28 protein-coding genes are annotated in these 57671 nt (G+C 66.7%); 14 read left to right on the top strand and 14 right to left on the bottom strand.

All coding sequences use genetic code 11. The annotated features are described in order from the left end of the window. A partial coding sequence (locus tag ACGFNJ_RS39970) for an amino acid adenylation domain-containing protein (protein ID WP_393461124.1) occupies window positions 1-3840 on the bottom strand: 3840 nt, incomplete at its 3' end. Window positions 3841-3940: 100 nt separating this feature from the next. After that, window positions 3941-4639, bottom strand: a complete 699-nt coding sequence (locus ACGFNJ_RS39975; RefSeq protein WP_393461126.1) for a hypothetical protein — start codon at window positions 4637-4639, stop codon at window positions 3941-3943. A 627-nt stretch (window positions 4640-5266) separates the two neighbouring features. On the opposite strand from ACGFNJ_RS39975, the gene ACGFNJ_RS39980 reads away from it, so the two are divergent. The 4 genes from ACGFNJ_RS39980 (at window position 5267) to ACGFNJ_RS39995 (ending at window position 8391) form a co-directional block, all read left to right on the top strand. Further along, entirely contained in the window at window positions 5267-5869 is a 603-nt protein-coding gene (locus ACGFNJ_RS39980) for a sensor histidine kinase (protein WP_393461128.1), read from the top strand. Between the two features lie 191 nt (window positions 5870-6060). Beyond that, window positions 6061-6849 carry a response regulator gene (locus ACGFNJ_RS39985; RefSeq protein WP_393461130.1) on the top strand — a complete coding sequence of 263 codons (789 nt, stop codon included), beginning with the start codon at window positions 6061-6063 and terminating at the stop codon, window positions 6847-6849. A gap of 113 nt (window positions 6850-6962) precedes the next feature. Beyond that, complete coding sequence (locus ACGFNJ_RS39990; protein WP_393461132.1) at window positions 6963-7364, top strand: nuclear transport factor 2 family protein; 402 nt, start codon at window positions 6963-6965, stop codon at window positions 7362-7364. 49 nt (window positions 7365-7413) lie between these two features. Further along, a complete protein-coding gene (locus ACGFNJ_RS39995) occupies window positions 7414-8391 on the top strand; it encodes a GlxA family transcriptional regulator (protein WP_393461134.1) in 978 nt (325 codons plus the stop codon). 33 nt (window positions 8392-8424) lie between these two features. Here ACGFNJ_RS39995 and ACGFNJ_RS40000 read toward each other — a convergent pair whose 3' ends face one another. Next, window positions 8425-8718 (bottom strand): QsdR family transcriptional regulator, encoded by a 294-nt coding sequence (locus ACGFNJ_RS40000; protein WP_393461136.1) that lies wholly within the window; start codon window positions 8716-8718, stop codon window positions 8425-8427. Then, window positions 8718-9809 (bottom strand): AraC family transcriptional regulator, encoded by a 1092-nt coding sequence (locus tag ACGFNJ_RS40005; RefSeq protein ID WP_393461138.1) that lies wholly within the window; start codon window positions 9807-9809, stop codon window positions 8718-8720. The genes ACGFNJ_RS40000 and ACGFNJ_RS40005 overlap by 1 nt, the downstream gene beginning before the upstream one ends. A 457-nt stretch (window positions 9810-10266) precedes the next feature. On the opposite strand from ACGFNJ_RS40005, the gene ACGFNJ_RS40010 reads away from it, so the two are divergent. Beyond that, window positions 10267-12345, top strand: a complete 2079-nt coding sequence (locus tag ACGFNJ_RS40010; RefSeq protein WP_393461140.1) for a CocE/NonD family hydrolase — start codon at window positions 10267-10269, stop codon at window positions 12343-12345. A gap of 66 nt (window positions 12346-12411) precedes the next feature. Here the strand turns inward: ACGFNJ_RS40010 and ACGFNJ_RS40015 are convergent, their stop codons facing one another. Further along, complete coding sequence (locus ACGFNJ_RS40015) at window positions 12412-12837, bottom strand: hypothetical protein (protein ID WP_393461142.1); 426 nt, start codon at window positions 12835-12837, stop codon at window positions 12412-12414. A gap of 307 nt (window positions 12838-13144) precedes the next feature. Here ACGFNJ_RS40015 and ACGFNJ_RS40020 point away from each other — a divergent pair, with 307 nt between their 5' ends. Then, a complete protein-coding gene (locus ACGFNJ_RS40020; RefSeq protein WP_393461144.1) occupies window positions 13145-14113 on the top strand; it encodes an ion transporter in 969 nt (322 codons plus the stop codon). A gap of 71 nt (window positions 14114-14184) precedes the next feature. On the opposite strand, the gene ACGFNJ_RS40025 is transcribed toward ACGFNJ_RS40020, so the two are convergent. Beyond that, window positions 14185-16509 carry a pyruvate dehydrogenase gene (locus ACGFNJ_RS40025; protein ID WP_393461146.1) on the bottom strand — a complete coding sequence of 775 codons (2325 nt, stop codon included), beginning with the start codon at window positions 16507-16509 and terminating at the stop codon, window positions 14185-14187. A gap of 219 nt (window positions 16510-16728) precedes the next feature. Between ACGFNJ_RS40025 and ACGFNJ_RS40030 the strand changes: the two genes are divergently transcribed. The 3 genes from ACGFNJ_RS40030 to ACGFNJ_RS40040 all read left to right on the top strand — a co-directional run bounded on the left by ACGFNJ_RS40030 (window position 16729) and on the right by ACGFNJ_RS40040 (window position 21110). Then, window positions 16729-17241 carry an Lrp/AsnC family transcriptional regulator gene (locus tag ACGFNJ_RS40030; RefSeq protein WP_393461148.1) on the top strand — a complete coding sequence of 171 codons (513 nt, stop codon included), beginning with the start codon at window positions 16729-16731 and terminating at the stop codon, window positions 17239-17241. A 172-nt stretch (window positions 17242-17413) separates the two neighbouring features. Further along, on the top strand, window positions 17414-20608 hold the full coding sequence (locus ACGFNJ_RS40035; protein ID WP_393461150.1) for a bifunctional cytochrome P450/NADPH--P450 reductase: 3195 nt from the start codon (window positions 17414-17416) through the stop codon (window positions 20606-20608). 94 nt (window positions 20609-20702) lie between these two features. Beyond that, entirely contained in the window at window positions 20703-21110 is a 408-nt protein-coding gene (locus ACGFNJ_RS40040; protein ID WP_393461152.1) for a VOC family protein, read from the top strand. A 56-nt stretch (window positions 21111-21166) separates the two neighbouring features. On the opposite strand, the gene ACGFNJ_RS40045 is transcribed toward ACGFNJ_RS40040, so the two are convergent. Continuing rightward, window positions 21167-22003 carry an NAD(P)H-binding protein gene (locus tag ACGFNJ_RS40045; RefSeq protein WP_393461154.1) on the bottom strand — a complete coding sequence of 279 codons (837 nt, stop codon included), beginning with the start codon at window positions 22001-22003 and terminating at the stop codon, window positions 21167-21169. Between the two features lie 297 nt (window positions 22004-22300). On the opposite strand from ACGFNJ_RS40045, the gene ACGFNJ_RS40050 reads away from it, so the two are divergent. From ACGFNJ_RS40050 to ACGFNJ_RS40070, 5 genes are all read left to right on the top strand, one after another. Further along, a complete protein-coding gene (locus ACGFNJ_RS40050; RefSeq protein ID WP_393461156.1) occupies window positions 22301-23338 on the top strand; it encodes a polyprenyl synthetase family protein in 1038 nt (345 codons plus the stop codon). Window positions 23339-23411: 73 nt separating this feature from the next. Continuing rightward, window positions 23412-24980, top strand: a complete 1569-nt coding sequence (locus ACGFNJ_RS40055) for a prenyltransferase/squalene oxidase repeat-containing protein (protein ID WP_393461158.1) — start codon at window positions 23412-23414, stop codon at window positions 24978-24980. Beyond that, window positions 24980-25915, top strand: coding sequence for a hypothetical protein (locus ACGFNJ_RS40060; protein WP_393461160.1), 936 nt, complete (start codon window positions 24980-24982; stop codon window positions 25913-25915). Before ACGFNJ_RS40055 ends, ACGFNJ_RS40060 begins: the two co-directional genes overlap by 1 nt. 248 nt (window positions 25916-26163) lie before the next feature. After that, window positions 26164-27276: a cytochrome P450 gene (locus ACGFNJ_RS40065; RefSeq protein ID WP_393461162.1), complete on the top strand. Its 1113-nt coding sequence runs from the start codon at window positions 26164-26166 to the stop codon at window positions 27274-27276. 480 nt (window positions 27277-27756) lie between these two features. Then, window positions 27757-28782, top strand: coding sequence for a DUF3089 domain-containing protein (locus ACGFNJ_RS40070; RefSeq protein WP_393461164.1), 1026 nt, complete (start codon window positions 27757-27759; stop codon window positions 28780-28782). Window positions 28783-28868: 86 nt separating this feature from the next. On the opposite strand, the gene ACGFNJ_RS40075 is transcribed toward ACGFNJ_RS40070, so the two are convergent. The 7 genes from ACGFNJ_RS40075 to ACGFNJ_RS40105 form a co-directional block, all read right to left on the bottom strand. Further along, complete coding sequence (locus ACGFNJ_RS40075) at window positions 28869-31196, bottom strand: penicillin acylase family protein (protein ID WP_393461166.1); 2328 nt, start codon at window positions 31194-31196, stop codon at window positions 28869-28871. Beyond that, window positions 31193-44647: an amino acid adenylation domain-containing protein gene (locus tag ACGFNJ_RS40080; protein ID WP_393461168.1), complete on the bottom strand. Its 13455-nt coding sequence runs from the start codon at window positions 44645-44647 to the stop codon at window positions 31193-31195. The genes ACGFNJ_RS40075 and ACGFNJ_RS40080 overlap by 4 nt, the downstream gene beginning before the upstream one ends. Next, window positions 44644-45816 carry a MupA/Atu3671 family FMN-dependent luciferase-like monooxygenase gene (locus tag ACGFNJ_RS40085; protein WP_393461170.1) on the bottom strand — a complete coding sequence of 391 codons (1173 nt, stop codon included), beginning with the start codon at window positions 45814-45816 and terminating at the stop codon, window positions 44644-44646. The genes ACGFNJ_RS40080 and ACGFNJ_RS40085 overlap by 4 nt, the downstream gene beginning before the upstream one ends. Window positions 45817-45859: 43 nt before the next feature. Continuing rightward, window positions 45860-47140: a cytochrome P450 gene (locus ACGFNJ_RS40090; RefSeq protein ID WP_393461172.1), complete on the bottom strand. Its 1281-nt coding sequence runs from the start codon at window positions 47138-47140 to the stop codon at window positions 45860-45862. Beyond that, a complete protein-coding gene (locus ACGFNJ_RS40095) occupies window positions 47137-51654 on the bottom strand; it encodes an SDR family NAD(P)-dependent oxidoreductase (RefSeq protein ID WP_393461174.1) in 4518 nt (1505 codons plus the stop codon). Before ACGFNJ_RS40095 ends, ACGFNJ_RS40090 begins: the two co-directional genes overlap by 4 nt. Further along, window positions 51651-56816, bottom strand: coding sequence for an amino acid adenylation domain-containing protein (locus ACGFNJ_RS40100; RefSeq protein ID WP_393461176.1), 5166 nt, complete (start codon window positions 56814-56816; stop codon window positions 51651-51653). Before ACGFNJ_RS40100 ends, ACGFNJ_RS40095 begins: the two co-directional genes overlap by 4 nt. Before the next feature lie 177 nt (window positions 56817-56993). Then, entirely contained in the window at window positions 56994-57656 is a 663-nt protein-coding gene (locus ACGFNJ_RS40105; RefSeq protein ID WP_393461178.1) for a tRNA-dependent cyclodipeptide synthase, read from the bottom strand. Window positions 57657-57671 lie beyond the last annotated feature (15 nt).

The raw sequence follows: 57671 nt of genomic DNA on the forward strand, positions 1-57671 counted from the left end.
CAAATCCACCAACTGCGCAGACCAATAACCAATCTGCTGCGAAATCAACGACTCCGCATCATCCTCACCACCAAGCACCGCACGCTGCCACACCGTGAAATCCCGGTACTGCACCGCGAGCGGCGACCAGTTCGGCGCCTCGCCGACGGCCCTGGAGAGGTAGGCCTGCGCCATGTCCTGCGCGAGCGGCCCGAACGAGAAACCGTCGACGGCGATGTGGTGCGTGACGACAGCGACCACGTACTCCCGGACGCCCGTGATGGCGAAAACCCGGACCCGGATCGGCAGTTCGCGGGAAACGTCGAACCCGACCTGCGCGAACTCGAGCAGGTGTGCGCGCAGGTCTGCCTCGTCGACGCTGTGCACGTCGATATCGAGGTTCACCTGGTCCATCGGCAGCACCTGCTGGTAGCCGCCGCCACCGGAGGCGGGGAAGATCGTGCGCAGCGACTGCTGGCGCTCGATCACATCCGACAACGCCGCGGCGCACGCGTCGATGTCGATGTCACCGCGCAACCGCATCACGAACGGCAGGTTGTAAATCGGTGCGGTGGGATCGAATTGGTTGATGAACCACATCCGCTGCTGGGCCAGCGACAACGGAACCCGATCCGGCAACTGCTGGGCCACCAGTGGCGGCCGCGGCGTGACGTCGGCGCCACCGGCGGCCTCCGCCCGCGCCGCGATCCCGGCCACGGTCGGGGTCTCGAACAGCGCCCGCACCCCCAACCGGACACCGAACGCTGCCGACACCCGCGCGACCACCTGCGTGGCGACCAGCGAGTTGCCACCCAGATCGAAGAAGTCGTCGTCGACGCCGACCGCGGGCAAGCTCAGCACATCGGCGAAGACCGCGGCGACGACCTGCTCGGCCTGCGTGCGCGGGGCCCGGTAGCCTGCCGCGCCGACGGCGAACACCGGCTCCGGCAACGCTTTTCGATCCAGCTTGCCCGAGGTGTTGAGCGGGAACGACGCCAACGTCATGACGGCGGCAGGGACCATGTACGACGGCAACCGCTCGCCACCGAACTTGGTCAGCTCCACCGCATCGATCGACAAGCCGGGCGCGGGAACCACATACGCCACCAGCTGCTGACCGGTCGCGGTATCCATCACCAGCACAACGGCTTGCGACACCGCAGGATGCGCGAGCAGCACCGTCTCGATCTCGCCGAGCTCGATGCGCTGGCCGCGGAACTTCACCTGGAAGTCGGTGCGGCCGATGTACTCCAGCGAACCGGCCGCGTTCCAGCGCACCAGGTCTCCGGTGCGGTACATCCGCTCGCCGTCGGCGCCGAACGGATTGGCGACAAACCGATCGGCCGTCAGATCCGGCCGACCACGGTACCCGCGCGCCAATTGCCTTCCAGCCAGGAACAATTCACCCGCCGCGCCGATCGCGGCAGGCCGCAGCCGCGAATCCAGCACGTACATTTCGACGTTCCACTCCGGCACGCCGATCGGCACCGTCACCGTGTCGGCGGCGGTCACCTTCCAATAGGACACCGAGACCGCGGCCTCGGTCGGGCCGTACAGGTTGTGCAGACCCGCGGAGCTGATCGCCCGGAATGCCGCGGCGGTCTCCGGCGGCAACGCCTCACCGATCACGAATACCGCACGCAACGAGGCACATTGGTCCTTGGTCGCGTGTGCGGCGAACACGGTCAGCATCGACGGCACGAAGTCGGTCACCGTGACGCCGTGCCGCGCGATCGTGTCCGCGACGTACAGCGGATCCCGATGTCCGTCCGGCGCGGCGATGACCAGCTTCGCGCCGACCATCAATGGCAGGAAATAACCCCACAACGACACGTCGAACGTCGTCGCAGTCTTCTGCAGATACACATCGGCTGCGGTCAGTCGATATTCGTCGAGCATCCACAACTGCTGATTCACGATCGCGCGATGACTGACCGCGACGCCCTTGGGCCGACCCGTCGAACCGGAGGTGTAGATGACGTACGCCGTGTTGTCCGGGCGCAGCAAGGCCGAACGATCCGCATCCGTCACTGGAGCATCAGAGAACGCCGACACATCCAGGGTGTCGATCTCCACCCGGCGCACCGTCTCCGGCAGCTCCAGCTCGTCACCGGAGGTGGTCAGCACGCAGACCGGGCTCGCGGACTCGAGAATGTAAGCCGTGCGCTCAGCCGGATGATCCGGATCCACCGGCACATACGCACCACCGGCCTTCAGCACCGCATGCATACCGATCACCAAATCCAGCGACCGCCGCATACCCAGCGCCACAAGAGATTCCGGACCCACACCATCAGCGATCAGGAACCTCGCCAGCTGGTTCACCCGCGCACCGAACTCCACATACGTGAGCTCCGCACCCTCGAAATCGAGCGCGATGTTCTCCGGCGTCAGCGGGATCTGCGTATCGAGCAACGCGGGCAGCGTGGTGTCGCGCACCCGATGACCCGACGTGCCCCACACCGACAGCGTGCGGGAGAACTCCGCTTCGGTCGTGATCGGCAGCTCCCAGACCGGCTCATCCGCGCCTGCGGCCAGCAACCGATCGAAGAACTCCAGAAATCGCTCGCTGTGCCTGCGCGCCTCGGCCGCGGTGTACAGATTCGGGTTCGTCTCGAAGTCGATGTGGAAGCTGTCCCCGCCCATCGACTGATAGAAGTTGACGCTCAGATCCTCGATCGAGCCGGTGGACAACACGTGCATGTGCCCGGTCGTCTCGCCCAACGCGATCTGGTTGTTGAACAGCATGATGTTCACCCAGGGTCCGAAGAACTCCTTGGTGACCGCGCCCTGATTCGCGCTGTCGCGCCGGATGTCCTCGTGCCGGTAGCGCTGATGCCGCAGCGCGCCGGACACCTCGACCGTCACCGCCTGCAGCAATGCGGCGACATCCATGTCGTACCCGATGCGCAGCCGCAGCGGCACGATATTGGAGGCGAAACCGGCGGCGCGGCGCATCACCGCGGTGGTCCGCGCGGTCACCGGCAGGCTGAGAATGACGTCCTCGCTGCCGGTCCACTGCGCCAGGTACGCCGCGAAGCCCGCGAGCAACAGCGCCGAGGGTGACGAATTGTGCCGCTGCACCGCGGCATCCAGCAACTGACGCCTGCCGCGCGACAATGCCGCGCCCGCAACGAAGTTCAGCGGCGCCGGGGGCGCGGACCGGCCCGCCAGGCTGGTGCCCTCCTCCAAGCCCGCCACCCGCTCGGCCCAGTAGGCCTTGTCGGATTCGAACCGGGTGCTTTCGCGGTAGGCGAATTCGGTGTCGACCAGATCCCGCAGGTCCGTGGCCTTCGGCTGCGACGGCTCAGTGCCGGTGGCGTAAGCGGTGTACAGCTCGGCGGCGCGGTTCAGATAGGTCATGGCCGAGAAGCCATCGAGGATAATGTGATGCGCGCGCAGATAGAAGAACCAGTGCTGCTCGTCCAACTGCAGGGTGGCCAGCCGGATCAGGCGATCCTGGAACGGATCGATGGGACGGCTGTATTCGGCGCGCATCCACTCGTGTGCGCGCGCCGCCGGGTCGGCCGCCCCGCGCAGGTCGATGTAGTAGATGCTGTCGCGGTCCGGGATGGTGGGGTCGATGTACTGCATCGGCTCGCCGTCGACCTCGGTGAGGCAGATCAGGCCGGACCCGATCTCGTTCGACGCCTCGATGGCGACCCGACGCAACAACTCTCGGTCGAGGTCGCCGGTCAGGTCGACGTACTGGGCGATGGTGATCGGCACCTGCGGATCCAGCGCCTGGGCGTACCAGATACCCAGCTGTGCCGGCGACAGCGGGAACAGGTCCTCCCGCGCCGGTGCGGGCACGACCACGTTCTCCATCTCGCCGTTACCGTCGAAATTCACCCGATCCACCCGACTCTCAATCCTGGTGCGCTGTGCAGCGCGACTTCGCTACGAAATTTCGACCGAATCGATCGATGGTTGTTGTCGATGTTGGGGCGTGCGGTACACGTCAACATACGTTCAGCTCGCGGTTGAGCACGTGCGCCAGCGCGGCGGCGCCACCCTCGCCGAGGTACTCGTCGACGTAGGGCTTGGTGAACAAAAATGCGCTCAATTCGCTGAGTTCGGCGCTCCTGGAATCCCACATGCGCAGGCCGAACGGGAACTCGCGGAGTTGTTCTCGAATATCCGCGTCCACGAGCCTTCTGCCCCACCCGACCATTTCTTCCTCGGTCGAAAGGTCGGGGTATTCGAATGCCTCGGCGGTGATGCGCAGTGCGCTGCCGACCGGAAGTGCGGTGGTCAGGTCGCCGCGAGCAGCCGCCCAGTACGCGGGCACCGTGTCGATCGTGCGCTGGCCGAGCATGCCGCAGCCGCCGGGATCGGTCCCGATGGACATGCCTGCCGGGCGATACGGGTCCGAGATGAGAGCACATCCGGCGATCTCGACTCCGGCGAACCCGCCCCGGCACACCTGCGCGGCGACATCACCGGCGATGGCAGCGCCCTGCGCATAGCCGGCGAGCACGACCGGCTCGCGACAGCGTAGGACTTCACCGATGAGTTCGGTCTTGCCGCTCGCTCCGGTCTCGGAGGTTGAGACCAGGCGTGGCCGGAACCGGGCCGGATCCAGCGCAGCCGCAAAAGTATTGGTCACCGGATGTGGCGTCGAGGCCCAACTGGCCCCCATGATCAACACGTCGATCACCGGGACCCCGCGCCGAGGACCGTCGTCTGCGTCGCGCCAGCGGACACGGGCCCCCTTTCGATCACAGACTCCAGCTACATCTAGCAGGATGTCCCAGGAACCAGGGTGATTGCGTCGCCGCAGAGGGTGAACTTTTCAGGACGAGTTCACGGTCTGCATCGGGCAGAGCCGAAGGCAATGGTCAGCGGCGCTGCTGCGGACCTGACGAGGCAAGCGCAGCCGAGCGCGGCTCGGCCGCGGCGGGCAAATCACCCCGCAGGGGTGACGACGTCACACCGATTGCGGGCGATGATGATCACCGTGCACCACCCGAGCCCATCGACGACGCCCGAGGACTGACCCAGCATACAGCGCAGAACCCCATAAACAGGGACGGAGTCGGCTTGCGGGCAACGAGCCGACCCCACGTTGACAAAACCGACTCGGCTGAGGTGTGGTGGAACCATGCACGCAGTCGAGCCCTCAGCTTCGTCATGGTCGGGCTACCCTCCGGACCAATGCGGTAACCGGGATTTCCAGACCATCCAGCTCGGCGACCGACGTGATGCACCGCACACTTTCGACACCACGACAGCCGCACAACAGCCGGATACCAGCCTAATACGGCAAGACCAGCAGGATGCCGTCTTGGCCGAACGGGCCAGGATGGCCAGGGAGATCCACGATGTGCTGGCCGGCTCGCTCGGTCTGCTCGGCATCCAGCTCGAGGTGCTGCACACCGTGCTCGCCGACCTCGGCGACGTGGACAGCGCGCTGAAGTTGCTGGTCGAACTGCAGCAGACGGCACGCGAAGGACTCAAGGAGACGCACCGCGCCGTGCACGGGCTGCGATCCGAGCTCCGCCCGCTCGATCAGGAACTCGCCGCGCTGGTGGACCGGCACCGCGAAGTCCAGCACACCGAGGTGACGCTGACCGTCGCGGACGCGCCGCAGTGGCCTACACCGGAGACCGCGCTCGCGCTGGTGCGGGTGACCGGCGAAGCGCTGGTGAACGCCGCCAAACACGCGCCGCACCAACCGATCACCGTTGTGCTGCGCTACGAGTCGGGCGACGTCGTGCTCACCGTCGAGAATCCGTTGAACGACAACGTTTCCGATCAGCGGTACCGGACAGTCGACGGCGGCTACGGGCTGCTCGGCATGCGGGAGCGGCTCTTACCGCTCGGCGGCACCGTCATCGCGGGAGCCCGCCAGGGACGGTGGGTGGTCACCGCGCGAGTACCGAACTGACGTCGAGCGCCGGACCCGCGAAGCAGCGCACGACCCGGCACGACGACAGTCACCCCCCGTGCGGTGACGAAACGCACGGTAACGAAACGGCCAAACTGACCGACTACGCTACCGAGCCCGCTATCCGATAGGCCAGGAGAGTTCGGTTGCCGCCAGTCACGCCAGTCCCGCCGGTTATAAAGGATGATGAGGTGAATCTGTCCCTGGAGGTTTCGCCCGCACCGGTCCAGATCACCGATCAGGCACTGTCGACTTCGCTGAACCTGCTCACCGGCGACCGAGACGTGCACGACATGTCCGACACTAAGGGGTGGAGCGTGAACGCGGCGATGGATGCCGAAAGGCCGTTGCGGATCATCGTTGTCGACGACCAGGCCAGCGTTCGAGAGGGCTTAGCCCTCATGCTCAACGTGCTACCCGACATCGACGTGGTTGCCACCGCCGCCGACGGACAGCAAGCCCTCGACCGGGTTGCCGAGCACAACCCGGATGCCGTGCTGCTGGATCTGCGGATGCCGGTGCTCGACGGTATCGAGACCTCGACCCGATTGGCCGCCGACCACCCGGACGTCGCCGTCGTCATTCTCTCGACCTACGCCGACGACGCCTCGGTGCTGTCGGCCCTGCGCGCCGGCGCCCGCAGCTTCCTGACCAAGGACGCCGATCGCGCTGGCATCGTCCGGGCGCTGCACTCTGCGGTCGGCGGCATGGCCGTGCTCGACGCGCGCGTGCAGGACACCCTGCTCGCCGCCGCCCGCGGCCTGCCCGAGCCTGCCCAGCAACTACCCGACGGGCTGACCCGCCGCGAAGGCGAAATCCTCTCGCTCGTCGCCCGCGGCATGACGAACACCGAAATCTGCGAAGCACTCTTCCTCAGTGCGAACACCGTCAAGACCCATATCAACCGGATCTTCGCCAAAACGGCCTCGCGCGACCGCACCGCCGCCATCGACTACGCCCGCCGCCACGGACTCGCCTAGCGATCCACCGTCGGTTTCTTGTCGGCGAACGGCGTTTTCGCTGCTGGTGCCGGTCCTTGCGATTGCTGAAGAATCGCTGCGGATGTGATCGGCAATCAGCGAGGAGATCAGGCATGACCAGGACCGATGAAAAGCTCAGCACGGCCGGGATCGAAGAAATGCTCCTGGACTACTTCGAGCTGCTCTACACCCAGAATATGAGCCTGTTCGATCGGGTGTTCCATCCTGCGGCAGTGCTGTACTCCGCCCAGGACGGTGAGGTTGTGGTGCGTTCGCGCGAGGAGTACCGCGAGCTCATGCTGGGGCGGCGGTCACCGCTGCAGAACAACGCGCCCCGCTACGACGCGGTGCTCTGGATCGATATGTTGTCGCCGGAGATGGCGATGGCCAAGGTGCGACTACGGCTCAACGACAACGTCATGGTCGACTTCCTGAACCTGCTCTTGGTCGACGGCGAGTGGACGATCGTGGCAAAGCTGTATCACCGGGATGCCACCATCATCGACACGCCCTAGCACCGCGTGGCGAAAACCCGGCCCGACCTGCACCGATTAGCGTAAAACCATGCTGCACACGGTCGCCGCGATTGTCGTCGAGGACTTCATGCCGTTCGAACTCGGCGTTGTCTGCGAGGTCTTCGGCGTCGACCGCACCGCGGAGGGTGGGCCGTCCTTCGACTTCCGGGTATGCGGGGAACGCCCCGGCGAGCCGCTGCCCTGCGCACAGGGTTTCGCGCTCGTTCCCGCGGTGGGGTTGGCAGGTCTGGCCGACGCGGATCTCGTGGTGGTGCCCGCCGCGACGGTCCGCGGCGAGTACGCACCGGTCGTCCTCGACACGCTGCGCGCCGCGCACGACCGTGGCGCGATGTTTCTTTCGGTGTGCAGCGGCGCGTATCTCCTCGGCGCCGCTGGTTTGCTGGATGGACGGCGCTGCACCACCCATTGGCGTTACGTCGAGGATTTCCAGCAACGCTTCCCCCGTGCCGACATCGATCCTGACGTGCTGTTCGTCGACGACGGATCGATCGTGACCAGCGCGGGCACCGCGGCGGGCATCGACGCCTGCCTGCATCTGGTCCGACGTGAAATTGGTTCCGCCGCAGCGAATCTGATCGCCCGACGGATGGTCATCGCACCGCACCGGCAGGGCGGACAACGGCAGTTCGTCGACCGCCCCGTGCCTGCGAGCGCCGACGCGAGCCTGCAACCAGTCCTCGACGAGATCCTCACCGACCTCACCGTCGAACACACCGTCGCCGAGCTCGCCCGCCGCGCCAGCGTGTCCACCCGCACCCTGCTGCGCCGGTTCACCGCTGAAACCGGCACGACCCCACACCGCTGGCTCACCCTGCAACGCATCCGCCGCGCCCAACATCTGCTCGAGGACACCACCTTGGATGTCGAGCAGATCGCCCGCGCCACCGGCATGGGCACCGGACCACTACTGCGCCACCACTTCCGCCGGATCGTCGGCGTAACCCCCAAGGAGTACCGCGCCGCCTTCGCCACCCGAGCCGACACATCGGCGAGCCGAGGTCATTGATCGAATGCGATGCGGGCGAGGACAACTCGCGTCCTATTTGAGTAATCGGCGGATGACGGTGGCCGCGGCATCGATGTCGTCGGGCTCGCCGGTGATCAGTTCACGGAAATAGAAGGATTCGCCGATCCGGACGATGGCATAGGCCAGGGTGCGCGCGGCAATATCGTCGAATTCGCCGATGTCCTCGCGGATGAGCTGCGCGATGGTGGCAACGAACCGCCGCTGGATGACACCGTCGCGGGAGGTCATCACCTGCAACGCGGTCTCGGTGTGCTGTGCGACGAACGTGTGCATGGCCGGATGCCCAGCGGGAGTGGCTGTTCCCATCACCCGCTTCGCTTCTCCGCTTCGAGCGATCGGTGCTCGAACAGCAACGTGTTTCCCTTGTGCGCCACCTGGATTCGGGTAGCGCCGCCGCGCTCGGAGCGTGCGGAGTTTCGCACTTGTTGTGGGGTCGCGCCGAACCAGCGGCGGACCACTCTGGTCAGGGTGGATTGCTCGCGCAGTCCGATCAACGCGGTGATCTCGGTCATCGGCATGTCGGTTTCGCGGAGCAGCCGGTAGGTGACGTCGCGGCGGGCGCCGTCGAGCACCTCGCTGAAGGTCGTGCCCTCGTCCGCGAGCGCGCGCTGTAGCGATCGGCCGTGCATGGACAGCCGCTTGGCGACATCGTCGATGTCGGGCTTCGTGCCGGTGAAGTTGTGGTCGATGGTGATTCGGACGCGCGCCGTCATGCTCTTGCCGAACTCCGAATAGTTCCTGGCCAGGTAGTCCATCGATATCGTGCGCAGCACCTGGTCGCTGCACGGTATCGGCCGGTTCAGTATGTCGGCCGGAATGCGCAACAGCGTGGTGCTCGCCTCGAATCGCACCTCGGCACCGAAGAATTCGGCGTAGCGGGCGGCGGGTGCGAGGGGCGGGTGCGGCAGATGAATGCTCCGCAAGCCGTAGTCGCCGACCGCGCGACGCAATCGGTGGTGGATGCTGCCCGCCGACAGATCGATGCCCTGGGCGAATCCGTTCGCCTCCCCTGGATCACGAAGGTTGATCGCCACCACGCCCGGCTGGTTCTCCGGGTCCGGCACCAGGGCGAGCGAAATCCCGGCGTGGTGCACGAACAGGTACTTGGACGCGCAGGAGATCGCATCGCCGAGGGTCGCGGCATTGGAAATAGCAACCGACAACGCGCCGAGCACGCTGTCGTCCTGACGGCTGGACAGCCGCAGCCCGAAATCAGGACAGTCGAGTTCGGCCGCCGCGGCCTGCAATGCCCAGCCGATCGCCTCGCCGGGAACGACGGCATCGTCGTCGTTCACCGCGGCCGGGGTGATGCCGAAGCGTTCGAGCAGCCGCTCACCGTCACCGCCGAGTTCGGCGACGAGCGCCGGGTAACCGCGCAGACTTGCCGCGCGCGCCATGATCACCACCGCTGGATCACCAACCTTCGGCCGGACTCGTCGGCTGCGTCGTCGCAGCCGGACCGGTTGCTCGCCAGCCACTGATCCGCAGGCCAGACCGGTCGTTCGTGCACGATTGATCTTTCCGAGACAGTGAGTATCACAAATTGCAGGGTCTTCGGCTACCAAATGGCAAAACTTGGCAGTGCGGACTGCCCTCCGCACTAGTGCACCGGGACAAAAACTTGTCGTCCTGGAGCAATCAGGAACGTGCGGCGCACCGCCATACTCAGGCAGCAATGAGCAAGCACTGTGGCGCGGCCGGTCGCAGCTGCCGGCGGACCGCGCCGCAGACAACCGGCCGTCGCGGGCGCTTTTCGACCGAGACGGTGCCGATCGCACCGGCCTCGCGGCCGACGGTATCCACCTCGATACGCGCGGAAAAGCCGCCAACCGCAATCGGACAGAATGGATCGAGATGGAAGCACGGGCCCGCACGAAGCAATTCGCACGACCCGCACTACTTTTCGCCGCAACACTTTTCTGCGCGGCGACGGTGTCGCCGTTCGCGGCCGCCGAACCGCCGGCAGGGTTCACCGACATCACCGGCGGCCCCTACGCGGCATCGTGGACCGCGGCCGTCGACGGGCCCCAGCCGTACTCGCAGATCTTTCCCGACCTGGCGATACCCGTGACGATGAGCGACGGCACCGTGATCAAGCTCGATGTCGAGCGGCCGGGCAACGGCGGCCGACCGGTCGATGAAAAGCTGCCAACCATCGTCGAATTCGAGACCTACAGCAAGATCGCCGTCAACCTGGCCTCCGCGATGCTCCAGATTCCCGGCATCGATGAGGTCCTCTTGCCCGCGTTGGCGTCGATCGGCGCCCCGCCCGGATCCGGTTTGGAGGGCCTGACGGATCTGACCAGGCAGCTCGATGCCGGGCTGCTGCAAGCGGCCGCGCACAACTTCGATCTGGTCAAGGGCGGCTACAACCTGGTGCACGTCGATATTCGTGGCACCGGTACCTCGCAGGGGCAGTGGCAGTTGTTCGGCGACAAGGAACGCCAGGACGCGGCCGAGGTGATCGATTGGATCACCCAGCAGCCGTGGAGCAACGGCTCGGTGGCCGTCAAGGGCACCTCCGCGACAGCGATCGCCGCCCTCCGCGCCGCCGACCGGGGAAACCCGGCGATCAAGGCGGTCTTCGGATTCGTCCCCAGCGCCGATCTGATCGACGACATCGTGATCCCCGGCGGCGGAGTGGGTTTCGGCTTCGCGGCGTTCTGGCCGATGTCGGTGAATCTGGCCAAGTTCGCCCCCGATGTCGAGTCGATCATCGCGGGCCGCTTCGATCCGGCACAGCAGTTGCAATGGTTCAAAGATCGGCTGGCCGATCCGCTCACCTTCATGGACGTGGTCGCGAACGCCTTCACCGCTATGAACACCGGACAGCTCACCCCCAAGACCCGCGCGCTCATCGACCCGGATTCCGATCTGCGCAAAGGCATGCAGGCCGACACCGAAAAGATCACCGCACCAACCTTTCTGGCCAGCGCGTGGTGGGACATCTTCGGCAGCACGCCCACCGACACCTACAACGATCTGGCGCTGCCGACCGAACAGAAGAAGCTGATCGTCGGCGAAGGGTTCCACGCCGGGGCCGGGCTCGCCGGGTTCGGCCATCCCGGGATGCCACCGCGGCTGGATGTGTTGCAGCGGGCCTGGTTCGACAAGTGGCTCAAGGGGATCGACAACGGCATCGACAAATACAGCCCGCTCACGCTGAAACAGCAAGGTGGCGAATGGACTTCGGCGCCGTCGTTCCCCCGGGCGCCAGGCACGCATCAGCGGATGTACCTGAACGATCGACGCTCGGGCACGGCGAACTCGCTTTATGACGGCGGGCTTTCGGCCGACCCGGTGCAAGGCACGATCAACGACTTGACCGTGGCGCCCAGCCTGCTGAGCGTGTGCTCGCGAGACACGTCCCGCATCTGGGCCGGGATTCCGTCGATCATCATGGCGTGCGACCAGGATTCGCGAATCTGGGAGCAGAACGGGCTCACCTTCACCAGCAGCCCGGTGACCGAGCCGACAGTGCTCTCCGGGCCGATCAACGCGCACCTCAACACCGTGCTCGACCACCCGGACGGGTACTGGGTCGTCACCGTCAACGATGTGTTCCCCGACGGCCGCTCCCGTGAAATCAGCTCGGGGCAACTACTGGCGTCGATCCGCCAGATCGATGAGGCCAAGAGCATCAGGGCGGCCAACGGTGACTACATCAGGCCCGAGTACTACATGGACCTGGACCGGCGCGAGCCCGTCGAGCCAGGACAGCCCCTCACCCTCGACATCGCCCTCGATCCCACCGATGCGGTGCTGCAGCCTGGCCATCGGCTCCGCATCGACATCTATGCCAGCAACCTGCCCAAGGGTCTGCCGCCGATGCTCGCCCTGGTGGACAGCCAACTGGCGCCCCAGCACCTTCGGCTCGACCCCGGCCAGCCGAGCTGGGTGAACGTTCCGCTGAGCGTCACCATCCCCGGATAGGCATCGGGAAAACGCAGGCCGCGCAGGACATTTCCGTCCTGCGCGGCCTGCGCGGTGAATCAGCCCCTACGGCACCAACAGGTACCACTCCGCGAAGGTGCTCCGGATCGGCCACGCGATGGCCATGACCTTCGCCGGGCCCGTGCCGACCCACAGGTCCGTGGTGCTGGTCTCGCCCGGCGCCGCATCGGCGTAGACGTAGACATCCCGGGTCTGCAGACCCGCAGAGCCGACCCAGCCCAGCTTCACCTGGTTGCCGCACGGGCCGCCGAGATAGCCGCGTGGTGTCACGTGAGCAAGCACGTGCCCCGGGCGGTGGGGAGCCGCCTCGAGCGCCAAGTCGATCGCGCCCGCACACAGACTCGCGTCGCCGAAGCTGTAGAGCGTGCTGCCGATCGTCGCCAACTGTGGCAGCGGATCCGCCTGCGCCGGTGCCGCCACCCCTCCGAACACCAGCGCAGCGAGCACCGCCGACACTATTCCCGCTAGCATTCGCCGCGCCCTCATCAGTGGATACCCCTTCCGTGGAGCGACATTCGCCGCCCGCTTCCTCGCCACAGCCGGTCGGCTGCGTAAACCGCGAGCGACATTATCGAAACAACCCGGCGAGCGCCGGAGCGTTAAGTTCTGCCTAACCGTTCTGAAGTGCTTCTCCACCAAGGAATTCCGACACTCCGACGAGCGTGGGGGTCGGATCGTGCGGGATCGGGCGTCGTAGGATACTGCCCCCGGATCCGTTCGCTCTGCCAGATACGCCAGTAACGACGACTTGCATGATGTCGAATCAGGAGGGCTGTCGGTGTTGACACGTGAAAGTGCACGAAGCTTTGTCGAGTCATCTCAATGCCAGCGGCTCGTCGTCGCGGTGATTCTGCTGAACGCGGCGGCGCTCGGTGCGGAAACGTCCGAATGGCTGATGGCGATCGCAGGCAGGTCGATCCATCTGGTCGACACGGTTGCGCTCGGCATATTCGTCCTCGAGATGCTGCTCAAGTTATATGCCTACGGGCCCAGCTATTTTCGCGATCCGTGGAATTTTTTCGATTTCCTGGTGATCGGCGTTGCGCTGGTGCCCGCATCTGGAGGGCTTTCAGTGCTGCGAGCCTTCCGCATCCTCAGGGTGCTTCGGCTGGTCTCGGTCAGCCCGAGCATGCGACGAGTGGTGGCCAACCTGCTCGCCGCGATGCCGGGCATGGGATCCATCCTCGGCTTGCTCGCGCTGGTCCTGTACGTGGCGGCCGTCATGGCGACCAAGTTGTTCGGTGCGGTAACCCCGGAGTACTTCGGCAGTCTCGGCACGTCCATGTGGACACTGTTTCAAGTCATGACCGGCGAAGCGTGGCCGGATATCGCGCGCACGGTGATGGCCGAGAAACCGCTGGCGTGGATCTTCTTCCTCGTTTACATCCTGGTCTCCACGTTTGTCGTGCTCAATTTGTTCCTCGCCGTCATGGTGAGCGCGGCCGAAGACGTCAGGGCAGCGGACGATCACGGACCCAAAGGACAGGACAGCAGCGCCGAAAGCGCTTCCTACGCCACAATTCTCGGCGAACTGACCGCGCTGCGCGCCGAGGTGAACGCATTACGTCTCGGCGCCCGCGCCGGCGCACCCGACGCTCGGCGGCAACTCAGCGACGTCGAACTAGCCCACGCGGTCATCCTCTACCGCAACGGCCACCCACTCGCCCACATCGCCAACCGACTCGGCGTCACCCACGAAACCATCCGCACCACCCTGCAACGCCGCGCCGTCCTCCGCCATCGCTGACCAGTCGACCCGCCCGAAGGGCCGGTCATCGAGACCGAGCCTTCGTGAGCGGGCCTGGTGGTCCAGCGGATTCAGGCGATGTCGAGGGCGGCGCGGACGATGGCGTCGGTGTCGATGCCGTGGTGGCGGTAGACGTCGTCGAGGGTGCCGACCTGGCCGAACTGGGTGACGCCGAGTCCTGCGTGGCGCACTCGGTTGATGCCTGCCAGGAAGGTGAGGGTGTGTGGGTGGCCGTCGAGGACGGTGACCAGCGGGGTTGCTCGATCGGCGGGGAAGAGTTGATCGAGGATCCAGGTTTCGCCGGTGCCGCGGCCTTGGCGCGCTTGCATGGCACGGAACAGGAGATCCGGGCTGGTGATGCAGAGGACGTCGGCCGCGACCCCGGCGAGGTCGAGTCGTGTTGCGGCGCTGAGGGCTTCGGTCATCATCGCACCCATCGCGGCGATCGTCACGCGGGCATCGTCGCGGCGGATCAGCGAATATCCACCCGCGACGACCTGGCGACGACGGCGCTCCCGCGCGGCAGGGTCGGACGGCACCGCGGCCAGCGTCTGGTCGACGGGCCGAGTCGACAGTCGCAGATAGGCCGAGCTGCCGCCGGGGCGGCCGAGCTGGTTGAGGCAGGCAAGCAGCGCCCATTCCACGTCGAGGGAGAAGGCCAGCTCGTAGCTGGTGCACCCCGGCTGTTCGAGTCCGATCGATGGCGTCTTGATGGATTGATGGGCACCGCCCTCGGCGGCCAAGGTGACCCCGGAGGGCGTGCCGACCAGGATGGATTGACCGCCTGCGTAGATGCCGTACGACCACGGCTCCAGCGCGCGCTCGACGAACGGGTCGTAGACGACGCCGATCGGGAAAAGCGGCTGCCCCCAACGACTCCAGGTGGCGCCGAGCTCACCGATGAGGCCGACCAGGTTGGTTTCCGCGATGCCCAGCTCCATGTGCTGACCGGTGGGCTTCTCCCGCCAGTGCAAGATGGTTTCGGCATCGTCGGCGAACCAGTCGTGCCGCTCGGCCGACGACCACACCCCGACCTTGTTCACCCACCCGGCCAGGTTGGTCGTCGAACTGACATCCGGGCTCACGGTCACGATCCTGCGCGCGGCCTCGGGTGCGGCACGGGTGAGATCGAGCAGCACGCGGCCGAGCGCGGACTGGGTGGTCGCGGTGCCCTTCGGCGTCCTGCCGAAATCCGCGGGAATGGCCGGAAGACCAACCGGCACAATAGGATCGCGCCGCAGGCGGGCCGCGACGGCGGCACACATCCGGCCCGGCGCGGTGCTGTCGTCGAATCGCGACCACGGCCGATCGGGATCCATCCCCAAATCGCTTGCCAGCTGGACATATTCGGCCGTGCTCAACAGCGACGAATGGTTCTGCGGGTGCCCCTCGACCGGCAGCCCGTAACCCTTGATGGTGTAGGCGATGATGATCGTCGGCCGGGAGTCGTCGATCCGGCGGTAGGCCGCCGACAGCGCGGCGAGGTCGTGTCCGCCGAGATTGCGGATCGCCGCCCGCAGCGTCGCGTCGTCGAGTCCGGCGATCAGCGTCGCGATCGCCGCGCTGCCGTGGCCGGTGCCTGGCAGCCGGGTGCGCAGCTCTTCGGCGGTGCAGCGCAGCAGGCGCTGGTACTCAGGATTCGACATGTCCAGGATGCGAGTGCGCAGCTCAGCACCGCCCGCTCGCGTGAAAAGCGACTCGAGCAGCTGGCCGAACTTGACCGTGATCACCTGCCAGCCTGCGGCGTCGAACATCTTCTCCAGCCTGCCCGCCGCGATATTCGGCACCACCCGGTCCAGCGACTGCCGATTGAGATCGACGATCCACACCACCTCACCCAGGTCGATGACGCCGGGGTCGACGATGGCCTCCCACACCGCGCCCTCGTCGAGCTCGGCGTCGCCGACCAAGGAGTACTGGCGGCCCGTCCCTGCGCCACCGTCGAGGGTGTTGACGTAGCGGCGCGCCATCGCACCCCAGATCGGCGCGGTGGCGCCGATGCCGACCGACCCGGTCGAATAGTCCACCGTGTCAGGGTCTTTGGCCCGGCTCGGGTAGGACTGCAGTCCGCCGAACTGACGCAACGTGGTCAGATAGGACTCGTCGAGCTCGCCGAGCAGATAGTTGATGCTGTGCAGCACGGGAGACGCGTGCGGTTTCACCGAGACGCGGTCACCGGGACGCAGCTGCTCGAACCACAGCGCGGTCATGATCGACACCATCGAGGCGGAGGAGGCTTGATGGCCACCGACCTTGAGCCCGCTCGGATTCGGCCGCACCCGGTTGGCGTGGTGGATCATCGCCGTGGACAGCCAGAGCACCCGCTGCTGAATCGCTTCGAGCCCTTCGGGGGTACCGGAGAACTCGACTCCTGAATCGACGGCCGGGGCACTCATCGCAGTCTCCTCGCGCGTAATCGGTTGCGGCGCGCGCACATAGGCTCGGCCAGGGGCACAGGGTGATCGAGGTTCGGGCAGCGCATCCGCCCGAGAACGTTCTGTTGTGCAGAACTGTCAGCAAGTCCAGCAATTGGAGATGTTTTGCGCAATACTGACACGCGGATTTGATCAGATTGCCTACGGCGGACCTGTCGTGACGAGAACGGGGTTGTCACAATGCCAAGCACACACACCGTCGACCAGATCGATGCCAGGATCCTGCTCGCGCTCGCCGACGCGCCACGCGCGACCGTCCTCGCGCTCGCCGCGGACACCGGACTGTCCCGCAACACCGTCCAAGCCCGGCTGAACAAACTCGAAATGTCCGGCGCCCTACGCTCGTTCGAGCGACGCATCGTGCCGTCGACCCTCGGCTACCCGCTGCAAGCGTTCGTCCTCACCCATGTCACGCAGCGCAAGCTCACCGCGGTTTCGGCGGCATTGGCCGAGATTCCGGAGGTCCTCGAAGTACACGGACTCACCGGCGTCGCCGACCTGCTCGTCCACGTGGTGGCCCGCGACGCCGACGACCTCTATCGGATAGCCGGTCAGATCCTCGACATCAAGGGCGTCAAACGCACCAACACCGCCCTGGTGATGCGCGAACTCGTCGACTACCGCATCCAACCGCTGGTCGCCGCGCTCGCCGCAAGCAGCCAGGAGAGCCGCGACGACTCCGCCACCCGATGATCCAGCATCGACCCGGCGGCCAGACTCGGCGGCGCTAAGGGGCGTCATCGAGCCAGCCACTGGTTCGCCCGGATTCTTACCCGTCCTTGCCGTTGCCCTTGGCTTCCTTTGACACCGCCCCGGCACCGTGGCTGTCACCACGTTCGCAGCGGAGAAGAAGGGCGGTTTCCTGATGGGGACTTCTGTGCACACACTCGAGACGATCCCGGAGCGTCCGGCGTTGCCGTTGATCGGTCATGCGCTGCAGATTCCCAGCGGCGCAGACAGTCTCCCCTACCTGCTCGCCGAAGCGAAGGAGCTCGGACCCATCTTCAAGATCCGGTTCTTCGGCGAAGAGACCACCATGGTTTCCGGCCTCGACCTGGTTACCGAATTGTCCGACGAGACCCGCTTCCGCAAGAACGTGCATGCCGATCTGCTCGCGCTGCGCGATATCGGCGGCGACGGATTGTTCACCGCCTTCCACGACGAGCCGAACTGGCGCAAGGCGCACGACATTCTGCTGCCCGCCTTCTCGCTGGCGGCGATGCGCCGCTATCACGCGACCATGCTGACGGTCGCCACCAGCCTGCTCGCGAAATGGGATGGCGCCGTTGACGATCCGGTCGACGTTGCGGCCGATATGACGCGGTTGACCTTCGACACGATCGGGTTGTGCGGGTTCGGTTACGACTTCGGCTCGTTCCGCCGCGACCGGCCGCATCCGTTCATCAGCGCGCTGTCGCGCACGCTGGATTACGCTCAGGCGCAAAGCGAGTCGCTGCCCGGAATGCACCTTCTGCAGCGTGGGCGGGCCGAGCGCTACCGCACCGATATCGGGTACATGAAGGATCTGGTCGACGACGTGATCCGACGCCGTCGAGACCAGGCCGACGAGAACGCCGACGATCTTCTCGGCCGCATGCTGCACACCGACGACCCGGCGACCGGCGCGCCTCTCGACGATGTCAACATCCGCTACCAGGTGCTCACCTTCCTGATTGCCGGGCACGAAACCACGAGCGGCGCATTGTCTTTCGCGTTGCACTATCTGACCAAGCACCCCGAGGTCCTTGCCAACGCACAGGCCGAGGTGGACGCACTGTGGGGTGATACCCCCGATCCAGAACCGTCCTACGAGGACATCGGCAAGCTGACCTACCTGCGCCAGGTGCTGAACGAGTCGCTGCGCCTGTGGCCGACCGCCCCGGCCTACGCCGTAGAACCCTTGGCGGACACCGTGATCGGCGGCAAGTACGCGGTGCGCGCGGGTGAGTCGCTGCTGGTGTTCACCCCGGCGCTGCATCGAGATCCGGCCTGGGGCGAGAACATCGAACTGTTCGACCCGCAGCGGTTCTCCGCCGAACGTGAGTCCACCAGGCCTGCGCACCTGTTCAAGCCGTTCGGCAGTGGTGAGCGCGCCTGCATCGGCCGCCAATTCGCGCTACACGAAGCGACATTGGTGCTCGGCTTGCTCGTGCACCGCTACCGCCTGCTCGATCACGCCGACTATCAGCTGAAGATCAAGCAATCGCTGACGATCAAACCGGACGGGTTCACCCTCCGGCTCGCCAGGCGCAGCGCTGCGGAACGGCGGTTGCCCGTCGCTGCGCGCGGAACGGCTACCGGACCAGCAGAAACGACCAACCGCAAGGCCGCGGGCACCACATTGACTGTGCTCTATGGATCCAACTTGGGCACGTGCGCCGGTATCGCGCGCGATCTCGCGGCGGAGGGAGCCGAGCGTGGCTTCAGCACGACGGTGGCCGCACTCGACGACGCGATAGACATCCTCCCTGGCAATGACGGCGCGGTAGTGATCGTCGCCGCCTCCTACAACGGCAAACCCACCGATGACGCCGCCAAGTTCTACTCCTGGCTCGAACAGCTCGAACCTGACTCCCTGTCCCGGATCCGCTACGCGGTACTCGGTGTTGGTGACCGCAACTGGGCCGCCACCTACCAGCACGTCCCCTCGACCATCGACCAGTGGCTGACCACCGCCGGGGCCACCGCGCTGACCGAACGCGGCGCCGCCGACGCCTCGGGGGATTTCGCAGGCGCCGTTGACAACTGGACCGGTCGACTGTGGGCCGCGTTGCTCGACCGGTTCGGGGTGCCGACAGCAGACGACGAACGATCCGGTGCCGAGCCGACCCAGCTGTACACGATGGAGGAAGTCGGTGCGTCGGTCACCGATCAACTCACCGGACGGCACGGGTTGACGGCGATGGAGGTACTCGACAGCCGCGAACTGGTCGATATGGCGCACCCGCTCGGACGGTCCAAGCATTTCCTTCGGCTGCGCCTGCCCGAGGGCATCACCTACCGAACCGGGGACCACCTGGCGGTGCTGCCGCACAACCCGCGCGACCTTGTCGATCGCGTCGGCCAGCGGTTCGCACTCGACCTCGATCGCACGATCCGGCTGCACGTGCATCGCCGCAGCCGCAACGCGCTACCCGTCGACCGACCGCTCACACTGCGCAGGTTGCTCACCGAGTTCGTCGAGTTGCAGGACCCGGCGACACGCGAACAGCTGGCCGTGCTGGCGGCGAACACCGCGTGCCCACCCGAACGCCGCCCGCTGGCCGCATTGGCGTCGGCACCGCAGGAGCAGTTCGATCAAGAAGTGACCAGCGTCAGACGCACTGTGCTCGACCTGCTGTGCCAATACCGTGCCTGTGAACTGTCATTCGAGCTGTTCTTGGAGATGCTGCCGCCCCTGCGGCCACGCCACTACTCCATCTCGTCCTCGGCAATCGGCGCACCGGGCACAGTCGACCTCATGGTCTCCCTACTCGCCGCGCCCCATCGCGGCGGCGACGGCACGTTCCGCGGGATCGCATCCCACTACCTGGCAGGCCTGCGCCCCGGCGCGCTGGTGCAAGCCAAGGTCAACCCGTGCCGGGAAGCATTCCGGCTGCCCGACGATCATGCCATCCCGGTGCTGGTGATCAGTGCGGGCACCGGCCTCGCCCCCTTCCGCGGCGCGATCCTCGATCGCCTGTACACCGGCGCTACCGGCACACTGCTCTGTTATTTCGGCTGCGATCATCCCGACGTCGATTACCTGCACCGCGCCGAACTAGAAGCCGCGCAGGACGCCCGTGCCGTCAGCCTCCGGCCGACCTTCACTCATGCGCCTGAGCATGGCGCCCGTTTTGTTCAGCACCGCATCCTGGCCGAGAGCAGCGAGGTATGGGCCGTTTTGCAGGCCGGAGGACACATCTATGTTTGTGGCGACGGCGCCCGCATGGCTCCCGGTGTCCGCGAGGCCTTGACGGACGTCTACCGCGAGCACACCGGCGCCGACCCGGCCGAAGCCGCGGCCTGGCTCGACACGCTCAGCGCATCCGGACGTTACGTCGAAGACGTATGGCAGTGATCGTGCGGTGGAACCCGGTGAATGCGGCACGATGAGTTTCGCGGCGACGGGCCGTCGATACCCGTGAGGTCTGTACTCATCCGAAGGAAGTGCCATGAACTGGACACTCGAAGTCGTCATCGTCCCGGTATCGGACATCGATCGTGCCAAGGACTTCTATAGCGAGAAACTGGGATTCGTTGTCGACCACGACAGCACATTCGGTGAGGGCATGCGCATCGTGCAGTTGACGCCGCCGGGCTCCGGCTGCTCCATCGTCATCGGCGAAGGCGCCGTCCCGACGATGGAGCCCGGCTCGGTGAAGGGACTTCAGCTGGTCGTGCCCGATATCAAACAGGCACACAAGGAACTGGTTGCCCGCGGCGTCGAGGTCACCGATGTTCAGGTGCTCGGCCAAAACCCTTCGCCGACACCGGATCCGCTCGACAACGTCGGCTTCGTCTTCTTCGAGGACCCCGACGGCAACAGCTGGGGCGTGCAGCAGATCTCTTCGCGCGGATGAGCTGAGGTGCCCCGCCCTGTGCCGCATGGCATTCGGCGGGGCACCCAGCGCTCGCGCTACTTCCATGCGCCTGCGGCGATCGCAGCACGCACATAGTCGGTGAATTCGATCGGCTCGCGGCCGAGCACCCGGCGGACCGTGTCGGTCACCGTGGCGTTGCGGCCGTCCAGCAGCGTGGCGAAGATGTCGATCATGCCGGCCACCTCCTCGTCCGGCATGCCGAACTCGGACTTCAGCACCGCGCCGAATTCCGCACCGGTCACGGGAATGTAGTGGATCTCGCGGCCGGTCTCCGCGGCGATCGCCGCGACGGCGTCACCGAACGTCAGCAACCGCGGTCCGGTCAGCTCGTAGTTCTGACCGTGGTGACCGTCCTCGGTCAACGCGAGCACCGCGACGTCAGCGAGATCATCGCAGTCGATGAAGGGTTCGAGAACCTGGCCTGCAGGAAAGGCGAGCGCGCCTGCCTGCACCATGTCTGTGAAGGCGCCCTGGTCGAAGTTCTGATTGAACCAAGCAGCTTGCAGCACAGTCCATTCGGCGCCGCTCTCCCGGACCGCCGACTCGGCAGGCGCGGCCTGGTCCTCGCCGCGCGCCGAGAGCAGCACCAGTCGCTGCACCCCGGCGGCAACCGCCTGTTCGCTGAACGCCTGGAGAATGTCACCGGCCCGCGGATCGCCGATATCCGGTGTGTACATGAGGAAGACCGCCCGCACCCCGTCCAGCACCGGAGCCCAGGTGCCCCGATCGTGCCAATCGAACGGAAGTGCCGCGGAGCGAGCACCGAGTCGAACCGGGAAGCCGTTGGTGGTCAAGCGATCTGCCACCCGGCGGCCGATCTTCCCGGTGGCCGCGGTGACGAGGATGGTCTGGTTGTTGCTGTGCGTTGTCATGGTTCCAGTCAAGCGGTCCGCGGCGGCGCAGAACATCGGTGAGAGCCTCGCCTCCATACGCTTGCGTCCACGTAGGCAGCTTTACAGTCCGACTGGTTGCTCCGGTTTTTCCCAGCGCCGAGAAGTTCAGCAAACTCGCAGTATCATATGGCGATGTCCGAGAAGACTGTTCTTCCAATGGAATTGGGTTCAGGATCGGCGCAGGGGGAACATGTAGGAGCCGTGCGGCAAGCCCGGGGTTTTCCATCGACTGCCCGCGGTGCCTGCCATGCGGGAATCTCCCGGAGGTGAGGTCGCATGTCTACCTCGGCTTCCGAATCGACAGCGGACCCCGCCTTAGCGTCAACTTTGCTGGCTCAGGCTCGTGCCACCATCGATCCGATTCTGCGCGACGCGCTGAGCATGCTGCCTTCGCCGTTGGATGTCATGGCAGGCAACCATTTCGGCTGGTGCGACACCGACGGGGCGCCGATGTCCTCGGTATCGGGCAAGGGGCTGCGGCCTGCGTTCGTGTTCGCCGCGGCACGGTCGGTGGGCGGTGCGCCCGGCATCGTGGCCCATGGTGCGGCGGCCGTCGAACTGCTGCACAACTTTTCACTGGTCCATGACGACATCATGGACGGTGACGCGCTACGACACGGACGCGCGACCGTCTGGAAGACGTGGGGGGTCACCAACGCCACACTGGTCGGCGACGGCCTACACGCACTCGCGACCAGGGTGCTCACCGCGCAGGCCCCCGCCCCACTTCTTGCGGAGGCCGTGCGCCGCTTGACGATCGCCTCCGTCGAATTGTGCGGCGGACAGTATCTCGACTGCGCCTTCGAGCACCACACCTCCGTCGCCGTCGGGGACTACCTGGCGATGGCCACCGGGAAGACGGGGGCGCTGATCGGCTGCGCGTGTGCACTGGGCGGGCTACTCGCCGGCGCGGACTCGAGTTCGGTGCAGGCCCTCGACGCCTACGGCCGCATGGTGGGTACGGCATTCCAACTGGTCGACGACGTGATCGGGATTTGGGGCGATCCGAGCAGCACCGGGAAGCCTGCCGGTACCGACCTCGTCCGAAGGAAACGGACCTTTCCTGTCGTGCGGCTGCTCGGTTCGGGCCTGCCCCAAGCCGACCAGCTCGCCACGATCTATCAAGGGCGAGAAGCGATGTCGGACGCGGAGGTGGCCGCCGCCATCGGTCTGCTCGATGCGACAGGCGGGCCAGTGCCGACGCTGTGTTGTGCCGAAGACCAGATCACCGCGGCCTTCGACGCATTGCCCGCACACCTGCGCACCGACGACTTGCTGGCGCTGGCGCAGCTGGCCGTCCATCGAGATCGCTGACAGCCGTGCGCATCTCGATAATCCGCCCGCGCCGCCACACCGACCGGAGAAGAACCGATGGGAGCGAACGCGAATGGTGACCAGCCCCTCGTCGATGGCTTGCCGGGCGTGCAAGCAGGACGTTCAGCAGTTGCTGTCCGGGCTGACCGAGGACGGCCGAATCAGCCCCTCGGTCTACGAGACCGCGCGGGTCGTGTCGAGTCTCCCCGACCTACCCGGTCATGCCGCGAGGATCGACTATCTCCTTGCCGCACAAAGGCAAGACGGGCGCTGGGGACCGCGTGATGCTGGATACGGTCTTATCCCGACCCTGAGCGCGATCGAGGCCCTGCTGACGGTCCAGTCGACCGGGCGGGGAGGTGCCCAGATCATCTCGACGGTACAGAGCGCACTTCGCGGCCTGGCCGATGTCGTTCCAGGAGCAGCTATCCGGCTGCCCGACCTACCCGCTGCCGACCTGGTCGTTGCCGCGCTGGTACCGCGCATCGACGAGCACCTGACCACCGTGCCTCTCGCGGGCGCAACACAATTGCCAACGTGGCTGCGCGACATGGGATCCCACCACGGATGCCGGCTGAACGCCCTCAACACCCGACTGGGCGCTGCCGCAAAATTGGACGACAAACTGCTGCATGCGGCGGAAACATTCGTTGCAGGACTCTCACCAGGCAGCATTCAGCCCTCGACGGCAGGCAGCATCGGCGCGTCCCCCGCCGCCACCGCCGCCTGGCTGGCCACCAAACCATCCGGGCCGGGAGCGACCACAGCGCGCCGATACCTCGCACAGCTCGCCCACCGCACCGGCGGCCCACTACCCTGCGTGGCGCCCGTCGCCGTCTTCGAACGGGCCTGGGTGTTGAACTGGCTGCGCCACACCGGAATTCCGGTCGACGTCCCGGAGACGATACGACGAAGCCTGCGCGGCAGCCTCACCGACACCGGGGCCGCGACAGCGCCCGGGCTACCGACCGACGCCGACACCACGAGCATGGTCCTGGCCACCCTGACTCTGCTCGGCGAACCGCTCGATCCCTCGATGCTCCGCGCCTACGAACTCGACACCCATTTCTGTACGTGGCCTGGTGAGCAAGGGCAATCCGTCACCACCAATGCCCATGTGCTGGAAGCACTCAGCCTCTATGTTCGCGCCAGGCCCGCTGAACGTCAGCGCTATCTGCCGGTGATCCGCAAGGTATCCAGCTGGCTACTCGACCAACAACACGACGCCGGCCACTGGGATGACCGCTGGCACGCTTCCCCGTACTACGCGACATTCTGCGCGGCACTCGCCCTCGCACGTTTCGCCGACCCACCTGCCACCCCCGCAATGCGCAGCACCATCCGCTGGTTGCTGAACACCCAGCGCGCCAACGGATCCTGGGGTATTTGGCACGGCACCCCCGAAGAAACCGCGTACGCCGTCCACCTACTCACCCAGCTCGCCAGTCCGAGACACCCGAGATACCAGGTCGCCATCGGACTCGCGAAAAACTACCTCGACCAGACACCCCGCAGCGGCGGCCAGCCACCGCTCTGGCACGACAAAGACCTCTACACACCCGAAACGATCGTCGACGCCGCATTGCTCACCACCCGGCACTGCCTGCATTCGGCGCCGAATCGACAGCGAAGGGACCACTGATGCCCTCTGAAACGGCTTTCGCAGAAATGACGGCCCTGCTGCCGGCCCGCCCGCACCCCGAAGCCGAAGAAGTCGAGAACGATACTGTCGCTTGGGCCGATCGAGCACAGCTTCCGATGGACAAGGCGAAGTTCGAACGACTCCGTGGTTCGCGGATCGGCCACGGCGTGGCGAACTGCTCGCCAGACCTCCCGCGAGAACTGGTCAGCCTCTGGGCGCGATTCACCTTCTGGTACACCGCATTCGACGATGTATGCGCAGAGGATGTGGCTGCCCGCGACCTGTCCACATACATTCGCGAAGCAGGTCAGATATGGCGCATCCTGCACGACGAGACCCCGCCGGAACCGCCGCGCAGCAAATTCGCCGCTGCTCTTCAGCCGCTGCTCGCCGAGTTGGACAACTCGGCCTCGGCCACCACCGCCAATCGCCTGCGGCATGCGCTGCGTGACTACCTCATGGCGGCGGCGTGGGAAGCGAACAGCAGATCCAGCAACGTCCCACCGCATTACGACGACTATCTGTCCTTCTACCGCCATTCGGGAACATTCGTCTTGAACATCGAATTCCTGGAAACGACCCCGGGTGCTGCGCTCTCCGACGAAGCCAGGCGGCTGCCGCACACCAGAGCGATGCGGGCGGCGCTCTGCGATATGGGGTGCCTGGTCAACTTCATTTCCTCGGGGCCGAAGGAGAAGGAGCTGAACACCTCGTGGCCGACCGCCTTTACCGCGGATATCGGTGCGGTCTACACGGCGCGCTGCCTCGACCTGGCGCGAACAGTGGCTGAACTGCGCGACACCTACGCAGTGGATCCCGAGGTCGGCGGCTTCTTCATGGCCGGAGCCGACTGGGCTGCGGGCATGGTGCGATGGCATCAAGAGTCCTTGGCGCACCGTTACTCGCTGGGCCCCGGAAACCTGGGGGCGCCATGATGCTGCCCAGCAACGTACCCCCAGATGTGGTGCGGGACTTCGACTATCACCGCGATCTGCACCTTTCGCCGGACCCTGCTCGCGCATCCGGCCAGACCTATTCGGATCCAATATTCTGGACTCCGAAATCGGGCGGCTACTGGGTGCTCACGCGATACACGGACATCCGTGCCGTCCTTCGCGACACCGAACACTTCTCCAACGCCACCAGCCCCACTCTCGACGGCAAAGGCGCGTGGCCTCGCCCGTTGATCCCGCAGGAACTCGACCCGCCGGAACATGGCAAGTACCGCAGGGTGTTCGTCCGGCATCTCAACCGTCACACCACCGAACGCATCACCGCGGCGATCACCACTCTCTGCACGGATCGAATTGCCGAATTCGCCCCGCGAGGCCGTTGCGAACTGATGGCAGACCTGGCCCGGCCAATGCAGTACGCACTGTTCTCCGCTCTCTATGACGCCTCGCACGAGACCGCCGTCCGTTGCGCCGGGTCGACCACAACGCTGCTGCACAGCCGCGACACCACAGCACGCGCGGAGGCCGGTAGAGCCCTCGAAATGGTGCTGTCAGAACTGATCTCCGCCAGACCCGAGCAAGGGTTCGTCGGCGCCATGATCACCAGCGGCGAATCGCTGACCGACCAGGAAATGCTCGACATGGCCGCAATGCTGGCCTTGGCCAGTCTCGACACAGCCGCCAATTCCCTCGGCTTCGCCTTCAAATACCTTGCCGAGCACCCACAGCACCAACACACCCTCGCCACCGACCCCGAACTCACCACGGCCGCAGTCGAAGAGCTCCTCCGCCTCCACTCCGTGGCAAACCTACTCAGAACCGCTGTAACCGACCATGAACTCTGTGGCATGACCATCCACAGAGGTGACCGAATCCTCCTCAGCCCCACCCTCGCCCACCGAGATCCCCGCGCCTACAACGAACCCTCGGCAGCCCACTGGAACCGCCCCACCCAAACCCAGCACCTCGCATTCGGCATAGGCGCCCACCGCTGCGTAGGAGCCACCCTGGCCCGAACCGCTTTGAGAAGCGCAATAACTTCCTTCCACGCCCAAATACCGTCCTACCGCATACCCCCCGAAGCCGAGATAAAGACAACCTGCGGCGTAACCAACGAAATCCACTCCCTCCCACTGGTTTGGACAGACCAACACGACTCCACCCACCCCGGAAACAGCAAACTCGATCCAGGCCGCGACATCCCCGATATGGAACACAACCCCACCCGAGCATTCCGCCCAGTCACTCTCGGCCCGCAACTCCGAAATACACTGCTGTACAAGCGATCAGGGGGCACTGGTGGCGGCGCGCTCTCGGCCGATGCCGCCCTCAAAGCCCCCTGATCACCCGACCAGTAGCGGGCGATGGACCCGCGTCGGTGCCGGCTGGCCGGTGGCTTGGTGCGACAGTCTGATTCCCGATTCGACAGGGAGGAATTCCCGAGTATTCGCGGCCCTCTCCCCTAGCGCGGAGGTGCGGCCACTGGGCACGATGAAGGCGGCCGAGTGTCACTGCTCAACCGATGGTGTGCGATGCCGAGCACTTGTTGAAAGCATTCCGAAGAGGGTTTGATATGTCTGCACCGATAGATGATTTCGATCTCGACATCCGAATCAGCCAACCCAGCGCGACTTTCGATCGGACATCAGCGCAGCAGAGGACCGAAGACTCGATCTGCCCGACCGAGATCACGGGATGCACGGGCTGCACCGTCTGCTATCCCTGCCGCACGGGTTAGTACTGAGCCCGATCAAGCACGTACGCACCTGCGCTCGTGACGAATTCAGGGTCGACCACCCGTTCACGTTTGTAGCATTGTTGCCATGCTGTATCGCCGAGTTGGTTTCGTCTTGCGCGCTGCGCTGGCGTTGGGTGCACTGCTTGCCCTGATCGGGGTGTTCGTTGTGCCGCAGGCCTCGGCGGCGCCGCAGAGTACGTGGCTGTGCAAGCCCGGTCAGCCGAATGACCCGTGCGGGGGACGGTCCGGGGCACCGATCGACTGTTTCTATGTCTATCCGACCGTGTCGTTGCAGCCGTCGATCAACGCGAACCTCGACGCCGCTCCGGAACTGCGCGCCGTCGCCGCAGCCCAGGCGGAGCCCTTCGGAGTGCATTGCAATGTATGGGCACCGGTGTATCGGCAATCGACACTTCGGACGTTGAATTCCGGTTCGCCACAGGAGCGCAACGACGCGCGGGACCTCGCCTATGGCGACGTCGAGCGAGCCTGGGACGACTACCTCGCGCAGCACAATGACGGACGCGGCGTCGTGCTCATCGGCCACTCGCAAGGCACCAGCATGCTGCGGACGCTGATCCAGCGCCGTATTGACGGGAAACCCGCCCAGTCACAACTGGTTTCGGCATTGTTGATCGGCGGCAATGTCCTGGTCGGAAAGGGCGCGACGGTCGGTGGCGATTTCCGCACCGTGCCTGCCTGCACCAGCGCGGCACAGACCGGGTGCGTCATCGCCTACTCCGCCTTCTCCCGAACGCCGCCACCGGACGCGCGATTCGGCTGGTCGCCGAGCACACCCAACACGTCGGTGACCGGCGCAAGCCTGCCGTTCGGGCCAGCTTACGAGGTGCTGTGCACGAACCCGGCCTCATTGCGCGACAACGCAATAGCGCCGATCCACGGCAGTGCCGCCGGCCTCCCCATCGAGGGAGCACGCGCCCACTGCACCACCGGCGACGGACCGCACGTGCTCATGGCCGAGGGCCTGATCGCCACCGCGCTGCCCGATCTCCAGGACGCCACCTGGGGCCTGCACCTCTACGACATGAACATCGCCCAGCAAGACCTCGTCGACCTGGTCGGCACCCAGAGCGCTGCTTACAGCCGGTGAGGTGCCCTATACCCAACGCACCCACCATGATCGAGCACCGGATTTCCGTGGCAACGCGGAACGGCTGAGGACGACCTTGTCGCGGTTCAGGGGTGCAGGACGCGGGTTCGTAGTGCGGGATCGGCGCGGATCTCGGATTCGCTGAAGCGGTCGGCGATCCAGCTTTCGGTGGTGAACAGTTGGGTTTGGTCGCTGTGGTGGGGGGAGGTGGCGGCGGCAGATTGGGAGTAGGTCAGTAAGGTACGGGCCGAGGGGCCCGCAGGGGACAGCTCGATTGCCATCATGAAGCTCGAACCGGAGTCGACAGGGGCGAAGGTGCCGTCGGGTCGGAGTCCTGGTGGGTCCCCGGCGATTACGTTGTAGCAGCCTTCCTGGTGGGTGCAGCCGGGCACCGCGACGCCGGTGCCGATCGAGCGTTGGGCCGAGGAGAGCGAGGCGGTCGGCGCCACCCCTGCGTCGGCCAGGCGCGCCACGGCGTCGGCCAGCGCGCGGCGGATATCGGGGGACGCGGTGTTGAGGGTGTTCGGTGTGGTCAGTGGGTTGACCGGATCGAACGGCACCGTCCACGCGTTGGGAACGCGCTCCGCGGCAAGCCAGAATTCGCGCCACAGCACGGCTCCCCCGCTGTCCGGCCGTGCTCGAAGGTCCCACTGTGCCAACGCCGCACACGCCGCGCCGAGCTCGACGGGGCGGCCGTCGGTCGCGACCGCGGTCGGTTGCTTGCGGCACATCGAAACGACACTGTCTCTCGCCAATTCGGCGCTGTGGTTACGTTCGGCCGAAAAGGCTGCCAGCGCAGTCGGAATGGTGAACCCTGGCGGACCGAAGCCATCCGTGCCACGCAGGCGCCGATCGATGATGTCGAGGCCGACCCGGGTACGCAAGCTCCGCATCGTCGCAGTGGGTCCGAAAATCTGTGGGGTGCCGACGATCGGCGCGGCCGGGTTGGTGAGCCACGCCGAATCATTGCTGTTGGTGACGAAATCGGTGCGCGTCAGCGCCGGGTACGCACGCGGGCCGAAGATTCCCGGTGTCACGGCGTCGGCGTCACTGCCCCACTCGCACAACGACAACGAGCCGTCGAGCAACGCCGCGCTCGGCGGAAACCCTGGTCCTCGACCACACAGCAACGCCTGCTCGTCGGTGAGGTGCGGAACCACCGACGCATCGGCGTAATAGGCGACACCGGTGTCGTCGACGGCAAGCGTGTTCACGAACGGGACGGCCTGGTAGCGGTCTTGCGCCGCGCGCAACTCCGCGACGCTGCCTGCCCGATTCATCGCCAGCCACACATTGGCCGTGCGCCCGTTGTCTGCGTTGACATCTCGCAGCGAGACCGCATACGACTCGGTCCACGCACCGCCGAGCACCGGTCCGTACCGGGAGCTGTATACGGTCCGGTGCACCGTGCCGCCGCCGAGCACCGGCACGGCGATGCTGCGCTCGGTCATCCGCTCGGGTCGGCCGTCGACGAGATAGTTCGTCGGATCCCCTGGCACCAACGGCAAGGCGTACAGGCTGTGCCGCCGGGCCGTCGAGACCGTATGAGTCCAGGCCACGCGCGCGGTGTGGCCGATCATGACTAACGGCACGCCGGGCAGCGTCGCCCCCGCCACGTCGAGGACACCGGGAATGGTCAACTGCGCCTGATAGAACCGCAGCGCACCGCGCCACGGGAAATGGGGATTGGCCAGCAGGAAGCCGCCGCCCTGTGGCGTGGCGTCGCGCCCGACGGCGATGCCGTTACTGCCCAAAGGCACTGTGTCGTCGGCCAATTCGGTGAACACCGCATCGATCGGGGCGGCCTGGTGCGGCGTGGGCGCCGCAGTCGCGATCCGTGTCTTCACCCGGCCGAGCCCACCGAACACGGTGATGTCGTAGATCATGCGGTGCACATCGAGCGGGGTGATCGGGCGCACCCACGGTTTGTCGCGGCACTCGGAGTCGGGCAGCCCGGCCACTCCGACGTCGGCGAGGTACCGGTTCACTCCGTTCGCGTAGCCGTCGATGATGTCCTCGACCTCGGTGGTCGGGCCGAGCGGTGGCTGCTGGTCGAATACCCGCTCCACAGTGTGGTTTTCGTGCAGGGAGCGGTGGAAGACGTCGCTATCGATATTGGTCAGCGGCCGATCGACCGGGTCCCCCGCGTTGGCGTCGCCGCCGAAGTACCGCGAACGCTCGCCGGCGACCGTCAGCACGATGTCCGCGAGCGAGCACATGTTGTCCTCCGCGAAGGCGTAGCCGAGACCGAATCCCAGACCGGCGAAGTCGTCGGCGAGGACATGCGGAATGCCGTACGCGGTGCGCCGGATGACCACCGATTCGCTCGCCGCGCAAGCGGTTCCGTTGATGATGCCCGCGAGCAGGATGAGCACCATTCCGAGCACCGAAAAGCAACGCACCCCGGCGGTCATGACATCCTCTCGGCTGCTGGTTCGTCGCCGCGGACGGCGGCCGCCAACCGGTCGACCTCCGGCGGCAGCAGAATCGTGTGGTGTATGCCGGGCACCTCGACGAGAACGAGGTCCTCAGCGCCGGCCACGACCGATGCCCAGCCGAGCGTCGGATCATGCACGGGCTCAGCGGTTTCCGCAGCACTAACGATGGTGGTCACACCAGAGTACGGACGCGGCTGGTAGTGGCGCAGTGCCCACAGATGTCGCTCGAACAACGCGTAGCGGTGCCGGATCTCGTCGAGGGTGGTGTATGTCGGCAACGCCCCTACCCGCTGTGCGTGCTCGGTGATCAGCGCGAGTCGGTCGGCGAGCTCGCGTCCCCAGATACCCTCGTCCAACGCGGCACGATGCTCGGCAGCAGGCATCAGCGTGTAGACGAACGTCGCGAACCGCGCGTCCGCGTCGACCGGAACACCGACCGACATCCGTTGCGGCGCAGACGTGTCGACTAACACGAGCTGATCGACCACAGCCCCCGATTCGCGGAGCTGTAAGGCCATCTCATAGGCCAAGATGCCCGCGAACGACCAACCGAGCAATCGATAGGGACCGTGCGGCCGGTCGTAACGCATCCGGGCGATCAGTTCCGCGGCGATCTGTTCGATCGATGCGGGCGACACCTCCGCTCCGGGCGTGAGCCCGTACACCGCGTCCGTATCGGCCAGCCGTCGGGCGAGGGCGGCGTATTCGAAGACACCGCCGAGGATCCCGTGCACGCAGTACAGCGGCGGGCGGCCACCGCCCGCGCGGTGCAACCGGACGACACCGGACGAATTCGCGGGCTCCGCTTTGCGCTGCTCTGTCTTGCGCCGCGCGTCGATTCGCGCCGCGAGCGCCGAGACGGACGGGTGCGCGAACACCTCGTGCACGGGCAGCCGGGTCCCCAGTCCTTCCATCAGTCGTAGCACGAGCTGGGTGGCCGCCAGCGAGTTGCCGCCGAGCGCGAAGAACTCGTCGTCCGAGCCGACGGCAGGCACACCGAGCACCTCGGCGAATACCGCAGCGACCGCGACCTCGGTCGGCGTTTCCGGCTCGCGATACCGGCGGGGCCGGAACACCGGTGCCGGCAACGCCGCGCGGTCCAGCTTTCCCGATGTGCTGACGGGGAACTCGTCGAGCACCGTCACCGCAGCGGGCACCAGATATCCGGGGAGAACGTCGCGCACGGACTCGATCATGGCGTCCGAGTCGAGGCCGGTTCCGGTCACATAGGCCGCGAGCTGATCGCCGAGGCGCGGGTCGTTGTGCATCGTCACGACTGCCCCGCGTACCCCCGGGTAGCGCGCCATGACCGATTCGATCTCACCGAGTTCGATCCGCTGCCCGCGTAGTTTGACTTGAAAGTCGCTGCGTCCCATGAACTCCAAGCCCGACGGTGTCCATCGCACGATATCGCCGGTGCGATATAGCCGACCCCCCGCCCCGAATGGATCGGCGACGAACGCAGAACTGGTCATGCCAGGCAGGCCCGCGTAGCCGCGCGCCAATTGCGCACCGCCGATATACAACTCGCCTGCCACGCCGGCTGGCACCGGGCGCAGCATCGGGTCGAGGACGAACGTCGTGGTGTTCCATACCGGGGCACCGATCGGAACGGGGTCGGACTCGTCGGTGACCTCGATACACGTTGCTTCCACGGTGGTTTCGGTGGGTCCGTACAGGTTGTGCAGCCGGACCCCGAGCAGCTGCCGTGTCCGTCGCGCGGTGGCCGCCGGGAGCGCTTCGCCGGACGAGCACACCGTCGACAACGTCGAGCATCGGCGCACCTCAGGTTCGTCGAGGAAGACGTCGAGCATCGACGGCACGAAATGCGCGACGGTGACCCCATGCCGGATGATCGCGTCGACGAGGTAGCCGGGATCGCGGTGACCGTCCGGTGCCGCCACCACCATCCGCGCCCCGACGTGCAACGGCCCGAACAACTCCAAGACCGAGACATCGAAAGTGAGCGGAGTCTTGTGCAGCACAACGTCATCGGCGGTCAGCCCGCAGTGCGATTGCAGCCATTGCAGCTGGTTGACGATCGCGCCGTGGGTAACGACGACGGGTTTCGGTCGACCGGTGGAGCCGGAGGTGAAGAGCACATAGGCAGCGTTGCCGGGTCGCAGCGCAGCCCGGCGATCGCGATCGGTGAGCGGTCCGGCGCTGTGTGCGGTCAGATCCATGTCTGCCAGCGTCACCGTATCGAGGACGACGACCGGCGAAACCTGTTCGAGCAGTGACTCTCTGCGTTGCGCGGGTGCGTCCGGATCGATCGGCACGAATGCACCGCCCGCCAGCACTGCGGCATAAGCGCACTCCACGAATCGTTCGCCGCGCGGCAACACGAGGGCGACCAGCGACTCCGGACCGACGCCTTGCTCGATCAACCAGCGGGCCAGCCGGTTCACCCGCCGGGAGAACTCCGCATATGTCGCCGACGTATCCCCACAGGTGATCGCGACTCGATCGGGGGTCCGCTCCACCTGCGCCTGAAACAGCGAGGGCAGCGTCGCGTCCGGCGCCGTGGGTACCGCCGCCGCACTGGCGTTTCGATCGATCAGCAGCGCGGTCCGTTCCTCCGGGGAAAGCAGATCGATGGCGCCGATCCGTCCTCGGGGGTTGGCGACGGCTGCGGTGAGCACGCGCAGGAACCGATCCCGAAGCGCCGCGACTGTCGTTGGATCGAACAGGTCAGTGGCGAAGCCGAGCGAGCAGTGCAGTCCGGTCACCGCCTCGGGTCCCTCCGGCACCTCGGCGAAGGACCATTCCAGGTCGAATCGCGAAGTTGTCCTTGGGATTTCGAAATCCTCGAGCCGCAATCCCGGCAACTCGAAGGATGTCTGAGGAAGGTTCTGAAATGCCAGCATGATCTGGAACAACGGATTGTGCGCAGTCGAACGCTGCGGCTGGACCACCTCAACGATCCGTTCGAACGGCAGTTCAGCGTGGGACAAGGCGGTCAGGTCCGTTTCGCGCACCGCTTCGAGCAGCTCGCCGAACGACTGATCCGCCAGAACCGCCGTGCGCAACGGAATCGTGTTGACGAACATGCCAACCACATCATCGAGCGCACCCTCAGCACGTCCCGCGACCGGTGTCCCGATCACGACATCCTCGACGCGCGCCAATCGGGCCAACAGCACCGCAAGCGCAGCATGCAACACCATGAAAACAGTGACCCGCTGTTCGCGCGCCACCGCGTAGACCGCACCCGCCAGATCAGCAGGCACCGCGAACTCGACTACCCCACCCGCATACGACAACGCCCCAGGCCGTCGCCGATCCGACGGCAATTCGATGACCTGCGGTATCCCCGCCAGCTCCCGCACCCAGAAGGCCTCGTCGACGGCCGCCACCGAGGTGGGATCGGCACTGTCCCCCAAGATCTTTCGCTGCCACAGCGCGAAGTCCGCATACTGCACCGCAAGCGGCGCCCAATCAGGTTCCGCGCCAAGCGACCGCGTCGTATACGCGGCGACCATATCGCGCGCCAACGGCATCTTCGACAACCCGTCGCTCGCAATGTGATGCACGACAAGCACCAGCACGTGAACTGATTCCGTTACCGCACACACCATCACGCGCACCGGCACATCGACCGTCACATCGAAACCGCGATCCACAAACCCGCGGACCACATCCCAAAGCTCCTGGTCACTCCCAACGGCAACCGGGCCAGTCACTACATCGTCGATATCACCAAGCGGCACTATCGATTGCACGGGCTCACCGTCCACGATCGGAAACACCGTGCGCAGCGCCTCCTGCCTACCGACGACATCGCGCACCGCAGTGCGAAGAGTATCGATGTCGATGGCTCCGGACAGCCGGAACGCGTGCACGATGTGGTAAGCCGACGACGAGGGATCGAACTGATTCAACAACCACATCCGCCGCTGAGCGAACGACAACGGCAGCCGCTCCGGGCGCGAACCGACGACCGGGGCGGGCACTCGGTCCGCTCGCACGTCCGCCCGCGCCCGATCCACCAGCGCGGCGAACTCCGCCAGCGTCGGCGCGTCGAACATCCCTCGCACGGGCAGCTCGACACCGATCGCGCGGTGCACCCGCGCCAGCATCCGGGTGGCCAGCAACGAGTGCCCGCCGAGATGAAAGAAGTTGTCAGCGGCACCGAAGTCGTCGACTCCGAGCAGCTCGGCCCAGATGGCGTGCACCGCCCGCTCGGTCGGCGTCCGCGGCACGACCAGCGGAACCCGTTCGGTTGTGGATTCGATCGCCTTGGCGTGCAATGCGATTCGGTCGACCTTGCCACTGGACGTGCGCGGCAGCGTATCCACGAACGCGAACAGCGTCGGGACCATGTGCTCCGGTAGCACCGTGCGCAAGGCCGCCCTGATCTCGCTCGTTGTCGCACCCGGTGCGGCAACGAGGAAGGCGACAAGCACAGGCCCGCTGCCCTCGTCCCTGGCCAGCACCGCGGACGCGCGGACACCGAGCACACCGCGCAATGCTTGCTCGACTTCAGCGGGCTCGATGCGGTAGCCGCGAAGCTTGACCTGATGATCGTCCCGGCCCAGGTATTCCAACTGCCCGGCGTGACTCCACCGCCCGATATCGCCGGTGCGATAGAGCCGATGCCCCGTCCCGAACGGATCGGCGACGAAGGTGGCGCCGGTCAATCCGGGGCGACCGGCGTAGCCGCGCGCCAATTGCACACCGCCGATGTACAACTCGCCCGCGACACCGGCGGGCACCGGCCGCAGCCGGCCGTCGAGCACGGCGACCGTGGTGTTCCGTATCGGGAGCCCGACCGGCACCGTGTCGGACTCCTGACCGGTGACCTCGAAAGAGGTTACTTCCACCGTGGTTTCGGTCTGGCCGTACAAATTGTGTAGCCGGGCGCCGAGCCGCTGCAGTGTTCGCAGTGCGATGGCGACCGGGAGCGTTTCACCCGAGGCGAGCACCGTCGTCAAGGACCGGCAGTCGCCGACACGGGGGTGGTCGAGGAAGACCTCGAGCATCGACGGCACGAAGTACACGACCGTCACTCGGTGCCGGATGATCGTGTCGACGAGATAGCCGGGATCACGGTGGCCGTCCGGTGCTGCCACCACCATCCGTGCCCCGATCTGCAACGGCCAGAACAACTCCCACACCGAGACATCGAAGGTGAGCGGACTCTTGTGCAGCACGACGTCATCGGTGGTCAGTCGGTATCGCGACTGCATCCACTGCACCCTGTTGACGATCGCGGCATGTGTCACGACCACCGGCTTGGGCCGCCCGGTGGAACCGGAGGTGAAGCTGACATAGGCGATGTTCGCAGGCTGCAGCGCGGCCCTGCGGTCACGGTCGGTGATCGGTTCCGCGGACAAGCCGGTCAGGTCGAGGTCGGTCAGCAATTCCGGGTCGAAGACGACAACCGGCGAGACCTGCTCGAGTAGCTGTGTTCTGCGCTGCGCAGGGACAGTCGGATCGATCGGCACGAAGCCGCCGCCCGCCAGCACTGTCGCATACGCGCACACCGCGAATTGCACGCTGCGCGGTAAGACGATGGCAACCAACGACTCCGGGCCGACCCCGCGCCCGATCAACCAGCGCGCCAACCGATTCGCCCGTCCGGAGAACTCCGCGTAGGTCGACTCCGTTGTCTCGTCCACCACGACCACCGCCGACGGCGACCGCCGCACCTGCCGCTGGAACAGGCTTGCGAGTGTTTCCTCCGGTAGCGGTTGTCTCGTGGTGCTTCGCTCGGCCAGCAGGGTGGCTCGTTCGGGCGCGGAGAGCAGGTCGATGTCACCCACGTGCGTGCCGGGGTGCGTGACCGCCGCGGTCAGTACGCGCAGAAAGCGATCTCCGAATGTCTGTGCCGTCGCGGTGTCGAACAGATCGGTCGCGAATACCAGCTTGCCGTGCAGCCGAGCCACCCGCCCCTGGCCATCGAACACTTCGGTGAAGATCCATTCCAGATCGAACTTCGCAGTAGCACTGGGAAGTTCGAGTTCTTCGAGCCGCAATCCCGGCAACTCGAAGGATGTCTCGGGAAGGTTCTGAAATGCCAGCATGATCTGGAACAACGGATTGTGCGCGGTCGAGCGCTGCGGCTGGACCACCTCAACGATCCGTTCGAACGGCAGTTCTGCGTGGCTGAAGACCGTCAGATCCGTCTCGCGCACCGCTTCGAGCAGCTCGCCGAACGACTGATCGGCCCGGACCGGCGTGCGCAACGGAATCGTGTTGACGAACATGCCAACCACATCATCGAGTGCACCCTCGGCGCGTCCGGCGACCGGTGTCCCGATCACGACATCGTCGGCACGCGCCAATCGGGCCAACAGCACCGCAAGCGCAGCATGCAACACCATGAAAACAGTGACCGCGTGCTGGCGTGCCTGCCGGTAGACCGCGTGCGTCAGGTCGGTGGGCACCGTGAATTGCACTGTGTCACCAGCATATGACGGGAATGCCGGGCGCCGACGATCCGACGGCAACTCGATGACCTGCGCAACGCCTGCCAGCTCCCGCACCCAGAAGGCCTCGTCGGCGGCCGCTGTCGAGCTGGGATCAGCACTGTCCCCCAATATCTTTCGCTGCCACAACGCGAAGTCCGCATACTGCACCGCAAGCGGCGCCCAGCCGGGCTCCGCGCCACGCGACCGCGCGGCATACGCGGTGACCATATCGCGCGCCAACGGCACCTTCGACAGCCCATCGCTCGCGATATGGTGCAGCACCAGCACCAGCACATGAACCGATTCCGTTACCGCACACACCATCACCCGGACCGGCACGTCGACCGTCACATCGAAACCGCGATCGGCAAATCCGCCGACTGCATCCCAGAGCTCCTGGTCACTCCCGAGGCCGACCGGTCCAGTCACGACATCGTCGACATCGTCGATGGGCAGAATCGATTGCACCGGTTCCCCGTCCACGGCGGGAAAAATCGTGCGCAGCGCCTCGTGCCTACCGACCAGATCACGCACCACGGCCCGCAGCACAGCGACATCGAGAGCTCCGGACAGCCGGAACGCGAGCGCGATGTGATAGGCCGACGACGAGGGATCGAGCTGGTTCAGGAACCACATCCGCCGCTGCGCGAACGACAACGGGATCCGTTCCGGCCTCGGCTCCGCCGCGAGCCCAGGCACCGAGATCCGCGGTGTCCGGGCTCGCACCTGATCCACCAGCGCCGCGAACTCCGCGAGCGTTGGCGCACCGAACAACTCGCGCACCGAAAGCCGGACACCGGTGGCACGGCCGAGCCGCGCCAGCATCTGGGCGGCCAGCAGCGAATGCCCGCCGAGGTGAAAGAAGTTGTCGGCGACACCGAAACGCTCGTCGCTGAGCACCTCTGCCCAGATGTCGTACACCGCCCGCTCGGTCGCCGTGCGCGGCGGTATCTGCCGAGTCCGCTCAGCGGCGGGCCCGATGGCGATGTCGCGCAACGCATTTCGATCGAGTTTGCCGCTGGATGTCTGCGGCAGCGTTTCGACGAATGCGAACCGTGTCGGCACCATGGGCACGGGCAGCACGGCATGCAACGCCGCGCTGATCTCGCTCTGGGCCAGGCCAGGGGTGGCAGCGACGAAGGCGGCCAGTACCGGGCCGTTGCCCTCGTCGCGCAAGTGGACCGCGGCCGCTCGAATCCCCGGCACACCGCACAACGCGTGCTCGACCTCGGCGGGCTCGATGCGATGGCCACGGAGTTTGATCTGATGATCCGCCCGGCCGAGAAACGTCAACTGCCCGGCGTGATTCCACCGGACGACGTCACCGGTGCGATAGAGCCGCTCACCCGACCCGAACGGATCAGCAACGAATGCGGCACTGGTCAGGCCGGGACGGCCCGCGTAACCGCGCGCCAATTGCACACCGCCGATGTACAACTCGCCCACCGCGCCGACCGGCACCAACCGCAATCCGCGGTCGAGCACGAAGACCGCGGTATTCCACACCGGCGCACCGATCGGAACGGTGCCGGACTCGTCACCGGCGGTCTCGTAAGACGTTGCGTCCACGGCGGTCTCGGTAAGGCCATAGAGATTGTGCGGCCGCACGCCGAGCCGCTCCCGCGAGCGCAGCACGGTCGTGACCGAGAGTGGCTCGCCACCGGAAAACACCGCCGTCAACGATCGGCAGTCGCGCACACCGGGTTCGTCGAGGAAGGCGTCGAGCATCGACGGCACGAAATGCGCGACGGTGACCCCATGCCGGATGATCGCGTCGACGAGGTAGCCGGGATCGCGGTGGCCGTCCGGTGCCGCCACCACCATCCGCGCCCCGATCTGCAACGGCCCGAACAACTCCAAGACCGAGACATCGAAAGTGAACGGAGTCTTGTGCAGCACAACGTCATCGGCGGTCAGCCGGTAACGCGACTGCATCCACAGCAACTGGTTGACGATCGCAGAGTGCGACACGGCAACCGGTTTCGGGCTCCCGGTGGAACCGGAAGTGAAGCTGACATAGGCGATGTTCGCGGGCAGCAGCGTGGCGCGACGGTCACGGTCGGTGATCGGATCCGCGCTGGCGTCGGTCAGGTCGATCCGCGCAAGCACATCCGCGTCCAAGACCACCACCGGCGACGCCTGTTCGAGTAGCAGCGCCATCCGCCGCGCCGGGGTGTCCGGATCGATCGGCACATACCCACCCCCGGCGAGCACTGTCGCGTAAGCGCATTCCACGAAGCGCACGCTGCGCGGTAAAACGAGGGCAACCAACGACTCCGGACCGACCCCACGCCCGATCAACCAGCGCGCCAACCGATTCGCCCGCCCGGAGAACTCCGCGTAGGTCAATTCCGTCGCCTCGTCCACCACAGCCACCGCCGACGGCGACCGCCGCACCTGCCGCTGGAACAGACTCGCGAGCGTCTCCTCCGGTACCGGAACCATGGTGCTGTTTCGCTCGACCAGCAACGCTGTTCGCTCGTCGGCGGCGAGCAGCTCCAGGTCTGCGAGCGGGACATCAGGCTGCTGCCACGCATGCCGCAGCATCCGCTCGAGGTAGCCGTGGAGGCGTTGCACGGTCTCGGGCCGGAGGCGGGCACGGTCGTATTCCATGACCCCGCGCAGTCGGCCTGCGCGCTCGGCGGCGGTCAACGTCAGAGGGAACTTCGCGGCCCCGGTCTGCATCGGCCGCGGCGCGACCGCAAGGCCGTGCAGTTCGAAGATCGGCTGCGGCATGTTCTGGAACGCGAACATCACCTGAAATACCGGTGTGCTCAGTGGGTTTCGTGTTGGCGCGAGCGTCTCGACGATCCGCTCGAACGGAACTCCGCCGTGCGCGAGCGCGTCGACGACACTGCCGCGCGTCTGCTCCAGCACCGTGCGGAACGTCGGTCGTCCGGACAGCTGGGCGCGCATCGGCAACGTGTTGAGCAGCGGTCCGATCAAGCCTTCCAACTCCGGCCGATCGCGGCCGGATACCGGCACCCCAACCACGACGTCGTCTTGGCCGCTCCAATACGCCAGCACGGCCTGCCATGCGGCCAGCAACACCGTGAACGGGGTAGCCCCGACATCAGCACCGACCGCAACCGCCGCCTGCCACTCGGGGCCAGGACACTCGAACTCCAGCCACGCGCCGCCGGTCTGTCCGGTGTCGGCCTCGAGTGCCGCAAGCTCCGCGGGCGCACCGGCCAACCAGTCGCGCCAATAAGCCAGATCGCCGTCGAAGTCATCCGCTCGTTGCCGCCGCCGTTGCTGCACAGCCACATCCGCGTACTGCACCGGCAGTGGTGCCGGGTGGTACGGCTGGTCGGTGACGCTCGCTGTGTAGGCCGCGCCGATCTCGGCGGTCAGTACGGCCACCGACCATCCGTCGGACACGCTGTGGTGCAGCGTGCAGACCAGCGCGTGCTCGACCGCCGACACCCGCAACACCGTGAGGCGCAGCAACGGGCCGCTGCCGAGATCGAAGGGCCGCTGGACCTCGGCAGCGGCGAGCCGATCGATCTCGTCCGCGCGGTGCTCCGGGCGCGATCCGACGTCGACGACCGGTATGTCGATCACCAGCGCGGGCGCGATCACCTGCACCGGTTCCCCGTCGAAGGCCTGTCGGAACGTCGTCCGCAACGACTCGTGCCGTGCGACAACCTGATTCACGGCCGACCGCAGCGCAGGCAGGTCCAGCGGGCCGCGGACTTCGAGCGCCGCCGCAACGTGATAGGCGGGCGAACCCGGGTCGAGCTGCTCCAGCAACCAGAACCGTTCCTGGGCGAAGGAGAGCGGCAAATAGCCGTTGCGGGCCACCCGCACCAGCGGGAATCGGTCGGCGGTCGACCGGCCAGGCATGGCGTCGATTCGCGCCGCCAGTGCACGCAGCGTGGTGGCCTCGAAGACCGCGGGCACCGGCATGGCGACGTCGAATACCGCACCGATCCGCGCGATGAGTTGCACAGCGATGACGGATTGCCCGCCGAGCTCGAAGAAGACGTCGTCGCGCCCGACCCGGTCAACGCCGAGCAGCGCGCTCCACACCTGTGCCAGGGCCGTTTCGGTCGCACCGCGCGGCTCGGCGAACGGCGCACGTGGCCGCTGCCCAGGTTCCGGCAGTGCGGCGCGGTCGGCCTTTCCCGCAGCGGTCAGCGGCAAGGCCTCGAGCGCGACGATCGCCGAGGGCACCAGGTACGCGGGCAACCGGCGTCGAAGGTGCCTGCGCAGGTCCTCGTCAGGCACCGCGCCGCCGTCACCGACGACGTAGCCGACCAGGTAGGGCGAGCCGGAATTGTTGCGCCGCAGCGCTGACGACGCGGCAACAACGCCGGGACAGCCGAGCAGGGCCGAGTCGATCTCGTCCAGCTCGATGCGGTAGCCGTGCAGTTTGACCTGTGTGTCGCAGCGACCGAGATATTGCAGGACACCGTCGGACCGGAAGCAGACCAGATCGCCGGTACGGTACATCCGGCCACCTGCTGCGGTCGCGACGAATCTGCTTGCGGTACGGGCAGGCTCGGCGATATAGCCGCGCGCCACGCCGGGGCCTTCGACATAGAGTTCGCCGGTCACGCCGATCGGCACCGGCCGCAGTCGTCGGTCGAGCACTCGCACCCGCACGCCCGAGATCGGCCGCCCGATCGGGACCGGTCCGGCCCAGGCATCAGTGGCAATGATTTCGTGCATGACACAGGCGACGACGGTCTCCGTCGGGCCGTACTGGTTGAAAATCCGCAAGTCTGGCGCGTGGGCGCGGAACACGGCCAACTGTTCGCTGTGCACCGCTTCACTGCCGACGGCCAGCACGCCGCGAAGACTGGCGAGAGCGGCCGGACTCGACAGCTCGCGGAGCAGTCCGACATGGACCGGTGTCGTCGCCAGCACACCGACCTCGCCCGCGCCCGCGAGCCGTGCGGTGACGTGGGTGATGTCCTGCTCCTCGGTGTACACCCGGATTCGACCGCCGACCGCCAGCGGAACGAACACGCTGATCATGGCGAGATCGAACGCCGCCGACGTGTGCATCGGGCTCTCGCCGCGCGCAGCGCTGCCGAAGCAGTGGACCGCCCACGTGAGGTAGTTCGCGAAACCGCGCTCGGTCACCATGACGCCCTTGGGCCGCCCGGTCGTTCCCGAGGTGTAGATGATGTAACACAGATCGTCCGCACCCCGGGCCCGCGCCCGAGGCATCCGGACCGCCGGTGGCTCGTGTGCGCCGGGGCCGGACACCACGACGGTGGGCACGACATCGGCGAGGCACCCGGCTCGGTCGACCACCGCAAGCAACGGTTGCGCGGACTCGATGATCTGCCGGATCCGGTCGAGCGGATGCGCGAGATCGACCGGGACGAACGCACCGCCCGCCTGGAGCACCGCAAGCATCGCCACCACGAGATCGGGTGAGCGTGGCAGCGCAACCAGCACCCGGGTATCCCGCTCAACCCCCAAGGCGCGCAACCGATCCGCCAGACCGTCCACGCGCTCGGCGAGCTGACCGTAGGTCAGCGACTCGGCTGCGGACACGACGGCCACCGTGTCCGGCTGCGTGGCAACCACACGTTCGAAGCGGGCGAGGAAGGGCACCGCCGAGGCGGGCAGTGTCGGCCCATGGCTCACCTCGGCGATCAAACGCGTCTCCGCGGCGGAGCGGATATCCACGTCCGCGACCCGCACGGTGGGTGCGTGCGCGAATGCGGCAAGGGCGGTGTGGAAGTGCGCGGCCATCCGCGCCATGCGGTCCGCATCGAACAGGTCGGTGTCGTACTCCAAGTGCCCGGTCAAAGCACCGTCGACGACGCGCAACGACACCGCCAGATCGGATTTCGACGTCCCGGGAAAGTTGTCCTGCGCCTCGATGGTCAGGCCGGCCAGCTCGAACACAGACCTCGGCGCGTTCTCGAAGTTGACGGTGACCTGAGTCAGCGCGGCGTGGCCTGCCTGCTGTCCGATGCCGAGTCGTGCGACCACGCGCTCCAACGGCGCTGCCTGATTGTCGTATGCCGACAGGCAGGTTTCCCGCACGCGCCGCAGCGCGGCGGCGAAGGTGGGATTCCCCGACAGATCGAGCCGCAGCGCCACGGCGTTGACGAAAAACCCGATCAGCCGCTCCGTGCCGGGCGGGCGGTTGGCGGCCATCGTGGCGATCACGATGTCCTCGGCACCGGTATGACTCCTGAGCACCGTGGCGAAGACCGTGAGACTCGCCATGAACAGGGTGGCGTTCTCCCGGCCTGCGAGCATGCTCAGCCGCTCAATGATGGTCGCGGGCACCGAGATCGGCACCCGGGCGCCGCGACCCCGGTGTGCCGTCCGCCTGGGGTGGTCGGTGGGCAGATCGAGCAACGGCGGCGCGCCACCGAGTTGTCGCGCGAAATGCTCGATGTGCCCGTCGAACGCACCCGCGTCGGCCAGCCTGCGTTCAGCGCGCGCATGATCGGCATAGCTCGTCGACAGTGGCGCAGGCGACGGCGACTCGCCCCGGTGGTAGGCGTGATAGAACTCGACGATCTCGGCGATGAAGAGCCCGAGCGACCAGCCGTCGCACACCGCGTGGTGCGCGGTCACGCACAGCGTGAATTCCTCGTCGGCCGTGCGGAACAACGTGGCGCGGACCAGCGGCGGGCAGGCCAGATCGAACGGCGTGCCCGCGTCGGCCACCGCCAGCGCGGCCACCTCGGCGGGCGAGGTCTCTAGCACCGAAAGAACCGGCAGATCCGGCGCAGGCACCATGCGTAATCCGTTGTCGCGCAATACGAGACCCGAGCGCAAGACCTCGTGCCGCTGGACAACCAGACGCAGCGCGGCCTGCAATGCGGCCAGCTCGAGCGGTCCGCGCAGCAGATACCGGACGGACTCGTTGTAGGCCGCGCTGCCGGGCGCGAGCCTGCTGAGCAACCAGAGCCGCTCCTGCCCGAGGGAGGCCCGTGCCTCCGGCGACGCCGCCGAGTCACGTTCGCGCACCAGCTTTTCCAGCAGGGCGCGCTGGTCCGGCGCGAGTGCCGCGATCCTTGCCGACAGGTCCGTCACGAGCCACCTTCCACATCCGCGGGCGACGCCGCACGCTGAACCGCCAGGCGCAGGGCGTCGATACCGGCCAAGCCGGCCAGCACGATGTCGTCGTCGACACCGAAGTCGATCAGGCACGCCACCTCGTCGACGCCAGCCTGCTGCAGGCGCGCGGTCATGGCCAGGCAGGTCTCGGGGGTGCCGAACATGCCGTTGCCCGCGAAGTACCGCTCGAAGGCGAATTCCGCGACGGCCGCCTTGTCGTCGGCCGAGAAGTCGGCGGCGTCGATATCGAGCCGCGCCTGCAGACCGGGCATCGTCTCGTAGAGCTTCATGTGGGTTTCGAGATACGCCAGCAGCGGAGCCCGCACCGTGCGGCGCACGTCCTCGACCGATGCCCCGACGAAGGTGTGCATCATCATGCTCACTCGGCCGGTCGCCGGATCGTGTCCGGCGTCCGCTCTGGCTTTGCGGTACCGGGCGATGTTGGCGGCGGCCCGGTCCAGATCGCCCTGTAACAGACCGGACAGCACGTGGTAGCCCTTCGCGCCGGCCAGCGCCCACGTCTCGGGGGTACCGGCGGTGGTGATCCACACCGCGAGCTCAGGCTGAATCGGCCGCGGAAAGGTGTTCAGCGGCAACGGATTCGCTCCCGCACCGAGCCGCATGTCGATCCGCTCGCCGCGCCATAACGCGCGAATCGCGTCCAACCTGGTGAAGGTCTCGTCACGGCGGCGCTGGAAATCGACGGTCGAGAGCGCGAAATCGTCGGGCGCCCAGCCGGATGCGGCGGCGATGTCGACTCGCCCACCGGACAGGTTGTCGACCATCGCCCACTCCTCTGCGACGCGAGCCGGATGATGCAGTGGCACAACGACACTGCCCGCCCGGATACGCACCCTCCGGGTGGTCGCGGCGACGGCCGCCGCGAGGACCGAGGGGTTCGGATACAGCCCGCCGAATTCGTGAAAGTGGCGCTCGGGCAGCCAGACGGCCTCGAAATCGTTGTCGTCGGCGAACTGTGCCGCCGCAAGCACCAGTCGATACGGGTGCTGCGGGCGATGCGCAGCGTTGTCGGAGAAGAAGAACAGGCTGAACGACAGGGGCCGGTACACCTGCGGCGGTGGCGGCACCGCTGCAGGTGCAGGCGTCTCGTCGACGCGTTTACGGGCCAGCCCGGCCGCAAGCAACGCACGTTGCCGCGGCGACAGTCCTGCCAGCCGTCCGGGCAGATCAGTAATCGCCTACTCCTTCCCTTTGTTCCGGCAGCAGCCGCACGTGGTCCGGCTCTTCGTCGAGCTCGAGCGAAAGTCCTTCCAGCGCACGGACACCCGACTCCATTCGCCAGCGCACGTCCGCGCTGCGCCGGATGTTGGGCCAGCCGCGCAGCATCGTTGCCAAGGTCAGTTCCACCTCGAGGCGCGCCAGGGGTGCGCCGAGACAGAAGTGCGCGCCGAAGCCGAAACTCGCATGCCTGCCTGGCCGATCGAGCCGGATCTTGTCCGGAGCGGTGAACTCGGCGGCATCTCGATTCGCCGACGCCAGCAACACCAGCACCGGCTGCCCCGGTTCGATCCGCACGCCACGAAACCGCACCGGGGAGTCGACCTGGCGGGTGATGAAATGGAACGGCGGCTCGTACCTCAGCAGCTCGTCGACGGCGGCGGGGATCAGGCCGGGGTCGGCGCGCAGCCGGGCAAGCAGCTCCGGATGCTCCAGCAGCAGGTTCACCGCCTTGGCCAGAAACTGTGCGGTCGGCTCGTTCTCGCCGAATCTGCGGAACGGCGGGCCGGTGACCACGGAGGCAACGAGCGCGAGCACCTCCGCGCGGGTCAGTTCGCCGCCTTCGGTCAGCGACGCGATCACGCCGTGCGTGCCGGAACGCGCGAGATGATCGTCCAACCAACCTCGCCACTGTTCGATGGCGTGCTGCGCGCGATGTGCGGTATCCATTGTCGGTGTTCGCATGAACGTGGCGACGTCCGTGATCCACGGTCGAAACGACAGCAGCCGTTCATAATCGATGCCGAGCAGCCGCCCCATCACGACCGCAGGCAACGGCGCGAAATCGGCCACCACGTCGCAGCCGCCGAGCTGAGCGGCCTTGGCGACCAGATGGTCGGCGGCGTCCTGGATCACCTCGCTGTACGCCATCACGATTCGGTTGGACAGCTTCCCGCTGAACGCCGCACGGCGGCGGGTGTGTTCGGGCGGGTCCGAGAAGCCCAACCAAGTACCGAAAAACCGACGTAGCGAATCGAATTCACCCGTCGCAGTGGGCAGCATCTCGAGGAATCGGGCATTACCTCGCACCGAGAACGCCGGATCACGCAGCACCGCTGCGACATCGGCGTGCTTGGCCACCAGCCAGGCCCCCAGCGTCGAATCGTACGTCGGCGAAGCCTCCGCGCGCAGCGCGCGATAGTAATCGTAAGGATCGGCGACAATCTCCGGTCGGTCGAATGCGGCGACCTCGCATGGCCCGCGTCCAGGGCAGTGTTCGGGCATCGTCATTGCTCCGGTCCGTTGACATCGTGCGGTGCGATACCCGCGTCGCGGAGCACGTCCAACGCCAGTTCGTCGGGGAGGTTGTCGAGCTCGGCCAGCATCTGCTTGACCACCGCCAGATCGTCGGGGTCCGACTGCGCCTCCGTGATCAGCATCGCCACCTCGGCGGGCACAGGCGCCTCGAAGAGCTGCCGCAACGAGAACTCGACCTGAAACTCCGTGCGGATCCGTGCGGCAAGCCGGGTGATGAGCAGCGAATCGCCGCCCAGCTCGAAGAAGTTGTCGTATACGCCGATTCGGGCGATACCGAGCAGGTGCTCCCACAGTCCGATGACGCCGGATTCGAGCTCGGTGCGTGGCGCCACGTACTGCGTGGTCAGGTTCGGGCGGCGATGAGTCGCCCGAACCCGCTGGGACGGCGCATCGTCGCCGGTGGGTTCGCGCCACCGGCGCAGCCGTTCGACCGGGTCGGCCGTCGAGACGATCAGTTCGCGAAACGCACAGGCGGGGGTGGAAAGCACCCGCGCAAGGACGGCCTCGGTTTCCTGCGCCGTCATCGCCAGTTCCAGTCGGCTCGCCCCCGCGGCCGCCGGATCGACCTGTTCACCGCTCAGCTTCCAGGTTTCGAAGTTCACGCTCTGCCAGGGCAATTCGCGTCGCGTCCGCGCGAACGCGTCGGCGAAGGCTCCGGCTGCGGCATAGGCCGTGTGGCCGAGTCCACCCAGGAGTGAGGCCAGCGACGAGGCGATGACCGCGAAACCGAGCCCGGGAGCCAACTGCGTGAGCACCCGGTCGAGGTGCACCAGCCCGTGTACCTTGGTCGCGAACTGCCGCTCGCATTCGGTCACGTCTGTCTCCTCGAGAGCCGCCAGCAGCGGCGGCGGGCCCGCCGCGTGGATGACACCATCGAGGCGATCGAAGCGAGAAATGGTGTCGCGCACCGCGTCTCGGGTTTGCTGCGCGTCGGAAACATCCGCGGTCATGACGAGTATGTCGACGCCGTCGGCTCGCAACTGCCCGAGCGCGCGCTCGGTGTCAGCGGACGGCGCGGCGGTGTCGATCAGCGCGATCCGCGAACAACCGAGCCCGGCCAGCACGCGGGCCGCGAGCAGACCGAAGCTGCCGAGTCCGCCGAAAATCGCGCTCACACTGCCGGGTTCGATCCGCGAGCCGGTGGACTCGGTCAGCGGCATCGGCTCGAAGGTGCGCACCCAACGGCGGTCTGCGCGCCAGGCCACGACCGGCTCGGGGTGGTCCCGCATTGCTTCCGCAGCCATGATTTTCGCCGTCTCTGCGGCGTCGACGGTGCCGATGTCGACGACACCGCACCGGATCCAGGGGCGTTCCTGAGCGAATGTCGCGACCGCGCCGAGCACGGTGGCCCGCTCGGGAGTCACCGTGTCGCCGGCATGGACATCGAACAAGCCCCGTGTCAGAACCCAGATCGGCACCGGCTCGCCCGCGCCGGGCAGGCTCATTGCCTGCGCCAGCGCGATCAGACTGCGCAGACCGAATTGTTGTGCGGCGGCGAAATCCGCGCAGGCACCGAGCCCGAAGGCGTGCACAACACCGGTCGGCTCGACGCCGTCGGCGTGTAATGCGTCGAGCAACGCCCGGTAGTCGTCGGCGGTGGACGGCTCGACGAGATAGTGCCTGGCCCCTTTGCGCTCGAACGCCGCGCCGGCGAAGACCTGCACCGAGTCGTCGAATTCCGCGGCGAGGCAGGCATTTTCGGTGTCGCCGAAGATCAACCATTGGCGGTGAGGACGCGCCAGCGGCACCACAGGACGCTGCGTCCAACCGGGCACGGCGAACCAGTCGGCCACCTCCGGCCTGCGCACCAGCTGTCTCGCCGTCGAAATCGGCTGCCGCTCAGGGGGATCGACCCAGTATTTGGTCCGCGCGAACGGATAAAGGGGAAGCCGCACGCGCCCGCGCTCTTCCCCGTACGGCGACCCGAGATCGACCTCGTGCCCGCGCACCCACAGCTTGCCTGCCGCGGCCAGCACTGCCGTCAGGTCCGAGCCGAGTTCCGGGGTCGGCAGCGAACTCACCACCGCGGCGTTCTCCCGGTCGGCCAGGGCTGGCCGCACCAGGCCGGACAACGATTGTCCGGCACCGACTTCCAGCCACGAGGCGTCCGGATGGGCGTCTCGCAACACCGAGACGGCGGCCCCGAACTGCACGGTGGACACCAGCTGGCGGGCCCAGTACGCCGGATCGCAGGCCTGCTCGGGGCGTAGCCACTGCCCGGTCACAGTAGAGACGATCGGTATGCGCGGTGGCTGCAACGAAGTCTCCCGAAGCAGCCGTTCCAGCTCAGCAGCCGCAGGCGCCAGCACGGGGGAATGAAATGCGTGCGAGGTTTCCAGTCGGGTGCAGAGCACCTGCCGCACGGAAAGTTGCTGCTCCAGCGCAAGGATATCGGCGGGCGATCCGGAAAGCACTGTGTGACATGGCCCGTTGACCGCGGCCACCGAAACACCGTCGCGCAGCAGTTCGGTCAGCTCCGATTCGGGCAGTCGCACCGAAAGCATGACGCCTGCGGCTAGGCCGTCGACGAGGCGTCCGCGCGCTGCCACCACTCGCAGAGCGTCCTCCAGGGAGAAGACCCCGGCGAGACACGCGGCCACATATTCGCCGAGACTGTGGCCGATCATGGCCGTCGGGTGGGCGCCCCAGGATTGCCAGGTCGCCGCCAGCGCGTAGTCGAGAACGAACACCGCAGCCTGCGTGGTGCGCGTGCGCCGCAACTCCGCTTGCGCCGCCTGCGGCTCTGACGCGGGATACAGGACCGCACTCAGATCCAGATCGGTGGTGTCGCGCAGGATCTCACAGCATCGGTCGATCGTCTCGCGGAACGGCCGGACGCGGCGGTACAACTCCGGGGCGACGGCGACGCGCTGGGTGCCCTGGCCCGGAAACAGCCACACCAGATCCGGTGCGCCTGCCGCCGGTCGCGTGCCGCGCAGCAGGGCAGGCCGGTGCGGCTCGTCGAGCGCGTGTATCGCCTCGTCCTTGTCGCCGACCACGACTGCGGCTCGGTGCCCGAATGCCGCCCGTCCCCGGTGCAACGTGCACGCGATATCGCCGAGTCCGGCAGCATCGTTCGGCAGCCAGTCACGGAACCGGTCGATCGCCGTGTCCAGCGATTCCGGCTCGCGAGCGGACCACACCAGCAGCTCGGGTGCTCCGGTGGCCGACATCCGCACCCGATCCGGACGTGGTGCCTCCTCCAGGACCAGATGGGCGTTCGTGCCACCGACCCCGAACGAGCTGACACCGGCACGGCGTGGGTGCTCGGCCACCGGCCACGGCCGCAGCCTGGTGTTGACGAAGAACGGAGACGATTCGAAATCTATTGCCGGATTGGGGCTTTCGAAGTGCAGGCTCGGCGGGATCTGCCCGGCTTGCAGGGCAAGCGCCACTTTGATGAGCCCGGCCATCCCCGCCGCCGAGTCGAGGTGGCCGATGTTGGTCTTCACCGAGCCGATGGCGCAGTATCCCGAGGCCTCGGTACCCGAGCGGAAGGCTCGGGTGAGCGCGGCGATCTCGATGGGATCGCCGATCGGCGTTGCGGTGCCATGTGTTTCGACATAGCCGATGGTGCGCGGCGCGACGCCGGACTGTGCGATGGCCGCAGCGACGGCCTCGGCCTGCCCTGCGATGCTCGGCGCCGCGTAGCCGACCTTTCGGTTGCCGTCGTTGTTGACCGCTCCGCCCCGGATGACGGCGTACACATGGTCGTGGTCGTCCAGCGCATCGGCCAGTCGCTTCAGCACAACGATGCCGAGACCGCCGCCGGCAACCGTTCCCTGTGCCTGCGCATCGAAGGCGCGGCAGCGTCCATCCGGCGAGACGATGCCCCCCTTCACCGACCGATAGCCAACGCGTTGCGGGAATTTGACCGCGACCGCTCCTGCCAACGCCATGTCGCAGCCGAAGTTGTTCAGACTGTCGCAGGCGAACTGGACCGAGACCAGGCCCGACGAACAACTCGTCTGCACCGCTACGCTGGGACCACGCAGGCCGAGCTTGTAGGACACCCGGGTCGGGAGGGTGTCCTTGTCGTTGAGGGTCATGATCTGGAAGTCGCCCATCGCGGCGACCAGTTCGCTGTCGGGCAGAATGTTCTCGAGCAGATAGGTATTCATGCCGACACCCGCGAAGACGCCGATGGGGCCGGGGTACCGGGTCGGGTCGTAGCCTGCGTCCTCGAGCGACTCCCACGCGCACTCCAGAAACAGCCGGTGCTGTGGGTCGAGCACCTCGGCTTCGCGCGGACTGAAGCCGAAGAAGCCGGCGTCGAACAGGTCCGCGTCGGCGAGCACGCCGCGGGCGCCGACATAGCCGGAACGATCGAGATCCTCGGCGGACACGCCCGCTTCGAGGAGCTCTTCGCGGTCGAAATGGGTGATCAGCTCTCGCCCTGCGTGCAGGGCATCCCAGAACACATCGATGTCCGAGGCGCCAGGAAACCGTCCAGCCATTCCGACAATCGCGATATCGAACTCACTCATTGCTCACTCCTGTATGCGGCGCGGCGGCGCGCGAGCGCGCGGGCACGTTGCCGGGCACGGCCCGATACCCCGGCGATGCCGTCGTCTTCGGGTGCAGCGTCGAGCGACGCCTGGGCGAGTCGGTGCGCGAGCGTGCGCACGGTGGCGAATTCGAACAGCTCGATCAGCCCGAACTGCCTGCCCAGCCGTTCCTGCAGTCGAGCGTGCACGCGCGACGCGTTGAGCGAATGCCCGCCGATATCGAAGAAGTTGTCGTCGAGTCCGATCGGCTCGACGCCGAGAACCTCCTGCCACACCAGGGCCACCGTCCGCTGATGTGCATCGCGCGGCGGTGCAGACGAAACGTCCGCGAACGCCGGGACCGGCTGCGGCAGCGCGGCGCGATCGACCTTGCCGGTCGCACCGCGCGGCAGCGCAGGCAGCAGCATGAATGTCGCGGGCACCAAATGACGCGGCAGCGCGGTCCGCGCCAACTCCCGGAACTCCGCGACATCCGGGGCCGGGGAATCGACCGCGAGGTAGGCCACCAACGCGGTGTTCCTTGCGAATTCTCGTGCCACGACGACCGCTTCGCGAACCGCCGGATGTGCCAGGAGTACCGCCTCGATCTCCGCAGGCTCGATGCGATGCCCGCGCATCGTGATCTGGTCGTCGATCCTGCCGAGAAACTCCAGATCGCCCTCGGCATCCAGCCGCGCCAAGTCGCCAGTTCGATACATCCGCCCGCCCACCGCGCCCAGCGGATCCGGCACAAACCGCTGCGCCGTGAGTCCAGGCATATCGAAGTACCCACGGGCCACACCGGCACCGCCGACATAGATTTCGCCGATGTTCCCCGGACGCACCACCTCCAGCCCAGGGCCGAGCACGTACACGGCAGCGCCAGGCACGGCTCGGCCGATTCGTGCCGAGTGCCTGGCATCGGAGGTTTCCCTGGCTGTCGCACACACGGTCGTTTCCGTTGGGCCATAGCAATTCAGAAACCGGCGACCGCCTGCCCACCGTTCCACGACATCCGCGCTGCACTGCTCGCCTGCGGAGACAACGGTGCGCAGGTTCGGTAGTTCGTCGCCGGCAAGCAGCGCCAGCACCGAGGGCGGCATGGTCACGGTGTCGACACCGTCGGCAAGCAACCGCGTCAGGTCAGGTCCTGGCAGCAACAGGCGACGATCCGCCAGACGCAGCGTGCCGCCGACCGCCAGGACAGGGAAGATCTCCCACACTGAGCTGTCGAAGCTGGGCGAGGCGTATTGCAGCACCGCGCTGCGCGCAGTCAAGCCGAGCACGGCCGCCTGCCCGCTGATCAGGTTGACCACGCCACGGTGTTCGATCACCACACCCTTCGGGCGGCCGGTCGAGCCAGACGTGAACAGCAGATACGCGGCCGACGACCGCGTCGTCCGACGCGGCGGATTCTGGTCCAGCTCTGCGGGCCCTGCCGCGCAGAGCGATTCGATGTCGAGGGCGCCGGGACCGAGCTCGAGCGTCAAGGCGGCCGCGACGGTCATCGCGGTTCGCCGATCCTCGGGATACGACGGATCGAGTGGCACGTATGCCGCGCCCGCCTTCAGCACGCCGAGCATGGCCACGATCGTCCACAACGAGCGGTCCGCCAGGATGCCGATCCGCTGCTCCGGGGTTACGCCGCGGTCGCGCAGCCGATGTGCGAGCCGATTGGCGAGGCGGTTGAGCTCGCCGTAGGACGTGTGGACGCCTCGGTGATCCACTGCGACCGCGTGCGGTGCGCGCAGCACCGCCGCTTCGAAGCAGTCCTGCACGCACTCCGCCGCGGACGGGACCGCCGCCGTCGACGCGGCCGCAAGCACCCGGGTCCGTTCCGCGCCGGACGCGGCCGTCAACAAGCCCACAGTGCGGTCGGCGTTGTGCCGCAACCGTTCCAGGACACCGACCAGCCGATCGCAGAGCGCGTCGGCGGTGCTCCGGTCGACGATGTCGGCATAGTCGATCAGCACGGCGAGGCGGCCGTCGTCTCCGGCCATGGCCAGTGTCAGATCCACCTGGGCCGCCGCACCGGTGAGCGCGATGTTCTCCAAAATCACGTCATCGCAAGTGATCTGAACCCCCGGGGCGCCCAAGGCAAACAGCGCGGCTCCGGCCGTTGCCGCAGGCGGGTCGCGGTACAGCACGCACATGGTGCGGAGGAAGGTGTCGCGACCGCGGCCCGCCGGTGCGCTCGACCGCGCGACGAGTTCGGCGAACGGATAGTCCTGATGGGCGAACGCCTCGACGACCACGCCGTGCACGTGGCGAACGAGATCGGCGAAGACCGGATTGCCGGACACCGTCAACCGCAGTGCGACTGGGTTGACGAAATAGCCGACCACGTCGGCGAATCGGGCCGAGGTTCGCCCGGCCGCCGGGCATCCGACGATCAGCTCGGCGTCGCCGGTCCACGCTCCGAGCACCGCCGCCCATGCTGCGGCGAGTACGGAATACGGTGTAGCGCAGAGGGATTGCGCGATCCCGGTGATCATCTCGAACAAGGCGGGGTCGAGCTCGCGAATCACCCTGCCGCCGGCGCGCACGGCACTGTCGCCGGATCGGCGGCGGTCGGCGGGCAGCCGCATCGCCACCGGAGCCCCGGCCAACTGGGCCTGCCAGAACCGTGCCAGCCGTTGACCTTCCGGCCCGTTCAGCAACTCGGCTTCTCGGCGCGCGTACTCTGCCATGTCCGCCTGCTGGACGGGTGCCGTGCCACCCGCGAACCCGATCCGCATGCGGTCGATGACCAGCAGGAACGACCAGTAGTCCAAGGCCAGATGATGTGCCGAGACCACGACTACCGGTGCGGCGGCGGTGCCACGGTCGAACAACCGCCCCCGAAAGATCGGCCCGGTCGCCAGATCGCAGCCGCGATCGGCTTCGGCCTGGCAGGCGCTGCGCACCCGGTCGTCGTCCCAACCGGACGCGTCGACCACGGACAGCCACTCCCCCGGTTGATCGTCCACGACACGGACGGGCACACCATCGACCTCGATGAACCGGGACCGCAGTGCCGGACAGGCGCGAACGACCCCGTCGAGGACGGCGTGGATCGTGGCTGGATCGACCGCTCCGCGTACCTGGAAAGCGCGGGCCAGCTGATACGCCGTGCCCATCCGATCGAGCAACCACAGCGCGGTCTCGGCCGCCGACAGCGCACCTGCCTGCAGTGCGGGCTGCGTGGTGCCCGTCGCAGGCCGAGTGCGCGTCCGCATCTCCTCGGCCACCGTGCCGACATCGCCGCGTAGCAGGGTCGCCATGTCGGGCGCGACACCGAAGGTGACCTCACATTCGTGCCGAATCCTCAGCGCCGCAAGGGAATCGATGCCGAGGCGAGTCAGTGGCCTGCGCCAGTCGGTCGGCGAGATCGCAATGCCCGTTGCCCGTTGCACGGCTGATGCCAGCTGTTCCGAATCGACGGGAATGCGCCCGCGCGCGCCGGAAACCACCTCGGTATTTCCCGAAAAGCTGCTGTCCGCCAGCACATTCAGACTTCCGTCGAACAGCCTGCGCCGGGTATCCAGCCGCCGCAGCTTGCCGCTGGAGGTCTTGGGGATGGTTCGCGGTGGGACAAGCACCACCCGCTGCGGCTGCACCTCGGTTTCCGCGGTGATCCGGCCCAGCACAGCCGAGCTGATCTCGGCGAGTTCTGCCTCGGTACGACCAGGATCCACCCGGATCTCCTGGACGACGACCAAGTGTTCCACCTCGTCGTCCACCACGGCGAATGCCACACCACAACCACGGCGGACCGCGGGATGCGCGCGATCCATTGCCGACTCGACATCGTGCGGATACAGATTCCGCCCGCGGATCACCATGAGTTCCTTGTGGCGGCCGGTGACGACGAGTTGACCGTCCACCATCATGCCCAGGTCACCGGTGCGCAGGAATGGGCCGTCGTCGTTAGCCAGGCGGGCACCGAAGACGCGCGCGGTCTCCTCCGGCGCACGCCAATAGCCAAGAGCGACACCGGGTCCCCGCAACCAAATTTCACCGACCGTGGCGGGTGGCCGTGGCAACCCGCTGTCCGGGTCGACGACGACCACCTCGTGCGACGGCGCCGCCGCGCCGCAGGCCACCACTCGCGTCGAATCGGGCAGCGAGATGATCTCCGGCTCCGCCGCCTTGTCCCCGCCGGTCGCCAGCAACGTCGCCTCGGCCAAGCCGTAGCACGGGTAGAAGGACGATAATCGAAACCCGGACACGGCAAACACTTCCGCGAATCTCGACACCGTGCTCGCCCGCACCGGCTCGGCGCCGTTGAATGCCACGGTCCAGCTGGTCAGATCCAGGCCATCGAGATCGTCAGGACCGATCTTGTCGAGGCACAGCTCGTACGCGAAATTCGGTCCGCCGCTGATAGTTCCGCGGTACCGGGAGATCGTCTCCAGCCACAGTCGCGGGCGCTGCAGCACCGCGAGGGGAGACAGCAGCACCACCCGGAATCCCCCGAACAGCGGCTGCAGAATGCCGCCGATCAGACCCATGTCGTGATAAGGCGGCAGCCAGATCACCCCGACACTGTCGCGGGTGCAGCCGAAGAGGTGGTGGACGCTCGCACAGTTGTGCAGCAGGTTCGCATGGGACACTACGACGCCCTTCGGCGCACCGGTCGACCCCGAGGTGTACTGCAGCAGTGCCACCGACTCGGGGCTCGTAATCACCTGTCGGCCAGCGCTTTCCGATACCGGCATCGGCGAATCGACTGCGACGCACCGTGGACCGTCCGGCATGCCGGAGCAGATCTCCTCGATCCACGGCCGCAGATCCGTGGTCGTCAACGCAAGAGCGGCACCGGAATCCGCGACGATCGCCGTCAACCTCGGTATGGCCTCGGCGTCACGCGGCGGGTAAGCGGGCACCGCCACCACACCCGCGTACAGGCAACCGAGCAAGGTGGCGACGAATTCCATCCCGGGTGCGAACAACAGCACGGCACGATCACCCGGCGCAGCGATCCGCAGCAGCGCGTTCGAGATCGTCGTGGCCCGCTCGACGAGTTCACGGTAGGTCAGGTGTAGGTCGGCCCCGCCGTCCGTGACGACACTGACCGCGATCCGATCATCATCGGCGCGAGCGTCGAGAAGTTCAGTAAACGTGCGCGCACTCGACTCCGCGAACTGCCGCCCAACCTTGCCTATCCTTCGAGATACCAAGTGCCCCATCCGCATAGCCACGTCGCGTCAAGTCAGTCGCATCGCCCAGGATGGCCGGACAAACACCAGGACGGCGCCAGTAGAGCAGAAGCTACGGTGTCGAGCGGACGCTTCTCGGCGTTGGGAATGCGCCGGGTCGCCACAACGTACCCAGCATCGCCGCACCTCCCCTGGCGCTCAGGGCACCGGCTGGCAAACGATGAAGCCTTGCCCGTCAGCAGGTTTCACCGGCGTCGGTGTGCTATCGGCGAGCAACAGCCGGATGAACTCGAAATCGCGGTGATACACGAGGATGGATGACTCGACGCCGAAGATGGACGGACAGTCCAGCATGAACGGAATCTCGGCAAGGGCGTACTCGACGCAGATGTCGATCCGGGCATCCGCAACATCCGCGCCGATGGCCCGCGCGGAAAGCTGCCTGATCGCGCGGCGCATGCCAGGATCGGTGTCGTAATGGTGGGTGACCAACGCGCGTAGCCGCTGGTACGGCGGATGGTCTGCCAGCTGTGTCCAGCTGTGCACTCGGTCATCCGGGTCGGCAACACCGGCTTCCAGCAGCGCCGATCGGGTTGGCGCCCGGAGCTTTCCGACGGCGATCGCGGCCCGGCGGCGCGCGCGTTCACGCGTCCATCCGCGTGCGACCAGCGTGTCGGCGGCCTCGATTCCGGGTACCACGAAGTCCGACGATCCGAAGGTGGTCAGCGCCCAGCGGGTGAGCGATCTGATCAGACGTGGTTTGTAGTAGCTGTTGAACGGCGACATCACGACAACGCAGTGCGTCCCCTGCTCCAGAATGCGGCGACAGTTGTCGGTATACGGCTCAGCGGTGAACACCATGACCGATTGTCGCCG

It is taken from the genome of Nocardia sp. NPDC049149 (assembly GCF_043197455.1).
Taxonomy (GTDB): Bacteria; Actinomycetota; Actinomycetes; order Mycobacteriales; family Mycobacteriaceae; genus Nocardia.

Coding starts and splice junctions, on each gene's coding strand:
- ACGFNJ_RS40035 (WP_393461150.1), top strand. CDS start 17,414: ATGGGGACTTCTGTGCACACACTCGAGACGATCCCGGAGCGTCCGGCG.
- ACGFNJ_RS40040 (WP_393461152.1), top strand. CDS start 20,703: ATGAACTGGACACTCGAAGTCGTCATCGTCCCGGTATCGGACATCGAT.
- ACGFNJ_RS40025 (WP_393461146.1), bottom strand. CDS start 16,509: ATGAGTGCCCCGGCCGTCGATTCAGGAGTCGAGTTCTCCGGTACCCCC.
- ACGFNJ_RS40050 (WP_393461156.1), top strand. CDS start 22,301: ATGTCTACCTCGGCTTCCGAATCGACAGCGGACCCCGCCTTAGCGTCA.
- ACGFNJ_RS39995 (WP_393461134.1), top strand. CDS start 7,414: ATGCTGCACACGGTCGCCGCGATTGTCGTCGAGGACTTCATGCCGTTC.
- ACGFNJ_RS40090 (WP_393461172.1), bottom strand. CDS start 47,140: ATGACGATGCCCGAACACTGCCCTGGACGCGGGCCATGCGAGGTCGCC.
- ACGFNJ_RS40005 (WP_393461138.1), bottom strand. CDS start 9,809: ATGGCGCGCGCGGCAAGTCTGCGCGGTTACCCGGCGCTCGTCGCCGAA.
- ACGFNJ_RS40010 (WP_393461140.1), top strand. CDS start 10,267: ATGGAAGCACGGGCCCGCACGAAGCAATTCGCACGACCCGCACTACTT.
- ACGFNJ_RS40075 (WP_393461166.1), bottom strand. CDS start 31,196: ATGACCGCCGGGGTGCGTTGCTTTTCGGTGCTCGGAATGGTGCTCATC.
- ACGFNJ_RS40095 (WP_393461174.1), bottom strand. CDS start 51,654: ATGAGTGAGTTCGATATCGCGATTGTCGGAATGGCTGGACGGTTTCCT.
- ACGFNJ_RS40055 (WP_393461158.1), top strand. CDS start 23,412: ATGGTGACCAGCCCCTCGTCGATGGCTTGCCGGGCGTGCAAGCAGGAC.
- ACGFNJ_RS40070 (WP_393461164.1), top strand. CDS start 27,757: ATGCTGTATCGCCGAGTTGGTTTCGTCTTGCGCGCTGCGCTGGCGTTG.
- ACGFNJ_RS40045 (WP_393461154.1), bottom strand. CDS start 22,003: ATGACAACGCACAGCAACAACCAGACCATCCTCGTCACCGCGGCCACC.
- ACGFNJ_RS40000 (WP_393461136.1), bottom strand. CDS start 8,718: ATGGGAACAGCCACTCCCGCTGGGCATCCGGCCATGCACACGTTCGTC.
- ACGFNJ_RS40105 (WP_393461178.1), bottom strand. CDS start 57,656: ATGGTGTTCACCGCTGAGCCGTATACCGACAACTGTCGCCGCATTCTG.
- ACGFNJ_RS39990 (WP_393461132.1), top strand. CDS start 6,963: ATGACCAGGACCGATGAAAAGCTCAGCACGGCCGGGATCGAAGAAATG.
- ACGFNJ_RS40060 (WP_393461160.1), top strand. CDS start 24,980: ATGCCCTCTGAAACGGCTTTCGCAGAAATGACGGCCCTGCTGCCGGCC.
- ACGFNJ_RS40030 (WP_393461148.1), top strand. CDS start 16,729: ATGCCAAGCACACACACCGTCGACCAGATCGATGCCAGGATCCTGCTC.
- ACGFNJ_RS40015 (WP_393461142.1), bottom strand. CDS start 12,837: ATGCTAGCGGGAATAGTGTCGGCGGTGCTCGCTGCGCTGGTGTTCGGA.